The organism is Mesorhizobium sp. B4-1-1 (genome assembly GCF_006439375.1).
Taxonomy (GTDB): domain Bacteria; phylum Pseudomonadota; class Alphaproteobacteria; order Rhizobiales; family Rhizobiaceae; genus Mesorhizobium.
Genome location: NZ_VFTH01000001.1, coordinates 335,852 through 390,980, shown reverse-complemented (window position 1 = coordinate 390,980; position 55,129 = coordinate 335,852). Strand labels below are relative to the sequence as shown.

Sequence of the window (55,129 nt, the reverse complement as noted above, 5' to 3'; positions counted from 1 at the left end):
GCTTCAGCACCACGGTGCGCCCGGCAATGCCTGATTTCTTCAACCGCGCCGAGACCTTTTCCGACAGGCCGCGAAGCACCGGCACCAGTTCCGCCAAGGCGGCGATGTCGGTGTCGAAGGTGGTTTCGGCCGAGACGCTCTTGGCATCGCCGCCGGGGTCGACCGTGCGATCGTCCTCGCCACGCGACAGGCGATAGAGCCGGTCGCCCATCACGCCGTAGCGGCGCATCAGGTCGCCGCGCTCCATGCGCTGCAATTGCGCTATCATGCGGATACCGTCGCGCTCCAGCGTCGCGGCAAGCGCCTTGCCGACGCCCCAGATCATCGTCACCGGGTGCGCGGCGAGGAAGCTTGGCGCCTCGGCTTCGCCGATCACCGAAAAACCGCGCGGCTTGCGGAAATCCGAGGCGATCTTGGCCAGGAATTTGCAGTAGGAGAGGCCGGCCGAAACGGTGATGCCGAGCTCCTTTTCCACCGTCTGCGCGAAGCGCGCCAGCACCAGCGCCGGCGGCATGCCGTGCAGCCGCTCGGTGCCACCTAGGTCGAGAAAGGCCTCGTCGATCGACAGCGGCTCGACCTGCGGCGTCAGCGCCAGCATCAACGCGCGGACCTCGCGCCCAACGCCGACATATTTTTCCATGTCGGGCGGGATCACCACCGCTTCGGGGCACAGTTCGAGCGCCTTGAACATCGGCATGGCCGAGCGCACGCCCTGGATGCGAGCGATATAGCAGGCGGTGGAGACGACGCCACGCCGGCCGCCGCCGACGATCACTGGCCTGTCTTTCAGTGTCGGATTGTCGCGCTTTTCGATCGCCGCGTAGAAAGCGTCGCAGTCGATATGGGCGATCTTGAGCCGGTAGAGCTCGGCGTGGCGGACAAGGCGCGGACTGCCGCAACGATCGCAGCGACGCGTCTCCGAGCGCTGGAAAGCAAGGCAGTCACGGCAAAAACCGTGTTCGGGATTGTTGACAGGAGCCGCCATCGCTGCGAACATAAAGAGAACAGATGCAATGGTACGACAGCGCAAGGCTGGCAACAAGCTTGGCCTGGGGAGAACGCATGAGCACGACCATAGCACCGCTGACTCCTGAACGCTGGGCCGATTTCGAGGACCTGTTCGGCAAGCAGGGCGCCTGTTACGGCTGCTGGTGCACGCATTTCCGGCTGGCGCCGGCGCAACGGCGCGCCAGCGACAAGGAGCGCAACAAGGATCTCATCAAGGCGCGAATCGAAACGGGCCCACCGCCGGGGCTTCTGGCGCTCGAGGACGGCAAGGCCGTCGGCTGGATGCAGATCGGGCCGCGCGCCGACATACCCGAATGGAACAACCAGGGCAGGGGCTCGGCGCCTGTCGATCCGGCCGATGCCGGCGATCCGGACGTGTGGGCGATCTCGTGCTTCTTCATCCGCGTCAAGGCGAGGGGCCGAGGCACCACGCATCGCCTTGTCGAGGGCGGCATCGCCTTCGCGCGCGAGAACGGCGCGAGGCTGCTGGAAGCCTGCCCGATCGACCTGTCGCGCGATTCGCGCTCGATCGGGCTTTTCGTCGGCTCGTCGCGGGTGTTCGAGAAGGCCGGCTTCCAGAGGCTTGTCGAACGCAAGCCCGGCCGGCCGCTGATGCGGCTGGTGCTTTAGCCGGATGCGCTTTTGGCCTACAGTCGGCGTCTTGCGGCTGTAACGCTTCTTGCCTACCAGCAGCACAATCCTTCCGAGATCACGGAGAACCGACGTGAAGCGTATTTTGCCACTTGCCTTTGCCCTTGCGCTCAGCGCGCCGGCTTTTGCCCAGACTGTCGACAATCAAGGCGCCAAGGAGCTGTCCGACAATCTGGCGCGTTATTTCGGCAAGCAGGCGTTCGACAAGGGCGTGCTCAAGGTTTCGGTCGAGGGCGACGCCTACAAGATCGCGTTTGACGTCAAGTCGCTCGTCAATGCGCTGCCGGAGCAGAAGCTCCTCAAATTCGACATGGCGCCATATGCCTTGATGGTGAAGCCGCGCAGCGACGGGTCCTGGGACGTCTCGTCGAATTTCTCGCAGGGTGCGTCCTTCGAGTTCGATGGGCCGGAAGGCCGTCAGAGCATGGAGTTCACGATCAAGGACGGTAAGCTGACCAGCGTCTACGATCCGGCGCTTGCCGCCTTCACCAACGCCACCAGCTCGTTGGCCGGGATGACCATGACGTCCCGGGAAGCCAAGCAGCAAGCCGATGTCTCGACCGGCGCCGGCACCGCCACCGTTACGGCGACCAAATCCGCCGATGGCGGCGTCGACTTCACGGCCACCCAGAAAGTTTCGGACTTCGTCGAGAAGATCAAGATCGACGATCCCAACAGCGGAATGAATTTCCCGCTCACCTTGAAAACGCCGGAACTTTCGGTGGATGCAAACGGCAAAGGCGTGCGGACGAAGCCACTGCTCGACCTGCTTGCCTTTGCCGTGGCCAACGAGGACGAAGCCAAACTCAAGGCGAGCCAGGCTGAGCTCAAATCGCTCATGCTGGCCGCGCTGCCCATCTGGGAAAGGGTCGACGGCAACTACGGCTTCAAGGATTTCGAGGTGGAGAGCCCTGTCGGCAAGTTCGGGGCCGCCCAATTCAGCACCGCATTCGGCATGGACGGCATCTCCCAGAACGGCAAGGTCGACTACAAGATCAAGGCTGCCGGCCTGGCAATTCCTCGGCAAAGCCTGCCGGAATGGACCGTCCCATTGCTGCCAACCGACATCGATCTGAACTTCGGCGGCGCCAATATCGATCTCGATACGATGGCGAAAAAGGCGATCGAAGCCTTTGATCTCAATAAGAATCCGCCGCTGTCGGATGAATTCGGCAAGGCTCTGGTCGCCGATTTCAAGGCCAAGAATCCGAAGGTCGTGATCGGGCACAGCACGGTGAAGAACGGCGATATCGAGGTCGCGCTGGAGGGTGAGATGATTTTTCCCGGCGAAAAGCCCGACGCGACCGTGACCATTGACGTCGCCGGCTACGACAAGATCGTCGATGCCCTGAAGGAAGCGGCCAAGAGCGATGAGCAGATGGCGCAAGCCTTCCCATTTGCGCTGGCCGTCAAGGGATTTGGCAAGACACTGCCGGATGGCCGCCTGGAGTGGGTGATCGACACGAAAGCCGACGGCTCGGTCAAGGTCAACGGCGCCATGCTGAAGGGGCCGGATGCCGCCCGGGACGACAGCGCGGGTCAGGACGACTCGGGTGGTGGCTCGAACGGAACCGACAATTCGAGTGGGGGCGACGATACGGATGGCGGCGACAATGGCGGGGCCGGAGCGAAGCTCCAGCCCTGATCGCTTGGGTTAAAGCCCGAGAGCGCTGGCGATTTTTGGCGTCGCATCCCGCCAGTCCTCGACCGAGATGATGTCTTCCGGCGTTGGCGGCAAGAAGGCGCGCAGGGCGTTGTCGGCCATCAAATGGAAGAGGTGGGCATCCGCCACGGAATTGCGCGCCGAGACCAGGTTGGAAGGCTGGTCGTCGACGAAGGCGACGGGCCGGCCCCTGACGCCGCGCAGTTTCGCGATTGCCGGTCCCTTGGCCATTTCCGTCGTCAGCAGCGGATAATTGAGCCCCAGCGCATCGAGATGCGCGCGGCGCACAGCGCGGTGCTTGTGCGGCATGGCGGTCAGCATGACGATCTCGGCGCCTCGACCGAGCATCGCCAGCGCATCCGCGGCGCCGTCGGCGATGCTTTGCCAATCCGCCTGGGCGTCGAAGAAATCGCCGAGGAGCGCCGTCACTTCCGGCTGCTCGATCAGCCGCCCGCTCGCCGTCTCGGCGATGTTGCCGGTCAATCGGAAGGATGCGAGCGTCAGGCCAAAACCGCGCGACTTCAGATAGTGCGGAAATGGCCGGATGAATTCCAGCACGACATCGTCGACGTCGAGCACCAGCAGCGGCCGGTCATCGGCGGCAAGCTCTTCGATCTGCCGCGCCGTCTCGGGATCGTCGCTCATGTCGAACGCTCGTGATCGTCGTTGCCGAGCGGGAGCGCGCGCAGCGCCTTGCCGACGGCGGCTGGCGGCGTGCCGGTCTCCTCGGCGAAGCGCAGCAGCGTCGGCTCGTGGGCGAGGATGAATTGCAGGACGCCGGCAAGGAAGCCGGGCTCCGCGGCGGCCCTCCGGATCGAGTTCGCCTCGATGCCGGTGATCGCCAGGAAGCGGGGCAGAAGTTCGGGATCGGCGGCGACGAAGCCCAGAGCCCTGACGGCAATGGTTTCCGCTTCCTCGCGCATTGACGCTGCGTTCGCCATCATTACCTTTGGAATGGTGGATTTTTTCGAGTCTCCTTCCGCAGTAGCGGCAAGCGTCGCTAGCGGCAAGCCTACGCTCTTTCCCGTATAACGTCCGAAGGTGGAATCCGTGCAGCTTTCCAACCTCCGGTTTCCGTTTCGTCAATCATATTGGGCTAGAGTGGAAAAGGGTTGGGTGCGGTCCGAAGGGGACGCATTGCGACGGCCTTCGGTTTCGAGGGCGGTCGGGACGGGAAACTGATGGCTAAGAAGGTCATGATCGTCGAGGACAATGAGCTTAACATGAAGCTCTTTCGGGACCTCATCGAAGCCAGCGGTTACGAGACGGTTCGCACGCGTAATGGGCTGGAGGCGCTGGATCTCGCGCGCCAGCACCGGCCGGACCTGATCCTGATGGATATCCAGTTGCCCGAAGTCTCCGGCCTGGAAGTGACGAAGTGGCTGAAGGAAGACGACGAGTTGCATTCGATCCCGGTCATCGCCGTCACCGCCTTCGCCATGAAAGGCGATGAGGAGCGCATCCGCCAGGGCGGCTGCGAGGCCTATATCTCGAAGCCGATCTCGGTGCCGCGCTTCATCGAGACGATCAAATCCTATCTGGGCGACGCCTGATGCCCGATACCAGCAGAGCCGGAGTTTGTTGAGATGACCGCGCGGATCCTCGTCGTCGACGATATCCCCGCCAATGTGCGGCTGCTGGAGGTTCGGCTGCTTGCCGAGTATTTCGAGGTGCTGACGGCCAGCAACGGCCTGGATGCGATCGAGACCTGCGAGAACGGCAAGGTCGATGTGGTGCTGCTCGATGTCATGATGCCCGACATGGACGGGTTCGAGGTCTGCAAGCGCCTGAAGAGCGACCCGGCGACCTCGCATATCCCCGTCGTCATGATCACCGCACTCGACCAGGTGTCGGACCGGGTGCGCGGCCTCGAGGCGGGCGCGGACGATTTCCTGACCAAGCCGGTCAACGACCTGCAACTGATGACGCGCGTGAAGAGCCTGGTCAGGCTGAAGTCGCTGACCGACGAATTGCGGCTGCGCGCCTCGACGACGCGCAATATCGGCATCGAAGAGCTTCTGAGCCGCGATTTCGCGACCGAGGACGCCAAGCCGAGGGTGCTGCTTGTCGACGAGCGCAAATCTTCCGTCGAACGCATCCAGAAGATGCTGCGCAACAGCGCCGAGCTGGATGTCGCGACCGATCCGAATGCCGGGTTCTTCCAGGCGGCCGAAACGGCGTATGAATGTGTGCTGGTGTCGACCGCCTTCTCGAATTTCGACGCGCTGAGGCTCTGCTCGCAGCTGCGTTCGCTCGACCGCACCCGCTTCCTGCCGATCATGCTGCTCGCCGACGAGGGCGAGGAGGGCCGCATCCTGCGCGGGCTGGAACTCGGCATCAACGACTACCTGATCCGGCCGATCGACCAGCACGAACTGACGGCGAGGCTGCGCACGCAGGTGCGGCGCAAGCGCTACAACGACCAATTGCGGGCCAGCGTCGCCCAGACGATCGAGATGGCGGTGATCGACGGGCTGACCGGGCTGCACAACCGGCGCTACCTCGACAGCCATCTGCAGACGCTGTTCGACCGCGCCGTGGCTCGGCGGCGGCCACTGTCGGTGATGATCACCGATCTCGATCGCTTCAAGTCGATCAACGACACTCATGGCCATGACGGCGGTGACGACGTGCTGCGCGAGTTCGCCCGGCGGCTGCGCAAGAATGTGCGCGGCATCGATCTCGCCTGCCGCTTCGGCGGCGAGGAATTCGTCGTGGTGATGCCGGACACCGACGGCGCGGTCGCCGAGAAGGTCGCCGAGCGCATCCGCGCCGAGATCGCGCAGGCGGCTTTCGCGATCGGCAACGACGGCAAGATGATCGAGGTCACGGTCAGCGTCGGGGTGTCGTCGGTCCTGAAAGGGACGGACAGCGTCGCCGCGCTGATGAAGCGCGCCGACCTGGCGCTCTACGAGGCCAAAAGCGGCGGCCGCAACCGGGTGGTCGCCAAGGCCGCCTAGGCTGTGTTGATATTCAGGTGATGCCGGCCTGCGAACGATGGTTTCCTGCGCTTCCGGTGCTCACGTACTTTAAGTACGCTCCGCTCCGGTTCTCGGAAACCAACGTTCTCGGCGCGGCCTGACCTGAATCTCAACACATCCCAAAAACGCGTCGCGGATCTTTCACACCCAGCACCCGCCTGTCTTTGTCCCGAAACCGGTTTCCACTCTCGGGAGACATGCTCGGCAAAAAGGCGACGATTCTCGGCCGTCCCGACAGGGTTACGAATTTACCTTAACCCAAGCGATTCGCGAGCGGTGGTTAAGAAATGGTTGATTTTTATAAGGTCTTGCGCAAATCTGCGACGCATAGACAGAAGACGAGGCCGGCACGAGGGTAGACTAGCCGGCTCGATCCAAAAAATACCCCATGATGCTCAGGTCCGCCGCATCTCCTGGGTCCGTGGGGTCGGCCGGCCGGCGCTGGCGCATAGTGGCCTCCTCGTACCGCTGCCAAACGCCGACCGGCCCCCTTTTTCTCAAAGACCTACATCGGAAGCTTGCGCAGACAGTCGCGCAGGCTCCTCAGCCGTTCGGTCTTCCCTCTGCCGGGAAACCTTGTCGGACTTTTCCTGGAATTGCTCCAAAACAAAAACGCCGCCCGAAGGGCGGCGTTTTGATTTCTCGGGATAACCAAATTACTTGATCTTGGTTTCCTTGAACTCGACGTGCTTCTTGGCGACCGGGTCGTACTTGCGGAACGAGAGCTTGTCCGTCTTGGTACGGCTGTTCTTGCTGGTGACGTAGAAGAACCCGGTGTCGGCGGTCGACAGAAGCTTGATCTTGATGTTTGCGGCTTTGGCCATGATTTTCGTCCGTTAATGTTCGTGGAGTTTTGGCCGCTGGAGCACGGGGAAAACACCCGGACGCGGGAAACTTGGCGCGACACATAAAGAACGCGCCCGGAAAGTCAAGCCCGGGCGCCTTCCTTGCCCCATTTGGTCATGGCCGATCTCGCCGCTTCAGGCGTTCTCGCCGATCCGCTGAGCCGTTTTTTTCCAGTCGCCCGTGGTGTTCCACCAGCGGTTGGGATTGGCATGGTCGTCAAGACCCTTGGAACGGCTGGCGAGCAGCGGTTGGATGCGGATGACGGGCTCCTGATAGGAGTGAGCCTGGAATATCGCCTCGACGACATGAGCGGCGAGCGCCTGGTCGTCGGCGATCTCGAACGACACTTCAACGGTGCCGGGCCGCCGGCGCAATTCCGTCTCGGCGCCCGCGGCGGCGCCCTCGAGCGGCCGATAGCGCTCGACGCCTTGCGCCGACTGATAGGCGTTGCTGTCATATTTGCCCATGCGCAGCGGCGTGATCGCCACCACCGCCTCCATGATGCGCTCGACATCGGCGGCCGGCGCCTGGAATGTGACGAGCAGAAGCAATTCCATCCTGAGGGACTTGGTTTCAAAGCCGCTGTCGATCATCGCAATTCTCCTACTTCGCGCTGGAGACAGGGTATATAGCAGGGGTGCTACTGACACGGTGATGTCAGGATGCCCGACGCTTCAGCGGCATTTGCCTACAGAATCTTGCGCACCAGCCTGACCAGGATCAGAGCCATGTAGGCAGCGAAGAAAAAGGCCAGCGACCAGCCGAAACCGGATGGGCCGAAGGCATCCATGCCGATGCCGATCGCCTGCGGACCCAGCACCATGCCGACGCCATAGCAAAGCACGAAGGCAGCATTGGCGGATGCCAGTTCATGGCCGGACAGCTGCGAGCCGAGATGGGCAAGGCCGATCGTATACATGGCGGCGACGACGCCGCCCCAGACGAACAGCAGGGCTGCCATCAGATGCCAGTTCTGTGCGAAGAACGGCATGAAGACCGTGCCGATGAGGCCGACCGTGGCGCAGGCCAGCAGCAGGTAGCGTCGGTCGGAAACGCGGTCGCTGATCATGCCGATCGGGATCTGCAGAAGCACATTGCCGAGCCCGATCATTGTCAGGAGCAGCGCGGCGTCGGCTTCCGAATAGCCGATACGGCTGCCATAGACGGGGAAGAGCGAGAAACCGCCGGTCTCGACGGCGCCGAAAACAAGCACGGCGAAGGTCGCGGTCGGCACCAGCCAGATGTAGCGCAGGAAGTGGCTGGTCTCGCTGTCGGCGACGATGGTCGGACTCTCGTTGCGGGCCGCCAGCACCGGAATGGCGGCAAGCGTCACCAGCGCTATGGTGACGCCGAACGGCAGGAAGCCCGTGCTGCCGAGATGGGCGAACAGCCATGGTCCGGCGGCGAAGCCGAGCGACAGCACGGTGGCGTAGATGCCAAGCACAAGGCCGCGCCGGTTCTGCGGGGCGGAGATGCTGATCCAGAATTCCGACAGGATGAACAGCACCGTCAGCGAGATATGCAGGGCGACGCGGAGCGGAAACCACATCCAGAAATCCGGCGCGAAATGGAAGCCGACAAAGGCGAGCGCGCCGATGGCAATCATCAACAGCATGGTCCAGGCAACGCCGAGCCGCATGGCAAGCGGGGTGGCGAGCGGCGCGCCGGCAATCGAGGCGAGACCGGCGACGGCCGTGTTGAGGCCGATCATCGAAGCGGAATGGCCGCGACTTTCCAGAATGACGCTGAGCAGCGGCATGCCGAGACCGATGGCGATGCCGACAACGCTGATCGAGGAGATCGCCGCGATCATCGGCAGCCAGTGTACGCGCTCGTCGCCCTGTTCTTGGGTATCGACCGTCATGGGATCAAAATGCTCTGCTTCTAAAGGACTTCGCGGACAAAGCGGTTGCGGACGAGCCGGAAGAACGGCACGGCGCCCCCCGGCCGCAGCAAGGGATCGTCGGCAAGCCGACCTTCCAGTTCTTTCAGGATCATGCCGGTAATGTCGGGGATGTCGGCCTTGCGGGCATCGGCGAGCGGCAGCCAGACGAGTTCTTCGAGCTCGTTGGTCGGGCCGCCGCCGGGCAACTCCACGGCAACGTCGTGGCGCCAGGCGCTGAAGAAACGCGTATCGAAACGGCGCACGCGATTGGGCGGGGTGATGGCGCGGGCGATGAAGCGGAGCACGTCCAGCGAGGGGACCACGCCATGTTCGGCGAAACCCTGCCAGTCGCGCTTCGCGGTCGAGAAGGCGCCCTTGCGGCCGATCAGCAGGCCGGCTTCCTCATAGGTCTCGCGAATCGCCGACAGGGCGATTGCCCGCGCCCGCGCAGCGCTGGCGCGGCCAGGGCCTGAGACCAACCTACTCTCTTCTTCATCGGGCAGAGGGGCGGCGACGGGAATACGGCTGTCGGCGGGATCGGTGCGGCCGCCGGGGAAGACGAATTTCCCGGGCATGAAGGCGTGCCCGGCATGGCGCCGGCCCATCAGCACCAGAACGTCCTTGCCCCGGCGATCTAGCAGAATGAGAGTTGCGGCATCACGTGGACGCAACGCCCGGCCGTTGCGCACGGCCAGGCCCTTATCGAGCTTGTCGACATCCGCCTTGGTCATTCCTTCCATGCGCTCGACCTAGCGGAAAGTTCTCGAATGCGAAAGTGGCCTTAGCAATTGGCGTGTTGCACCAGCCGGATGACGGGGCCATTGCCGAGAACAGGCAATTCCACCGGCGGCGGCAGCGATCAAGCTCCGATGCCGCACCGATGGAACGTTACTCGGCGACAAGAGCCGCCCAAAAACCGGTGAAATCGAGTCCAAGCGGAAGAAGGCCTTGATCGAAGCGACTGTCGCTTCGGTAAAAGTAGACCGCACCGTCTCGCGTCTGGGTGTCCACAAAGAAATAATCGCCGCCGCCATCGATGGCGAAAGGAAAGAATCGGGCGGCGACCACCGCCTTTTCCGTAACCAAGCGTCGGTAACTTTGAACCGCGGTCCCGCGCGATTCGGCCGCAAGGGGCAAGAATTCGGACACCACGGTATCGAGTTCATCGTTTTGAAAGACGTAAGGGTCCGGCTCGCCACCGTTGGACCTGGCATAAAGTTCGCGAGCCGGGGCGGGGAGCACGAGCCCGCAAGCTTTCTCGCATTGGGCGATCATGTCGCCAGTCAACGGATGCTCGGAATTCAGAAATCTCATACGTCAGACCAGGTTGCGGCCTAAGCCTTGGGACGCGGCTCGAATTCGTCTTTCTCGTCGCCGAAGCCGTGCATATAAAGCGCCCATTGCAGGCCGATGACGGCGCCCTTGACCGGTTGCAGCAGCACGAGCGCCAAAATGATGGTCAACGGCACCCAAATCAGCGCGTGCTGCCAAGTCGAGAGCGTGGTGGCGGCCTCCACCGCCATGAACGAGCCAAGCACGATATGGCCAACGATGACGATGACCAGATAGGCAGGCAGGTCGTCGGCGCGATGATGGTGCAGCTCTTCGCCGCAGACCTCGCACGTGTCCACGGGCTTCACGAAAGCGCGGAACAGCTTTCCCTTGCCGCAATGCGGGCAACGGCCGAGCATGCCGCGCTTGATCGCCGTCCACAGCGGACGCGCGACGCGGCCGGAATGATGCTCGCCGCCGAAAACCTGTTCTTCCACCTGGAAATTGCCTGGCATCATCGTCTCCTGCCGCGCGGTCCGACGCGCGATTGCGATGCGCGGGCGCGGCCTTTGGCCCTGTGGAACGACCGCTTGGAGCCTGGCAGCGGCTTCGGGTCGGTCAGCATCTCGAAACGCATCGCGCCGGCCATCGGCGCGACCTCGACCAGCCGGACTTCGACGCGGTCGGCGAGCTGATAGCCCTTGCCGGTGCGTTCCCCGAACAGCGATCGGGCGGTTTCGTCGTAGATATAGTAGTCGCCGCCCAGAGTTGACACCGGAATAAAGCCGTCGGCGCCATACTGCGGCAATTGGACAAAGAGCCCCGCCTTGGTGACGCCGGAGATGCGCGCATCGAACGTGTCGTTGACGCGCTCGGCGAGATAGGCGGCGATCAGCCGGTCGACCGTGTCGCGCTCGGCGGCCATGGCGCGGCGTTCCGTGGCCGAGATCAGCGCGGCGACCTCTTCCAGCCTGTCCGCCTCCTGCTGCGTCAGGCCGCCGGGACCCAGACCAAGCGCCGCGATCAATCCGCGGTGCACGATCAGATCGGCATAGCGGCGGATCGGCGAGGTGAAATGCGCGTAGCGCCTGAGGTTGAGGCCGAAATGGCCGATATTCTTCGGCGAATACTCGGCCTGGCTCTGCGAGCGCAGCACCACTTCGTTGACCAGCGCCTCGTTGTCGGCGCCGCGCACCCGCTCCAGGATGCCGTTGAATTGGCTAGGCCGCATCTGCGCGCCGCGCGCCAGGGACAGGCTGAGCGTCTGCAGGAACTCGCGCAGCGCTTCCTGCTTGGCGAGCGACGGCGCGTCATGGATGCGATAGACGAGCGGCTCTTTCCTGCCCTCCAATGTCTCCGCGGCGGCAACATTGGCCTGGATCATGAACTCTTCGATCAGCTTATGCGCATCGAGTCGCTCCGGCACGACGACGCGGTCGACCGTGCCGTCGGGCTTCAGCAGGATCTTGCGCTCCGGCAGGTCGAGTTCCAACGGCTGGCGGGCGTCGCGGCCGTGCTTCAGCACCGCATAGGCATCCCAGAGCGGCTTCAAGACACCATCGAGGATCGGCCGCGTCTTGTCGTCGGGCACCCCGTCGATCGCGGCCTGCGCCTGCGGGTAGGAGAGCTTGGCGGCCGACTTCATCATGACGCGGTGGAAGGAGTGCCTGAGCTTGCGGCCTTCCGAGGAGAAGGTCATGCGCACGGCGATGGCCGGCCTGTCCTCGCCTTCGCGCAGTGAGCAGAGATCGTTGGAGATGCGTTCGGGCAGCATCGGCACGACGCGGTCCGAAAAATAGACCGAATTGCCGCGCTTCAAGGCTTCGCGGTCGAGCGGCGTGCCATAGCGCACATAGGTGGCGACATCGGCGATCGCCACGGTGACGACGACGCCTCCGGGATTCTTCTCGTCCGCATCGGGCGTGGCGAAGACGGCGTCGTCATGGTCCTTTGCGTCGGCCGGGTCGATGGTGACCAGCGGCAGGTCGCGCCAATCCTCGCGGTGATCGAGCGTCGCCGGCTCCACTGCTTCGGCCTCGGCAATCACGTCCGCCGCAAAGACATGGGGAATGTCGTGAGCGTGGATGGCGATCATCGAAACAGCCTTCTCGCTGCTCAGCGATCCCAGCACCGCCAGCACTTTCGCCCTGGGCAGTCCGTAACGGGATGCCCGCGCCGGCTCGACCTCGACCAGGTCGCCGTTTTTGGCGCCGTTCTGGAATTCCTTGTCGACGATCAGTTCCGGCTGACGCCGTTCGACGGGCTCGATGCGCAACGTGCCATCCTTCAGGACGCGGAAGACGCCGAGCACCGCATCGCTGCGCTTCTCGAAGACCTTCATCACCCGCCCGGTATAGGCGGGACCTGACGGATCGTCGGTCGGGAAGGTCTTGGCAAGCACGCGGTCGCCGATACCGGGTACCGGGCCGGCGGCGCCGCGCGAAATGCGAATGGCGATGACAGGCGGCGAGCCGTTGCCGGTGTATTCGTTCGGATGCGCCAGAAGCACGCCGTCGTCGTCGCGGCCGAAAATGTCGAGCACGGCGACGTGCGGCACGGCGCCCGCGCGGGTGAGGCGCTTGCGCTCTTTGTTAAGGAGGCCCTCGTCCTGCAGGTCGCGCAACAGGTCTTTCAGCCAGATGCGGTCTTCGCCACGCAGCGCGAAGGCCTTGGCGATCTCGCGCTTGCCGGAGCGGTCGGGATTTTCGGCGATGTAGCGCAGGATTTCGTCGCGAGAAGGTCGATAATCGTCTTTGACCTTGGCCCTCGTGTCGGCGTGGCGCGGATCGCCGTGGCTTCTTCCGGAGATCCTGCGCGCCACGTCCCGCTATCCCTTCTTCGCCGCCCTGCGGAAGGGCTTTTTACCGCCTCCGCCCTTGGCCTCTCTTTCGGCAATCAGGGCGAGCGCTTCTTCCATCGTCACCGATTGCGGATCCTTGCCCTTGGGCAGCGTCGCATTGACCTTGCCGTAGTTGACATAGGGCCCGTATTTGCCGTCGCGCACGACGATCTTGCCGCCGCCGTCGGGATGGTCGCCAAGCTCCTTGAGCGCCGCGGCGGTGCCGCCATTGCGGCCGCCCTTGCCCTTCTGCTGCTTCTCGGCAATCACCGAGACGGCGCGGTTGAGGCCGATCGAGAACACGTCCTCGATGCTTTCCAGATTGGCATAGGTGCCGTCATGCAGCACGAACGGGCCGTAGCGTCCGAGACCGGCCGAGATCATCTTGCCGGATTCGGGATGTTTTCCGACGTCACGCGGCAGGGCCAGCAGCGCCAGCGCCTTTTCGTGGTCGATCGACTCGGGCGTCCAGCCCTTGGGCAGGCTCGAGCGCTTGGCCTCCTTGCCTTCGCCACGCTGGATATAGGGGCCGAAACGGCCGCTCCTCAGCGTGATTTCCTCGGCGGTGTAAGGATCCTTGCCGAGCAGCTTGATGCCGTCGTCGCCATTGCCGTTCTCGCCATTGGGGTTGGCGGCGTCGCCGAGCTGGCGGGTGTAGGAACATTCCGGATAGTTCGAGCAGCCGACGAAGGCGCCGAACTTGCCGAGCTTCAGCGAGAGATTGCCGGAGCCGCATTTCGGGCAAATGCGTGGGTTGGAGCCGTCCTCGCGTTCCGGGAAGACAAGCGGCGCCAGTTCTTCGTTGAGCGCATCGAGCACGTCCGTGACGCGCAGTTCCTTGATGTCGTCGACGGCGCCGGAGAAATCCTTCCAGAAATCGCGCAGCACATCCTTCCAGGCGAGCTTGCCGTCGGAAATCTCATCGAGCTTTTCCTCGAGCGAAGCGGTGAAATCATACTCGACATAACGCTCGAAGAAGCTTTCGAGGAAGGCCGAGAGCAGTCGGCCCTTGGCCTGCGGCACCAGCCTGCGCCGGTCGATGGTGACGTAATCGCGATCCTCGAGCGTCTTCAGGATCGCCGTGTAGGTCGACGGCCGGCCAATGCCCAGCTCTTCCAGCTTCTTGATCAGCGACGCCTCGGAATAGCGCGGCGGCGGCTCGGTGGTGTGCTGGGTGGCGTTGATCGCCTGGCGGGAGAGCTGCTCGCCGGAGCGGATCTCGGGCAGGCGGCGGCTCTCCTCGTCCTCCGCGTCCTCGTCCTTCTGGTCGGTATAGGCGGCGATGAATCCGTCGAAGCGGATAACCGAGCCGACGGCGCGAAGCTCGGCAGTGCGAGCGCCGTTGACCGCCTCGATCTCGACCGTGGTGCGTTCGATCTCGGCCGGCTGCATCTGGCTGGCGATGGCGCGCTTCCAGATCAGCTCATAGAGGCGCGCCTGGTCGGCGTCGAGATACTGCCTGACCGATTGAGGCGTGCGGTTGAAATCGGTCGGGCGGATCGCCTCGTGCGCTTCCTGGGCGTTCTTGGCCTTGGTGGTGTAGTAACGCGGCTTTTCCGGCAGGTATTTTGCGCCGAACTCGCTGACGATCGCGCTGCGGGCAGCCTCGATCGCCTCGGGCGCCATCTGCACGCCGTCGGTTCGCATATAGGTGATGAGGCCGGCGGTCTCGCCGCCGACATCCATGCCTTCGTAGAGCTTTTGCGCCACCTGCATGGTGCGCGTGGCCGAGAAGCCGAGCCCGGAGGAGGCGGCCTGCTGCAGCGTCGAGGTGGTGAAGGGCGGGCCGGGATTGCGCTTGGTGGGCTTGGCCTCGACCGACAATGCCTTGAAGGTCGCGCCTTCCAGCATCGCCTTGATGTCGTCGGCCTGAGCCTTGTTGGCGATGTCGAGCTTCTGCAGCTTCTTGCCGGCAAAGGCGGTCAGCCGCGCTTCGAAACTGTCGTTGCGCGGGGTGCCTAGGATCGCGGCGATCTGCCAGTATTCCTCGCGGATGAAGCGCTCGATCTCGGATTCACGGTCGCAGACCAGGCGCAACGCCACCGACTGGACGCGGCCGGCCGAGCGGGCGCCCGGCAGCTTGCGCCACAGCACCGGCGAGAGCGTGAAGCCGACGAGATAATCGAGCGCACGGCGGGCGAGATAGGCGTCGACCAGCGGCGCATCGATCTGACGCGGATTGGCCATGGCATCCAGCACCGAGGCCTTTGTGATGGCGTTGAAGACGACGCGGCTGACCGGCTTGTCCTTCAGCGCGCGCTTCTGCTTCAGGACTTCCAGCACATGCCAGGAAATCGCCTCGCCCTCGCGATCCGGGTCGGTGGCGAGGATCAGCCCGTCGGCATCCTTGACCGCCTTGGCGATCTCGGCGAGGCGCTTGCCCGACGCGGTGTCGACCGACCAGGACATGGCGAAGTCCTCGTCAGGGCGGACCGAGCCGTCCTTGGCCGGCAGATCGCGGACATGGCCGAAGGAGGCCAGGACCTTATAGTTCTTGCCGAGATATTTGTTGATTGTCTTCGCCTTGGCCGGCGATTCGACGACGACGACGTCCATGAGGTCTCTTAATCAGCTGTGAGGTGGCGGAAGAACTCCGCGATGCACGACGAAATCCCACTCTTTCGTCGCTCACATGGCCGCGCTTTTGCAATCGGTCAAGGGGAGGCGGGCAATTTGGGAAGCGGCCGCCGGCAATACACTCTTAGAGTGTATGGCAAAGATCACATTTTTGGGGATGGGGCATGCGCGCCTCATATCACGCCGGGACGGCCTGCCGGCCAGTCGAGTCGAGAGGCAGTGGCGAGGCGCTGCCCCGCCCGGAAAGATCGCTGGCCGCCAAATCAAACCAATTCGGCGGCCAGGCAGTCTTCCGCATGCCAGCGGTGGGAGAAACTCAATCTGCCTTGACGACGTGCCAGGCGCCGGCAACGCCTTCGCCGGTCATGTCGCCGGTCTTCTTGTCCTTGACGAAGGTATAGACCGGCTTGCCGTCGTAGGCCCACATCTTGCTGCCGTCGGTGCGGTCGACGATCGTCCATTCATCGTCGGCCTTGGCGCCGGCCTCGGCCTTCAGCGGCGGCCAGTTGGCGGCGCATTTGTCGTAGCAGCTGGATTTGCCCTTCTTGTCCTTGTCGAACGTATAAAGTGTCATGCCTTTGGCGTCGGTATAGATCTTCTTGCCGCCGACTTCAGCTTCCTTCCATGCTTCGGCGGCATGGGACGCTGCGGTGCCGAGCAGAAGGAGGGCGGCAAACCCGAGTGCGATCGATTTCATGACAATCTCCCTGAGAACGAGCGCGCGGCAATCGCGCGCTCGTTCCGACAACGCATTGGCGCGGCGGTTTCTTCCTTGGCGAAACGGCGGCGAGCCACACAATGGTGATTGGCGAAGAGCCTTCCGCATCGCTATATCGGCGCCAAGCACAATCGGGGCGGACGAAATGGCATTGGATATCGGCTATGTCAGCGCGGTCGGAGCAGGGGCGATCTCGTTCCTGTCGCCTTGCGTGCTGCCGCTGGTGCCGCCCTATCTCTGCTACATGGCCGGGGTTTCGGTCGACGATTTCCGCGGCAACCAAAGCGTAACGGCAAAGGAAGGCGCCCGTGGCGCGCTGCTCTACGCTTCGCTCGCCTTCGTGCTCGGCTTTTCCACCGTCTTCGTCGCGCTTGGGGCCGGCGCCTCGACCATCGGCCGCCTGCTGCGCGTGTGGCAGGAGCCGCTGGCGATGGCTGCGGGCGTGCTGATCATCATCATGGGCCTCAACTTCCTCGGCATCCTGCGCATTCCGCTCCTGTCGCGCGAGGCGCGCTTCCAGTCGCAGGGAAAGCCGGCCAGCATGATCGCGGCCTATGTCATGGGGCTCGCCTTCGCCTTCGGCTGGACGCCTTGCATCGGCCCGGTGCTGGGGCCGATCCTGACTTTAGCCGGCGGGCGCGAGACCGTGGGCGAGGGCGCGCTGCTGCTTGCCGCCTATTCGCTCGGCCTCGGCATCCCGTTCCTGATCGCGGCGCTGTTTTCCGGTGCCTTCATGCGTTTCCTCGGCACATTCCGCGTCCATCTCGGCCGTGTGGAAAAGGCGATCGGCGCGCTGCTGGTGGTCGCGGGCGTGTTCTTCCTGACCGGCGGCGTGCAGAGCGCGTCGTATTGGCTGCTGGAGAATTTTCCGGTGCTGGGACGGCTGGGGTAGCGGTTCGGCGCCCGTTTTGTGAGTCGTCAGAAATGAGGCTCGACACGCTGGAACACGCAAATGGCCTTGAACCCGTCAGCAAGCGGCCGGACGAGGACAGCGGTGGGGCGCTGGTCCCTGTTGGAAGGTTGGGCCAGCAAGTAAAGCCGTCCATCGATCCGCTGCGTATCGAAGTGCACGTAGCGCCGGCTTACATTTGGGTAGAGGCGGGGGAGTTGGCCTGATATAACGCTCCATCCCGAGGGCAATTCGTCCGAAAACGTGTCGCCGTCGTCGAGCATACTCTCTTTCAGGACCGTCGACGGATCAGCTGCGAGCGGCGCCAACAGCATGACATCGCCGTCGAAATAATGATTGGTTCCGCTCCAGCGCACAAGCTTGCGACGCACGCCGGGTGAGACCTCGATCGTCGCCACCTTGATGTTGAGATTTTGCTGCGCGGTGTCCATGGGAAAGACGTTGGCGTTGTCGTTAGTGGAGGTGCTGACGTTCTCAAACCCTTCCTGTCGAAGACGCAGGAATTTTCGACAAAGACGCGGCTCAGTCGTTCCATGCGCCAGCAATATGGTGCCAACTGGTGGCCGGCGACCCGGCGGCGCATATTCGACGCGATCGATCTTGTAGCGGTTCAGTTGGAAAGACTCGTCCAGGCAGACAATGGGTCCCTTGTCCGGCGCCTCGTCTCCGACGACATGGCAATAGCTAAGCCGATCCGGCCTGATCACCATCCCGATCAGCCAGCGCTTTTGGTCCGTCGCGTAGCCAGGCTTCCACTCTTTGCGCGAAAAAATCTTTCGCTTCGCAATCCAAAGGCTGAAGAAGGCTGGCGGATCGGCGCCGCCCTGACCATACCCAAAAGCCTGGTCTTGCCCATCACGGAGGCGGATCGTCCAGCCATTGATCATGGTGCAATTCGATCGACCCGTGGCAGGCGTCGCCGATAATCCCTGATCGACGCTGGTGGGCAGTCGGCGATACCCGACCGGATCTTCGTCCATCGTCAGCGTAAAGCGGATCAGCGCGACGTTACGGCCCGGTTGGCAAACAACCTCGGCATGCGGAGTGGTGTAGTCGGCCCGAGCCGGGCCCGGACAGATCGATATGAAAATGAAAAATATAAACACGGCGAAAGCTTCGAAGCTGTGGCTCGACATTTGAAGCCTTTCTTTCAGTGCACGCCGGCGCCATGATACCCCAGATCGGAACGATGCCGAAAAACTGACGTTACCGAATCGCAAGCACAACATCGATAGCGAGGCTATAATGGTAGCCAAGGCGGACGTGCAAAAGTTCTTCAAGACCTACGAGAAGGTCTACAACGACGCGATCGCCGGCAATGTCGACATGGACGATTTTGGAGCGATGTATTCGACCGGATTTGTCTCGGTCACCCCGGCCGGCGTCATGGTCGGCGAGAACGGCAAGAAATTTCAAGATACGATGAGGAAGGGTTTTGAAGCCTATCGGGCGATGGGCAGCAAGACGATGACCTGCAAGGATGTCTCGGTGACAGCCATCGATCAGGGCCGTTGCGTGGCCAAGGTAGAATGGTCGGGCGAATACGAACGCAAGGACAAAAGGCTCGTGACCATCGATTTCGAAGTCGATTATCTCGTCGAAAGGCGCGAAGGCAGCCTGAAGGTGTTTGGCTGGATCGCCGGCGACGAGCAGGCGGAATTCAAGAAGCACGGGCTGTTGTAGGCCCTGTCCGTCGGATTTGGTCGTGGACCCGCTGATTAAGAGTCACCTGCTCTGCCGTCTCACCGGAATTTAACCGCATTGGTGCAGCATCGCCCGGCTGCTAGCATGCGTTGATCCAAGTCCTTCAAAATGGTTACCCCTACATGAGCCAGAGATCCTGCCTGTCCGTCATCCTCGCCGCCGGCGAGGGCACGCGCATGAAAAGCGCCACGCCCAAGGTGCTACACGCCATTGCCGGCCTGCCGATGGTGGCGCACGTCGTGAAGGCCGCCGAGGCTGCCGGTGCAACCGGCCTGGCGCTGGTGATCGGCCACGGCGCCGACGAGATGCGCAAGGCGGCACAGAAATTCGCGCCGAAGGCTGACACTTTCGTGCAAGAGAAGCGGCTCGGCACCGCGCATGCCGTTCTTGCCGCTCGCGAAGCGATATCAAAGGGTTATGACGATATTCTGGTGATGTTCGGCGACACGCCGCTGATCGATGCGAGGGCGCTGGCAGCTGCGCGGCAGAAGCTGGCGGAGGGTGCCGCCGTCGCCGTCATCGGCTTTCGTCCGCCAAGCCCGACCGGCTACGGCCGTTTGATTGAAAAGGGCGGCAAGCTCGTCGCCATCCGCGAGGAGAAGGACTGTTCCGAGGCGGAAAAGAAGATCGGCTTCTGCAATGCCGGGATGATGGCGGTGGCGGGCAAGCATACGCTGCGGCTGCTCGACAAGGTCGGCAACAAGAACGCCAAGGGCGAGTTCTACCTCACCGACATCGTCGAGATCGCCGGCGCGGAAGGCCTCGATGTGGTGGCGACGGAAGCGGGGTTCGAAAGCGCGCTGGGTATCAACAACAGGGCAGAGCTTGCCGAGGCGGAAGCGATCTGGCAGGCGCGCCGGCGGCGCGAGGCTATGCTTTCCGGCGTTACGCTGATCGCGCCCGAAACTGTCTATTTCTCGCACGATACCGAAATCGGCGCCGACACGATCGTCGAGCCGAATGTCTGGTTCGGCCCGGGCGTCAGGATCGCGTCGGGCGCCATGATCCATGCCTTCAGCCATATCGAGGGCGCGACGATCGCCTCGAACTGCGATGTCGGGCCGTTTGCGCGGCTCAGGCCCGGCGCCGATCTTCGAAACAAGGCAAAGGTCGGCAATTTCTGCGAGGTCAAGCAGGCGACGATCGAGGAAGGCGCCAAGGTCAACCACCTGACCTATATCGGCGACGCGCGCGTGGGTGCCGCGGCCAATATCGGCGCGGGCACCATCACCTGCAATTATGACGGCTACTCGAAATTCTTCACCGACATCGGCGAGGGGGCCTTTGTCGGCTCGAATTCCTCGCTGGTGGCGCCTGTCACGATCGGCAAGGGCGGCTATATCGCCTCCGGCAGCGTGATCACCGAGAGTGTGCCGGACGATGCGCTGGCCTTCGGCCGCGCCCGCCAGAAGACGATCCCCGGCAAGGGCAAGGAGCTGCGCGAGCGCTTCGCCTCGGCCGCCGCGGCGAGGAAGAAGGCGGCGGAATGATTTTCAGCGCTTCCTTGCGGAGGCGTTGCAACTCGGTCAGATATGAACGAGTGGAAACCAGGGCCCTGAAAACCCGAGCGGTTCAGGCAACCGGATTGCAAGCGCAGTCTGGCATTGTGCACTGGCAAAAAACCGTTCCGCTGACACGGAACGAAACGCAAAGTGACTTTCGCGGCAAACCGGCAATCCCTAGATAACGCCGGGTTTTCCGCTCGGAATCGGGGGCAATCGCCATGTGCGGTATCGTTGGAATCGTCGGCCGAAGCCAAGTCGCGCCGCTCATCGTCGATGCGCTGAAGCGGCTTGAATATCGCGGCTACGACTCGGCCGGTGTCGCCACCATCGAGAAGGGCGAGCTCGGCCGCCGCCGCGCCGAAGGTAAACTCATCAACCTCGAACGCCGATTGAAGGACGAACCGCTCGACGGCACGATCGGCATCGGCCACACACGCTGGGCAACGCATGGCGTGCCCAACGAGACCAACGCGCATCCGCATTTTTCCAACGGCGTCGCCATCGTGCACAACGGCATCATCGAGAATTTCGCCGAGCTGCGCGACGAACTCACTCGCGACGGCTACAGCTTCGCCTCGCAGACCGACACCGAGGTCGTCGCGCATCTGGTGGCGCGCGAGCTCGCCAAGGGGCTGAAGCCGGTGGAAGCCGCGTATGCGGCGCTGAAGCGGCTCTCCGGCGCTTTCGCGCTGGCGATCATGTTCAAGGGCGACGAGGACCTGATCGTCGGCGCCCGCAATGGTCCGCCTCTGGCCGTCGGCCATGGCGATGGCGAGATGTTTTTGGGCTCGGACGCGATCGCGCTGGCGCCCTTCACCAACTCGATCACCTATCTCGAAGACGGCGACTGGGCGGTGGTGCGCCGCGAAAGCGTGACCATCTACGACATCGACGGCAACAAGGTCGACCGCAAGCGCCAGCAATCGCTGTCGACCAGCTTCATGGTCGACAAGGGCAACCGCCGCCATTTCATGGAAAAGGAAATCCATGAGCAGCCGGAGGTGATCTCGCACACGCTGGCGCATTACGTGGATTTCGTCTCCGGCGTCTCCAAGCCGCTCGACCTGCCCTTCGATTTCGCCAGGATCGGCCGGCTGGCGATCTCGGCCTGCGGCACCGCCTATCTCGCCGGGCTGATCAGCAAATACTGGTTCGAGCGTTATGCGCGGCTGCCGGTCGACATCGACGTCGCCTCGGAGTTCCGCTACCGCGAGATGCCGCTTTCGGCCAACGACGCGGCCTTCTTCATCTCGCAGTCTGGTGAGACGGCCGACACGCTGGCCTCGCTGCGGTATTGCCGTCGGGCCGGCATGAAGATCGGCGCCGTGGTCAATGTGCGCGAATCGACCATGGCGCGTGAATCCGACGTCGTGCTGCCGACGCTTGCCGGGCCGGAAATCGGCGTCGCCTCGACCAAGGCTTTCACCTGTCAGTTATCCGTGTTGGCTGCGCTGGCGGTCCGCGCGGGCGTGGCGCGCGGCACGATCTCGCGCGACGAAGAGAAGCGCCTAGTGCGCGAGCTTTCCGAGGCACCGCGCTTCGCCACCCAGGTGCTGAAGCTCGACGAGCAGATCGAACGCATCTCGCGTGAGTTGTCGCGCTACAAGGACGTGCTCTATCTTGGCCGCGACACCAATTTCCCGCTGGCGATGGAAGGAGCGCTGAAGCTCAAGGAGATTTCCTACATCCACGCCGAAGGCTATGCCGGCGGCGAGCTGAAGCACGGGCCGATCGCGCTGATCGACGAGAACATGCCGGTAATCGTCATCGCCCCGCATGACCGCATCTTCGAAAAGACGGTCTCGAACATGCAGGAAGTGGCGGCGCGGGGCGGCAAGATCATCCTGATCACCGACAAAAAGGGCGCGGCGCAGGCGGGCATCAAGACGATGGAGACGATCATCCTGCCCGATGTGCCGGAGATCATCTCGCCGATCATCTATGCGCTGCCGATCCAGATGCTGGCCTATTTCACCGCGGTCTTCATGGGCACCGACGTCGACCAGCCGCGCAATCTGGCGAAGTCGGTGACGGTAGAGTAGGTTTCGCGACCGTTGCAAGTTGCGGATGACGCCAACGGCCCTGAAGGAAAGGATGTTTCGGCTAATCGCGAACGGAAGCAGCTTCCGTTTGGAACATAAAGAGCTGTGATCTTGGCTCTGTATCATAGCATGGTACATGTCGCGAGGAGGGCCGCCCGTTAACCTTTGAGGATACTGGGTTATGCTCAAGTTTGCTCGTCCCATCCACCCCGGAGAATTCCTGCGCGAGGAGTATATGGTGCCGCTCGGGATGAGTGCCGGCGTGCTTGCGAAGAAGCTTAATCTTCCGCGCACCCGGATCGAGAGCGTCGTCAAGGAGGAGGTCGGTCTTACTCCGGATACGGCGCTTTCGCCTCGCCAGGTCCTTCAACACCACGCCCGAGTTCTGGATGAACTTCCAGAAGGCCTACGAGTTGGAGATCGAAGCGAGCAAAATAGCATCGGAACTCGAGAAGATCGTGCCGCTGGATGCAGCGGCATGACCAGAGCTCTTTAAAAACTTCGCAGTTCCAAAGCGGCTCGCGGTTCACTAATCTCAGCGTTGCAACCTGCGCCGCGGTGAACCCATGTCCGACGCCCTGAAGACCTCTGGCATGACCCGGCTGAGGAACTATTTCCTGACCGGCTTCGTGGTCTGCGCGCCGCTGGCGATCACGGCCTACATCGCCTGGTCGCTGATCGGCTGGGTCGATTCCTGGGTGAAGCCCTACATTCCGGTCCGCTACAATCCCGACACCTATCTGCCGTTCCCGGTTCCGGGCTTCGGGTTGATCGTGGCGCTTGTGCTGATCACGCTGATTGGTTTCCTGACGGCGAATATCGTCGGCCGCGCTATCGTCAATTTCGGCGAAAGGCTGCTTGGCCGCATGCCGCTGGTGCGCGGCATCTATGGCTCGCTGAAGCAGATATTCGAGACGGTGCTGTCGAACAAGGGCGACATGTTCCGTCAGGTCGGGCTGGTCGAATATCCGCGCAAGGGCGTGTGGTCGCTGGTCTTCGTCGCCAGCGAGAAGGAAACCGAGATCAACCAGAAGCTCGACCAGGAAGGCGATCCGCTGATCGCGGTGTTCATGCCTTGCACGCCCAATCCGACCACCGGCTTCCTGATGTATGTGCACAAATCGGAGATCGTGCCGCTCGACATGTCGATCGAGGACGGCGCCAAGCTGATCGTCTCGGCCGGCATGGTGGCGCCGGAGGTCAAGGCCAAGCTGGTGACGCTGAACGGCGAACCGGTCGAAGGACCGCTCGCCAATCCGCCGCTCGGCGCTCAGCCGGCGCGCAGCAGCCGCACCGCCTCGTCGCGGCCGAACAGGTAAAGCAGCAAGCGCAGCGCCTCGCCGCGTTCGGATTGCAGTTCCGGGTCGCGCGACAGGATCAGCCGCGCGTCGTCTCGGGCCGCTTCCAGCAGGTCGGCATGGAATTCGATCCGCGCCACCTGGAAGCCGGGCGTACCGGACTGCCTCGTGCCCAGCAATTCGCCTTCGCCGCGCAGTTTCAGGTCTTCCTCGGCGATCTTGAAGCCGTCCTCGGTCTCGCGCATCACCGAAAGCCGGCGTCTGGCCGTCTCGCCGAGCGGCTCCTTGTAGAGCAGCACGCAGGAGGACGGCTTGTCGCCGCGCCCGACGCGGCCGCGCAACTGGTGCAACTGGGCAAGGCCGAAGCGTTCGGCATGCTCGATGACAATGATGGTCGCGTCAGGCACGTCGACGCCGACCTCGATGACGGTGGTGGCGATCAGGATGCGCGTTTCGCCCTGCTTGAAGGCGCGCATCGCCTCGTCTTTCTCCGCACCCTTCATGCGGCCGTGCACCAGTCCGATCCGGTCGCCGAACAACGGTTTCAGCGAAGCGAAACGGTCCTCCGCCGACATCAGCTTGATCTCTTCCGATTCCTCGACCAGCGGACAAATCCAATAGATCTTCTGGCCTTCGGCGACCGCATCGCGCATGCGTCCGACCAGTTCGTCCAGCCGCTCCATCGGCAAGGTCACGGTGCGGATCGGCTGCCGGCCGGCCGGCTTCTCGGTCAGCTTCGAGACGTCCATGTCGCCGAAGGCGGTCAACACGAGCGTGCGCGGGATGGGTGTGGCCGTCATCACCAGCATGTCGGGCGCGTCGCCCTTGGCGGTGATGGCCAGGCGCTGGTGGACGCCGAAGCGGTGCTGCTCGTCGACGACGGCCAGCACGAGATCATGGAACGTCACGCTTTCCTGGAACAGCGCATGCGTGCCGACGACGATGTCGATCGCGCCACTGGCAAGACCGGCAAGAGTCTCCGTGCGTTCGCGGCCCTTTTCGCGCCCGGTCAGGATGGCAAGGCGCAGGCCGACTTTCTCCGCCAGCGGCGCGATGGTCGCCAGATGCTGGCGCGCCAGGATTTCGGTCGGCGCCATCAGCGCCGCTTGGCCGCCGGCCTCGACCGCGCGCGCCATGGCAAGCAGCGCCACCACCGTCTTGCCCGAGCCGACATCGCCCTGCAGCAGGCGCAGCATGCGTTCGGGATCGGCAAGATCTGCGTTGATTTCGCCAAGCGCGAATTCCTGGCTGGGTGTGAGCTTGTAGGGCAGGGCCGCGCGCAGTTTCTCGACGATGCTGCCGTCGCCGACCAGCGGCCGTCCTGACAGGCGTCGCACCTTTGCCCGCACCAGCGCGAGCGACACCTGACCGGCCAGCAATTCGTCATAGGCAAGGCGCCGCCAGGCCGAGCCTTCGACGGCGACGTCGATCGGATCCGCCGGATGGTGGACACGGGCGAGCGAATCGCCAAAGGCGGGGAAGGTCTGGCGCCGCATGAAGGCGTCGTCCTGCCATTCCGGCAATTCCGGCAGGCGGCCGAGCGCCTGGCCGATCGCCCGGCGAAGCACCTTGGCCGACAGCCCGGCGGTCAGCGGATAGACAGGCTCGACCAAGGGCAGGCCGTCGGCCTCGCTGGCCAAAGCGATATGATCTGGATGGACCATGGTCGGGCGGCCGTTGAACCACTCCATGCGGCCGGACACGACGACATGCTCACCGACCGGCACTGCCTTTTCGAGATAGGCGGCATGGGCATGGAAGAAGGTCAACGCGACCTCGCCGGTGTCGTCATGGGCGTAGACGCGGTAGGGCACCGACCTATTGCCGCGCGGCGGCGGCTGGTGGCGGTCGACGCGCACTTCGAGCGTGACGATCTGGCCCTCGGCCGAAAGCGCGATGCCGGGCCGGTTGCGGCGGTCGATCACCGTGTTGGGCAGAACGAACAGAAGGTCGGCCGCGCGTGCGGCGCGGTCGCCGAGATCGGCTGGCACCACACGCTCGATCAGCAAGCCGACTTTCGGGCCGACGCCGGCAAGCGAGGTGATCGGAACGAACAGGGGATCGAGGATGGTGGGACGCATCCTGTCAGCTTATGTCGCGACGGCGGCAGCGCAAAGGCTGACACCGCCCTCTATCCACGCTATATGCGCCGCTTCGAACAGGGATGCGGCGACATGACCGGAATACAGCGATCAAGCGAGGGGCTGGACGCCCGCCGCCGCAAGCTTCTGTTCCGCTCCTGGCATCGCGGCATGCGCGAGATGGACCTCATCCTCGGCTCCTTCGCCGATGCCGAGATCGGCGCCTTGACCGGCGATGAAATCGACCAATATGAGAGGCTTCTCGAAATCCCCGACACTGAGTTCCTGCCGATGGTCACTGGCGAACGCCCGGTTCCGCCGGATATCGACTGCGCGGTTCTGCAAAAGATACTGGCATCGCGCCGGACCATGACATTTTGAAAAACGCATATCCATGAGCCTCATTCCCTCCATTGGCCTGCCCAAGGGCCGCGCCGGCCAGTTCATCGTCGACGGCGTCGCCGACGGCTACGAAGCTTTCGCCCTGGTGCAGACGGCGCAGGAGATCGCGCCCGACAAGCCGGTGCTGTTCGTCGCGCGCGACGGCCAGCGGCTGCCGGCGATCATCGAGGCGCTCGCCTTTGCCGCACCCGGCCTGCCGGTGCTGGAACTGCCGGCCTGGGACTGCCTGCCTTACGATCGCGTCTCGCCCGGCGCCGATGCCGCGGCGCGACGGCTCGACGCGCTTTCGGCCATGATCGCGCTGGCCAGGAAACCGCATCGCGCGGTGATCCTCACCACCGCCAATGCGCTGTTGCAGCGCATCCCGCCGGCCGAGCTGATCCAAGCGCAGACTTTCCATGCCAAGCCGGGCAACCAGATCGATATGAACGCGCTGATCGCGCGGCTCGAGATCTCCGGTTTCGAGCGCGTGCCGACGGTGCGCGGCCTTGGCGAATTCGCGGTGCGCGGCGGCATTCTCGACCTTTTCGCGCCGGGCTGGAGCGAGGCGCTGCGCCTCGATTTCTTCGGTGACACGCTGGAATCGATCCGCGTCTTCGACGTGGCGACGCAGCGCACCACCGGCCAGCGCAAGTCGATGTCGCTGCAGGCGATGAGCGAGGTGGCGCTGACGCCCGAAACGATCAGCCGCTTCCGCCGCTCCTATATCGAGGCTTTCGGCGCGCCGTCGCGCGACGACGCGCTCTATGCGGCGGTCAGCGAAGGCCGGCGCTTCGCCGGCATGGAGCACTGGCTGCCCTTCTTCTACGAGCGGCTGGAGACGGTGTTCGACTATCTGCCGGATGCGCCTGTCGTCTTCGATCATCTGGCGCATGAGGCGCTGGCCGAGCGCCACACGCTGATCCTCGACCACTACGAGGCGCGCCGGAAACAAGCCGACAGCGCGCTGAAGGACGCCGTGCCCTACAAGCCGGTGGCGCCGGACCTGCTTTATCTCTCGCCGGAGAATCTCAAGGCTTCGCTCGGTCCGCGCGAAGACATCGACTTCACGGTCTTCGACGCGCCCGATGTCGGGAGCAAAAAAGTGTTCCATGCCGGCTCGCGGCAAGGCCGCAGCTTTGCCGAGGAGCGCGCCGACCCGAACATCAATGTCTTCGACGTGGTGGTGAAGCATATTGCCGACGAGCGCGCCGCGCGTCGCCGCGTCATCGTCGCCGGCTGGACGGAAGGTTCGCTCGACCGTCTTGGCCAGATCCTCGCCGAACATCACCTCGGCAACCTGAAGCCGGTCGCTACGCTTGCCGAGGTTGAGAAGCTCGAGCCGGGGCAGGCTGGTCTTGCCGTGCTGCCGCTCGAATCCGGCTTCGAGACCGATGATATGGTCGTCGTCGCCGAGCAGGATATCCTTGGCGACAGGCTGATCCGGCGTTCGAAGCGCAAGAAGAAGGCTTCCGACTTCATCGCCGAGGCCTCGTCGCTGTCGGCGGGCGACATCGTCGTCCATGCCGATCACGGCATCGGCCGCTTCATCGGCTTGCGCACCATCGAAGCGGTCGGTGCGCCGCATGACTGCCTCGAAATCCATTATGCCGGCGACGACCGGTTGTTCTTGCCGGTCGAGAATATCGAGCTTCTGTCGCGCTATGGCTCCGATTCGGCCGAAGCGACGCTCGACAAGCTGGGTGGCGGCGCCTGGCAGGCGCGCAAGGCGCGGCTGAAGCGGCGCCTGCTCGATATGGCCGGGCAATTGATCCGCATCGCCGCCGAGCGGCAGATGCGTGCAGCGCCCGCTATGATCCCGGCCGAAGGGCTTTATGGCGAGTTCGCGGCGCGCTTTCCTTATGAGGAAACCGACGACCAGCAGACGGCGATCGATTCCGTCATGGATGATCTCGGCGCTGGCAAGCCGATGGATCGGCTGGTCTGCGGCGACGTCGGCTTCGGCAAGACGGAAGTGGCGCTGCGCGCCGCCTTCATCGCGGCCATGGAAGGGTTCCAGGTCGCGGTCGTGGTGCCGACGACGCTGTTGTCGCGGCAGCACTTCAAGACCTTCTCGCAGCGCTTTTCGGGCCTGCCGATCCGCATCGCGCAGGCGTCGCGCCTGGTGGGCTCGAAAGAATTGGCGGAAACCAAGAAGGGCATTGCCGAGGGCACGGTCGACATCGTCGTCGGCACGCATGCGCTGCTTGGGTCTTCGATCTCGTTCAAGCGTCTCGGACTGCTGATCATCGACGAGGAGCAGCACTTTGGCGTCAAGCACAAGGAGCGGCTGAAGGACCTCAAGTCCGACGTGCATGTGCTGACGCTGTCGGCGACGCCGATCCCGCGCACGCTGCAACTGGCGCTGACCGGCGTGCGCGAACTGTCGCTGATCGCCACGCCGCCGGTCGACCGCATGGCGGTGCGCACGTTCATCTCACCCTTCGATCCGCTGGTCATCCGCGAGACGCTGTTGCGCGAGCGCTATCGCGGCGGCCATTCCTTCTATGTCGTGCCTCGGATCAGCGACCTTTCGGAAATCCATGATTTCCTGAAGGAATCCGTGCCGGAGCTGAAGGTGGCGGTGGCGCATGGCCAGATGCCGCCGGGCGAGCTCGACGACATCATGAACGCCTTTTACGACGGCCAGTACGACGTGCTTCTGTCGACCACCATCGTCGAATCCGGGCTCGATATCCCGACCGCCAACACGCTGATCGTCCATCGCGCCGACATGTTCGGCCTGGCGCAGCTCTACCAGCTGCGCGGCCGCGTCGGTCGTTCCAAGGTACGCGCCTACGCGCTGTTCACGCTGCCGGCCAACCGCAAGCTCACCGATACGGCCGAGCGCCGGCTGAAGGTGCTGCAGTCGCTCGACACGCTGGGCGCCGGTTTCCAGCTCGCCAGCCACGACCTCGACATCCGCGGCGCCGGCAATCTTCTGGGCGAAGAGCAGTCGGGGCACATCAAGGAAGTCGGTTTCGAGCTCTACCAGCAGATGCTGGAAGAGGCGGTGGCCGAGGTGAAGGATACCGGCGAGGCGCAGGACGGCGGCTGGTCGCCGCAGATCGCGGTCGGCACCGCGGTGATGATCCCGGAAAGCTACGTGCCGGACCTGCAGCTCCGCATGGCGCTCTACCGGCGCCTCGGCGATCTCGAAACCACGGAGGAGATCGACGGCTTCGGCGCTGAGCTGATCGACCGGTTCGGGCCACTGCCGGAAGAGGTGACGCATCTGTTGAAGATCGTGTTCATCAAGGCGCTCTGCCGCAAGGCCAATGTCGAGAAGCTCGATGCCGGCCCCAAGGGCGTCGTCATCCATTTCCGCAAGCGCGAGTTCCCCAATCCGGTCGGGCTGGTCAAGTTCATCGGCGAGCAGGGCTCGCTGGCCAAGATCCGCGCCGACCATAGCGTCGTCTTCATGCGCGACTGGCCGAATGCCGAAAAACGCCTGGCGGGATCGGCGGTGGTGATGACGCAACTGGCCCGGCTCGTCGACAAGGCCGCATAGGCACGCGAGCGAGGCCTGCGGGCCTGTTGCAGGGGCAGGCGCACCCTCGCAAGGAAATAGTAACCCACCCGAAAGATCGCGCGCACTTGCAGGGCATGCGACGATTATGACCATTGCGGTATTTGTACTTGAGAGGTTCAATAGCCCAATCTAATCATTGCTGCAGGGGCTGCTTGTGAACCCGCAAACTTTCGATGAATACTGGCTCGGTTACCTTGCCGGCCATTCAAAACCTTCAACCCGCTTTATCCATTACCTCGGCCTCTTCTTTGCGCCGATCGCCGGCGTCGCGGCATCCTTCCTCGTGACGTGGTGGGCCTTTCTGGTCATCATTCCCGTCTTCTACCTTGCGGCGTTGTTCACCCATCCCCTGCTTGAGCACAACAGCAACAAACCTTTCGCGGAACGGCCCTTGTGGAGCGCCATTGCGCTGCTTCGCATGCTCGCGCTCGATTTGACGGGCGGTCTTGGCCGCCAGCTCAGCCGTCTGAAGGACGCCGGCAGATAGGCATGGAAATGGCGGTTGTCGCTGCCTGTTCGGCCGTGCTGATGCTTGGCGCCGGATTTCATGTCTACTGGGCCTTCGGCGGCCGCATCGGCGCCGGCGTTTCGCTGCCTCAACGCGAGGACGGCAGCCCGGCGGTGAAGGAGACGGCCGTCGGCGCCCTGGCGGTCGGTCTGGTCCTGGCGCTGGCCCTGCTCCTCCTTCTTGGTTTCGCCGGCCTGATCCGCCTGCCGCTGCCGCACTGGCTGCTGAAGACGGCCGTTATGCTGTGGGCGGCCATATTCACCCTGCGGGCGTTGAGTTGGTCGCGATATTTCGGGTTGTTCAAGCGGGTCAGGAACACGCGTTTCGCCAGATATGACAGCCTGCTTTACAGCCCATCTTGCCTGTTGTTGGGGCTGGGCTTGTTCCTGCTCGCACTGGCGGACACCGCATAGCGAGGCGGCCGAAGCATTCGCCACCACTGAAAAACCCGGCTAGAATAGCCAGTCGGCTTCGTGTAAGGAGCCGCGACCTCGTATCGAGGCTGGAATGGCGGGCACGCGTGTTCGCCGGTTTGTTTTGACGCAATTCCGACGGAAATTTCACACTTTTCCCGGGTTGCTCCGAAAGGGCGTTTGGGGTGCAGCGATGACGAAATGGTCGCCGAATTCGTGGAGAGCAAAGCCGATCAAGCAGGTCCCGGCCTATCCGGACCTTGCCGCTTTGAAGGCCACGGAAGCGCAGCTTGCCACCTTCCCGCCGCTGGTTTTTGCCGGTGAGGCGCGCAAGCTGAAGAAGCAGCTGGCGGCGGTGGCCGCCGGCGAAGCCTTCCTGCTCCAGGGCGGGGACTGCGCCGAGAGTTTCGCCGAGCATGGCGCCGACAATATCCGCGACTTCTTCCGCGTCTTCCTGCAGATGTCGGTGGTGCTCACCTTCGCCGGCGCGCAGCCGGTGGTGAAGGTCGGCCGCGTCGCCGGCCAGTTCGCCAAGCCGCGCTCGTCCGACAACGAGACCAAGGCCGGCGTGACGCTGCCGAGCTATCGCGGCGACATCATCAACGGCATCGAGTTCGACGCCAAGTCGCGCATCCCGGATCCTGCTCGGCAGGAGATGGCCTACCGACAGTCGGCCGCGACGCTCAACCTTCTGCGCGCCTTCGCGCAGGGCGGCTATGCCAGCCTGGAGAACGTGCATCGCTGGATGCTGGGCTTCGTCGCCGACAGCCCGCAAGGCGAGAAATACGGTGCGCTCGCCAACCGCATCACCGAGACGATGGAGTTCATGCGCGCGGTCGGCATCACGTCGGAAACCAATTTCGCGCTGCGCGAGACGGATTTCTACACCAGCCACGAGGCGCTGCTGCTTGGCTATGAGGAGGCGCTGACGCGCGTCGATTCGACCTCCGGCGACTGGTACGCGACCTCGGGCCATATGATCTGGATCGGCGACCGTACCCGCCAGCCGGATCACGCACATATCGAATATTGCCGCGGCATCAAGAATCCGCTCGGTCTGAAATGCGGGCCGTCGCTGACGCCGGACGGTCTCATGGAACTCATCGACCTGCTCAATCCCGAGAACGAGCCGGGCCGCCTGACGCTGATCGCGCGCTTCGGCTCGGACAAGGTCGCCGAGCACCTGCCGAAGCTGGTTCGGGCGGTCAAGAAGGAAGGCCGCAACGTCGTGTGGTCGTCCGATCCGATGCACGGCAACACGATCGAGGCGGCGGGCTACAAGACGCGGCCGTTCGACCGCATCCTCAAGGAAGTGCAGACCTTTTTCGAGGTGCACCGCGCCGAAGGCACGCATCCGGGCGGCATCCATGTGGAGATGACCGGCAAGAACGTCACCGAATGCACCGGCGGCGCCCGCGCCATCACGGCGGAAGACCTGCAGGACCGCTATCACACCCATTGCGATCCGCGCCTCAACGCCGACCAGGCGATCGAGCTCGCCTTCCTCGTCTCGGACCTCCTCAAGAAGAGCCACCCGGTGCAGCACAAGCAGGCCGCCATCGCCTGAACAGGGCCTGATGCCGGATCATCATCGGAGGCGCTGGCGCGAAGCCGGCGCCTTTTCAATTTGGGCAGATAGGTTTCAGGCGCCGGCTATTCGGGGTCGGCTCATTCCGGATCGGGCGGTCCGGGAGGATTGCCCGGGAAGCCGGTTCTACCGGGCGGAATGACGGCAAAGTTGATCTCCAGGGGCGGTCCCTTGAGCGACCAGTTGAATGCCACCGTCTTGACCGGCAGGCCGGCGGTCCAGGCCTCCTGTTGCGGAGAAAGTTTCCAGCCGCGCGGCCATACAAGCAGCATGCCCTGGTCCCGCAGCCGCTGGTCCGTAATCCAGGGGGCGAGGCGCCTGTCGAGGGTCGTGAAGATCGAAGGCTGATCCGGGGCTTCCAGTCCGGCAAGCCTGGCCGTGCCGTCGTCGCCGCCGACGATGCCCAGCGGCGCGGATACCGCCTCGTGCCAGATTGCATCGGCCGTCAGCGAAATCGACCGCGCCGGCCAGCACATTGGCTGCAGGCGGCCGAGTATGTTGCAACTGGTCCAGCGGGTCGCCGCATAGGCGCTCGACACGCCGACCACGCATAGCAGCGCCAGCACCGCCAGCCGGCGCAATTCCGTTGGTCCCAGCCGCCGGCCCAGAAGCGCGATCGCCAAGACGCCGACGAGATTATACATCGTCGCGCCCCAGGCTTCGCCGGTGCCGGTAAACAGCGATGCGGCCATGATCAGGAGCGCCGGCCCCAGACCCATCCATGCCAGGTAGACAACCGCGCGCCGCTCGGGAGCAGGGTAGGCCGGCAAGGGGTCTTGCACGGGCCTGGGCTGTCGCCGCAACAGGCCGGAAATAGCCAGAACGACCGGAACAGCGGCAAGCCCGGCAAGCTGAACGCCGATATAGTAGAGCCGGGCGCGGTTGGCGATCACCCAGGCGTTACGATGCTCGGCATAGGTCAGCGGCAGGAAATCGAGGCGGACGAGTTCCACCGCCAGCGGCGCCACGATGCCAAGAAAAACCGCGAGGCCGAGCCACGGCCATGGCGTGGCGAGCCGGCTTCGGGCACGGGTGTCGCACAAAATCCAGATGCCGCCGAAGGCCAGCAGCAGAGCCGTCGAGAACTTGGCATAGAGCCCAACGCCGGCAATGAGGCCGAGGGCGAGCCACCAGCCCGGCCGCCCATCGCGCGCAGCGCGCCATAGCAGCCAAGAGGTCGCAGCCCAGAAAGGCATCTGCGCGTAGTCATGGTTGAATTGCGGGGTGGGCCAGCCGAAGAAATAGATCGCGGGCATCAACAGCACGGCGGCGAGCGCGCGGGTCGGGCCCATCATGTCGCGCGCGAGCAGATAGACCAGGACGAAAGTCGTCGAGACCATCAGCTGCGACAGCATGTATTGCGGCCAGCGGAACGAGCCGGTCAGGAGATGGCTGATCTCGAGCAGCCAGCACGGGAGCTGCGGGTGCTTGTAGGTCAACAGCACCCATTCGCGACCCCACAGGAAACCTTCGACGACGTCGCGCGGCGGTCCAACATTGACGATCGCCGGCATCACGGTCCAGCTGGCGATCTGGATCAGGCACAAAAGCGCCAGCAAACGCCATGGATGCCGGACCAGGCTGTTCCACATCGAAGACAGATTGCCTTCAGCCGCGGCCGCGGCAGGCCAGACATGCACGGATTCGCTGGTTCTCGACATGCGGGCCTAAAATCACACCGGTGGATTGCTGAACAGTCCGATAGCAAAAGCTTACGAAAATGTATGCTGCCGCAACATTGTAAAGCCAAGATTGCTGTGGAACCCGTCGCCGGCGCTTCGAGCAGGAACCGCCGGCCGATCGTTGCCGGAGCCGGCGCAGGGGGCGCCGCCGTTCCAGCAATACAGGTGCCTCCATGCGCCACCAGCATGCCGTCATTCATCACCGCGGGCTCGATTTCTGGTCGGCGCGCGCCGCGGTTCTCGTCGTCATCTGCCTGCAGCTTCTGGTCATCAACAACCTGTCCTTCGGTCCGCGCTGGCTGGCCCCGACGGTGGAAGCGGCGCTGCTGGTGCCCCTGTCGATCGCAACGGCCTGGACGCAAATGGCGACGCGCAAGGCGGTCGATCACGAGCACTGGTACGCGATCGGCCAATTGCGCCTCTATATCCGCCGCACGGCATTGGTGATGACCGGCGTCATCAGCATCATGAATTGCGGGTCGCTGGTTTACCTGGTGCGGGCGCTGCTGGAGGGGCATGCCGGCGCCGGCACGACGCTGCTCGTCGATGCGCTCAACATCTGGGTCACCAATGTGATTGTGTTCGCGCTCTGGTTCTGGAGCACCGATCGCGGCGGTCCGCCGACCTGCGGCCTGGTCAAGCGCGCGCAGGCGGATTTCCTGTTCCCGCAAATGACGCTGCCCGATCGCGAGATCCAGGGCTGGCTGCCGGGCTTCGTCGACTATGTCTTCCTGGCCTTCACCAATGCCACGGCGTTCTCGCCGACCGACACCTTGCCGCTCACGCAGCGCGCGAAGCTGCTGATGATGGCCGAAGCGATGATCTCGCTCTTGACGATCGCGCTTGTGGCGGCGCGGGCGGTCAACATCCTGGCCTAGCAGGAACTTCAGTGGCGCTCCCAGCGCATGACGGCCAGTCGCGGATCGGCAAAGGCGGTGCGCGAGAATTCGAGCCGCTTGTCCGGAAATTCACAGATCGCCTGGATGCCGAACGAGCCAATACGGATGCGCCAGGTCTGCGGCTCCAGCGGCTTCGGCCTGGCAAACCCCTTGCATGTCAACAGCGCGATGTTGGCGCCCTTGGGATCGCGCACCGAGCGATAGCGGATCGCCTGCAGTTCGGCCTCGCGGGCGACATCGGCGATCGCCTGACAGGCGGTGTAGTCGGTGGCGTGCGTCCAGGCCTTCTCGTCGCGATCGAGCGGCGGCCGTGCCAGGTCGATCGCGCGATCGCATTTTATCGCGGCGGCGAAGGCGGTGTATTCCGCAGCGTCGTTCGGCCATGGCGTCGCCGGCGATTCCGCGAAGAACAGCAAGCGGTAGAAGGCCATTTCCGCCACCGCCGTCAGCACCGTCTCGGCGGCATAATAGACGCCTTTGGTCTTGCCGGCGCGGCGGAAGCGCGAGCCGTAAGGATAGACGGAGCCATAGCGAAAAGGCGTCGCCAGCAGGTAATGGAGATGGCGGCATTCCATCGGAATCTGCGGCTTGGTGTCCTCGATGAGGTCCTCCAGCAGCGCCTGCTCGTCGAGTGTGTCAACGAGCTTGAGGGTCGAGACACGGTGCTGCGCCTCGACCATCCGCCAGTACTTGCCTTCGAGCTTGACGGCCTCAGACGAGAGCGCGCCGGGAGTCCAGGTAGGCAATGACATCGACAAGTCCGGCAATCGTCAGGATTTTCTCGAGCGGCGTGCCGTCGAGCGTGGTGTTGGGGCTCTTCAGCCACGCCCGGGCAACGGTCTCGTCGCCGCCGACGATGGCGTCAAGCGAGCGAAACAGGCGAATGAACAGCACCGCCAGCTCGAACGGCTTGGTACCGCGTTCAAGCAGGAATTCCTGCCGGCGCATGCGCGAGACCGTCGCTTCCGACACGCCGATGACCAAAGCGAGCGTCCTGGCGGTGATGTCGAGCAGGTCGGCCGCGCGCAGCGTGGCCTTGGTGATGACGGCATTTTCGGCCGCCGTCGCGGCCGCGACTGGACGTTGCATGAGCGCACCCTTTCATTTCTGTGGAAAATATAGTCCACAAAAATTCGTCTGGAAAGAGGCGTGTCAGTCTTTCTTGTAAAGCAGCCAGCCCTTGGCGGGCCGGCCCGCCGTCGTCGAATGCCTGGTGACCCGGTTGCGGCCGCCGACCTTGGAGCGGTAAAGTGCCCGGTCCGCCTTGGTGTAGAGGTCTTCGGGGTTTTCCGCCTCCGAAGCCATGCAGATACCCAGCGATACGGTAACGGTGCCGTAGTTGATGCCGCTCTGGCTGCTGGCGAACAGGGTCTGCTCGATCAGCGCGCGGATGCGCTCGGCGATCTCGTAAGTGGCTTCCTCGCTGGCGCCCTCGACGATAAGCGCGAATTCCTCGCCGCCGGTGCGCGCGACAAATATGTCGGAACGCACGCTGGACTGGAAGATCTCGGCGATGATCTGCAGGATCCTGTCGCCGACCGGGTGGCCATAGCGATCATTTATGTCCTTGAAATGGTCTATATCGGCAAGGATCAAGGCGTTGAACAGGATGCCGCGATTGCTGTTGTAGATCCGGGTGATCTCCTTGTCGAAGGCGCGGCGGTTCCACAGCTGCGTGAGCGGGTCGGTGTCGGCGAGCCGCTTGTATTCCTCGAGCTTCGACTTGACGCTTTCAAGCTCGGCCGTCTTTTCGCTGAGCGTGCTGGCGATCTGGCGGCCGTGGTCGATCGTCGAGCTGGTGGCGGCCGACATCGCGCCAGCGATCTTTTGCAGGAACTCTTGCGAGAGCAAGCTGCGATTGCTTAGGCCGCTCGAGGTCTCGTCGAGGATGCGGCCGTACTTCTCGATATGCGAGTGCTCGCTGCGCAACAGCGTGGCAATATCCTCAAGCTCCTTGGCCACCATCTCGCGGGCGTGCTCGACGATGGCGGGGCCGTGATGCTGCGGGAAGAAGGTCCGCCCGATGCGATCGAGATCCTCCTGCGTCGGGCGGTTGCTCAACGAGACGACGGCAAGGCTGAGTTCATGATTGCTGCCGCTCAGCGCCTCGTAGAAGATTTCATAGTTGCGCGGCAGGCCGAGCACGCCGAGCTGTCGCATCGTCCCCACGACGGTGCTGGCGATGTCGGTATTCCTGTCGGTCGGAACGGCTGCCGGCTGCATGTTGTGTTCACTTCCCCTTCAGTGCGACCGGAGACCTGCCACCGCCGGGAGTCGCTTACGCGGGGATTTGAATCAGAATTGCAGTTGCGATGGCGCGTCCCCAACACGACCATTGCTTGTGGGAAGCATAAATGCGGTCCCGCTAAAGTTTCCTTAATAGCCGGCATTTCCTCATTGTCTTTGCTACCACAGGGTGCAAAGCGGGTGCAGGCGCGGCTTCTGAAACGCGTCGCTCCGGTGTCGCATTTGCCGGTGCCCAGCCATTTCAAAACTGAAATTCTATCCCGCAAGAACGGGACAGATGATGTCGACGGAGACCGGAATGGAAGACAACCATAGCGGATCGTGCCTGTGCGGGGCGGTGCGTTTCAGGACGAGCGGGCCGTTGCGCGGCGTCGTCTATTGCCACTGCTCGCAGTGCCGCAAGCAGAGCGGGCATTTCTACGCGGCGACCAATGTTCCAGATGCCAATATCGCGATTACCGGCGCGGAAAACCTCACCTGGTACGAAGCCTCCGATTTTGCCAAGCGCGGCTTTTGCAAGACATGTGGATCGGCGCTGTTCTGGAAGCCAAGGGACAACGCGTATGTGTCGGTTCTGGCCGGGTCTTTCGACGAACCGACGAGCCTACAGGGCGACTGCCACATCTTCGTCAGCGACAAGGGGGACTATTATTCGATCGAGGATGGGTTGCCGCAGTTCGAGAAATCGACGCCGTCGATAAAGATCGCGGACGGATGAATTTTGCGGCGGCTGCCTTATTCCCTTGATCCCGCCATTGCGATATCCCCCTGCCGGTGACTCGAAACGGGGCTGGGCATGCAGCGGCTGATCGACGCTTTCATCAATTCGGTGCGGGCTTTCCGCAAGCTTGCTGCACATGAGAAGGCATTCCAGCAGGAGCTGTTGCTGCTTGCGCTCGCCTTGCCGGCAGGCTGGTTCATCTCGGTCTCCTGGCGCGGCTATGCCCTGCTCATCGGCGCCGTGCTGCTCCTGATCATGATCGAAGTGCTCAACACCGGCATCGAGGCGGCCTGCGACGCGATCTCGCGCGAGTTCCACATCGACATCCAGCTTGCCAAGGATTGCGGCTCGCTGGCGGTGCTGATTTCGATCGTGATCGCCGGCGGCGTCTGGGGCATCGCCCTCATCGAACGCCTTGTCGGCGCGCCGATCTGATCCTCGCGGATTGATCACGATCCCGCCCGGTCTTCCCTGGCGCGTTCGCGCTTCGCGAAGTGATGGCCTACCAACCAGGCGACCACGGCGATAACGATGCCGACGCCCAGGGCGATGACCAGGCGCTCATGGCGAGCAAACGCCTGGCCCACGATTTCCTCCGCGCCGAGGCCGAAGACATAGCCTATGCCGCTGAACAGCGCCGCCCAGGCCGCGGACGAGATGGCATTCAGGATGACGAAACGCGGCATCGACACGGTCGACAGGCCGGCGGCGATGCCGCCGACCAGGCGCATGCCGTAGATATAGCGGTTGGTCAGCACGAAAATGTTGGGATGGGTGTTGAGCAGGCGGTAGGCGCGGCTGAAGCCCGGACGCCTGCGCAACAGTCTCACATAGCGATGTTCGGCGAAGCTGCGCCCCATGATGAAGAAGAAGGTGTCGCCGGCGAAGGCGCCGACAAAGGCGGCGAGGAAAGTCTGCCACAACACGAAAACATGCTGATGAGCGAAGAAACCGCCGAGGATGGCGGCGCTTTCGCCTTCGGCCAGGCAACCCAGGAAGACCGCGATCAGCCCGTATTGCTCGATGAGGTGGTGGATGGTCTCGCTCATTCTGTTGCGGGCCGCGGGGACAGTTTTTCGTCGATGCGCCTGATCTGCTCGGCCATGCGCAGGATTTCGTCACGCATGCCGACGATCTCGCTATGGCGCAGTTCGTCGAGTTTTTCATGCAGGGCCATGATCTCGATCTCGGCCTTCAGATTGACCTCGTAGTCATGGGCCGCGTCGATGCGGTCGCGCTCGGTCTGGCGGTTCTGCGACATCATGATCACCGGCGCCTGGATCGCCGCCAGCATCGACAGAACAAGGTTGAGGAAGATGAAAGGGTAGGGGTCGAAGGCGTCGCGCGTGAGCAGCCAGGCATTGCCGGCAGTCCAGACAACAAGAAAGGCCAGGAAGCTCAGGATGAAGGACCAGGAGCCGCCGATCCTGGCAATGGTGTCGGCAATATGGTCGCCATAGGTCTCGTGGAAGGCCACGGCCTTGTTGGTATCGCGCGTGATGGTGGTGCGCTCGAGGGTCGACTGGAGCACGCGGCTCTCGAGCGGACCGAAACCGTCCGGCTTTCGCTTGAGCAGACGGTTCGCCATATCTTCGACGATCTTGTTCATTTGTCCTCTCCTTCGCAGGGCGTCGATAGAGGTAGAGGCTGCCGGGCCGGACGTGAAGTGATAGATTGCGGCGAACAGGCGAGGAAAACGATGCTCGAATTCCAGAAAATCCATGCGCGTGCGGCAAAGCGCAAGGGCGGGGAGGCCGTGTTGGCGCCGTTGCTCGGCCCGGCGCCCGACAACACCGCAGTGGCGAAAATCCCTGACGACCGCATTCTCTCCACCATGGCCGAGCGCATTTTCGCCGCCGGTTTCGTGTGGCGGGTCATCGAACAGAAATGGCCGGGGTTCGAGGAAGCGTTCCTCGGCTTCGAGCCGAAGCGGCTGTTGTTCCAGCCGGACGACTTCTGGCACGAACTGGCGTCCGACAGCCGCATCGTGCGCAATCCGCAGAAGATCAAATCGGTGCGCGACAATGCTGCTTTCGTCGATCGCGTCTCGAAGGAGAATGGCAGCTTCGGCAAATTCATCGCCTCCTGGCCGGCGGACGATCAGGTCGGCCTGACCGCTTATCTGGCCAAGCATGGCAGCCGGCTCGGCGGCAACACCGGACAGTATTTTCTGCGCTGGATGGAATGGGACACGTTTGTCGTCTCCACCGACATGGCGGCGGCCTTGCGCGATGCCGGCCTCGATATCGCCGAAAACCCGACCTCGAAGCGGGATCTCGACAAGATCCAGGCACAGATCAACCGATGGTCGGCCGAGACCGGCCTGCCGCGCCGCCACATCTCGCGCATCCTGGCGATGTCGATCGGTGAGAACCGGTCGGCAGAGGCGTTGCGCGAGTACATGGGCGATTAGGCGATCGGAATACGATCTGCGATCGATCAGGACATAACGGCGTTGCCGATTAGTCAGGATACGATCTGCGATCGATCCCAAGTGGCACAAGCAATCGCCATTGCGGGGCGATTTCAGCCACGCTAAATCCGTTCCATGACCAAGACCGTTCCCGATATCCTGCGCATCGCCGTCGCCCAGCTCAACCCGACCGTCGGCGACGTCGCCGGCAACCTCGCCAAAGCGCGCGAGGCGAGGGCGGACGCGGCGCGCCAGGGCGCCGATCTGGTGCTCTACACCGAGCTCTTCCTCGCCGGTTATCCGCCGGAAGACTTGGTGCTGAAGCCTTCCTTCCTGAAGGCTTGCGAGAAGGCGGCCGAGGATTTCGCCAAGGACACGGCCGACGGCGGCCCCGGTGTCATCATAGGCACGCCGCTGAAGCGCAAGACCGGCACGCATAATTCCATCGTCTTCGCCGACGGTGGCAAGATCATCGCCGAGCGCTACAAGCTCGATCTGCCGAATTATGGCGAGTTCGACGAGAAGCGCGTGTTCCAGGCCGGACCGGAGCTGCAGGGGCCGGTCAATTTCCGCGGCGTGCGCATCGGCGTTCCGATCTGCGAGGACATCTGGGGCGACGTCGCCGTCTGCGAGACGCTGGCCGAGAGCGGCGCCGAGATCCTGCTGGTGCCGAACGGCTCGCCCTATTACCGCGCCAAGATCGACGTCCGCCATCAGGTCGTGATCCGCCAAGTCATCGAAACCGGCTTGCCGATGATCTACGCCAACCAACTCGGCGGGCAGGACGAGCTGATCTTCGACGGCGCGTCGTTTGCTATAGGTTCCGACAAGACGCTCGCCTTCCAGATGAGCCAGTTCGAGGACGCGGTCGACGTCACCACCTGGAAGAGAAAGGGAGACACCTGGGTCTGCTCGGAAGGCCCTATGTCGAAGATCCCCGAGCGCGAAGAGGCTGATTATCGCGCCTGCATGCTCGGCCTGCGCGACTACGTCAACAAGAACGGCTTCAAGAACGTCGTGCTCGGCCTTTCCGGCGGCATCGACTCCGCGATCTGTGCGGCTTTGGCCGTCGATGCGCTGGGCGAAGAGCGGTTGCGCACCGTCATGATGCCCTATCGCTACACGTCGAAGGATTCGCTGAAGGACGCGGAAGACTGCGCCAGGGCGCTGGGCTGCCGCTATGACATCGTGCCGATCTCCGAGCCGGTCGAAGGCTTCAAGCACGCGCTGACCCAGCTCTTTGAGGGCACCCAGGAAGGCATCACCGAGGAGAACCTGCAGAGCCGCGCGCGCGGCACGATCCTGATGGCGATCTCCAACAAGTTCGGCTCGATGGTGGTCACCACCGGCAACAAGAGCGAGATGTCGGTCGGCTACGCCACGCTTTACGGCGACATGAATGGCGGCTTCAACCCGATCAAGGATCTCTACAAGATGCAGGTCTATGCGCTGTCGCGCTGGCGCAATTCGCATGTGCCGCCGGGCGCGCTCGGACCCTCCGGCGAGGTGATCCCGAACAACATCATCGACAAGGCGCCGTCGGCGGAGCTGCGCGAAAACCAGACCGACCAGGATTCGCTGCCGCCCTATCCGGTGCTGGACGACATTCTCGAATGCCTGGTGGAGAACGAGATGAGCGTCGACGACATCGTCGCGCGCGGCCACGACCGGGCCACGGTGGCACGCGTCGAGCACCTGCTCTATATCGCCGAATACAAGCGCCGCCAGGCGGCGCCCGGCGTCAAGATCACACGGAAGAATTTCGGCCGCGACCGCCGTTATCCGATCACCAACCGGTTCCGGGACCGCGGCTAGTCCGCGAGATTGCGCCGCGCATGCAGGATATTGAAATCAGTTTCGACCTATCGCGGATCGATTTCCGGGCAACCTCCGACCAGCTCATGCAAAGCTATTGGGGAGCGTCGCGAACCGACGAGGCGAACCGTCGTGCCTTCGACAACTCGCTTTGCGTCGGCGCCTATCTCGACGGCAGGCAGGTCGGCTTCGCCCGCGCGATCACCGACTATACGGTCTTTGCCTATGTCGCCGACGTCATCATCTGGCCGGAGCATCGCGGGCGGGGGATCGGCAAGCGGCTCGTCCAGGCGTTGATCGATCACCCTGAGGTCGCGTCGGTGGCGCATTGGAGCCTGTCGACCAACGATGCCCACAGCCTCTACGAGAAGTTCGGCTTCAAGGCGTCGACCGATGGACGCTACATGCGCTTCGACCGCAAGCCGACAGCCTGACAAGAGACGCCGTAGCAACGCCGTTGTTGCAAATTCGCCTCAGTGCTTGGACCAGATGCAATTTCCGTGACGGGCCGACTTGGCGATCGGCTGATGCCTTCCTATAAGGGCGTCTCCGCGATTCCCTTCCGGGAGGACCGTATGGCAGGATTTTACATCGTTACGCGAGGCCGCGAAGCCTAGGTCTGCTCAGGCTTTCCGAAGATTGATCGGAAAGCTGGATGCAGGAGAGGTGTTTGCCGCTGCCGGTCGCCGCCTTCGGGCGGGCGGTCTACCATACCGAACCTCCCGCTTTTCCGAGACGCCGCAACGCGCGGACGCGGGTTTTCCAATTTGATTTTACCGGGACCGGGCTCGTTTGCGCCTGGATGACATCATGGCTCGTTTCAAGATCGATCTGCGCGCGAGCGCCTTTCGCAGTGTGCTTGGTTTTACATTCAGTCACTGGCGTCACCAGCCGTGGCGGCTTTCGCTCATCATGGGCGCCTTCCTGCTCTCGACGCTCGCCGACGTACTGACACCCTTTTACTCAGGCCGCCTGGTCGATGCGGTGGCCAGCGGCGCCGGAACCGACGCAGTCGCCTGGAATGCGGCGATGACGGCGTTCTCGACCCTGATGGCGCTGGCGCTGGCCGGCGTCGTGCTGCGCAATGTCGCCTTCCTGTGGATCGTCGAGCTGACGCTAAAGATGATGTCGGACATCGCCGCCGATGCCTTCCATCGGGTGCAGCGCTTCTCGACGGACTGGCACGCCAACAGCTTTGCCGGATCGACGGTGCGCAAGATAACGCGCGGCATGTGGGCGCTGGACCTGCTCAACGACACGATCCTGATCGCGCTTCTGCCGTCGGTCGTCATGCTCGTCGGTTCGACGCTGCTGCTCGGCTGGTTCTGGCCGCTGATGGGGGCAGTGGTGGCGGCCGGCTCGGTGCTGTTCATCGCGGTCACGGCGATGCTGTCGCTCGGCTATGTCGCGCCCGCCGCGCGGCTCGCCAACAGCTGGGACACGCGGCTGGGCGGCTCGCTGGCCGACGCGGTGAGCTGCAATGCCGTCGTCAAGGGCTTCGGCGCGGAGGCGCGCGAGGAGGCGCGGCTGGCGCGCGTCGTCGCCAAATGGCGCCTGCGCACCGGCCGCACCTGGATGCGCGGTACCGCCAACGGAACCACGCAAGGGGCGCTGCTGCTCCTGATGCGTGCGGCGGTGATCGGTCTTGCTCTCATGCTGTGGGCCTGGGGCCAGGCAAGCGCCGGCGACGTCGCCTTCGTGCTGACCTCGTTCTTCGTGCTGCAGGGCTATCTGCGCGACATCGGCACGCATATCCGCAACCTGCAGCGCTCGATCAACGACATGGAGGAACTGGTCGACTTCCAGTCCGAGCCGCTCGGCATCGAGGACCGGCCCGGTTCCCAGCCGATCCGGATCACCGATGGGCACATCGCCTTCGACAAGGTGACGTTCCACTACGGCAGTCACCTTCTGCCGCTCTACCGCGATTTCTCGGTCGATATCGCGGCCGGCGAGCGTGTTGGACTGGTCGGGCATTCGGGCTCGGGCAAGACGACCTTCGTCAAGCTGATCCAGCGGCTTTACGATGTGAACGCTGGGCGGATTCTGATCGACGGCCAGGATATCTCGCAAGTCGAGCAGGCGTCGCTGCGCGGCCAGATCGCCATCGTCCAGCAGGAGCCGATCCTGTTCCACCGCTCGCTTGCCGAGAACATCGCCTACGCCAGGCCCGGCGCCAGCCAGATCGAGATCGAGCATGCGGCCAAACTCGCCAGCGCGCATGATTTCATCACCAACCTGCCCAAGGGATATGGAACCCTGGTCGGCGAGCGTGGCGTGAAGTTGTCGGGCGGCGAGCGTCAGCGCGTGGCGATCGCCCGCGCCTTTCTGGCCGACGCGCGCATCCTGATCCTGGACGAGGCGACGTCGAGCCTGGATTCGGAATCGGAAGTGCTGATCCAGAGGGCGATGGAGCGGTTGATGATCGGGCGCACGACCCTGGTGATCGCGCACCGGCTCTCGACGGTGCGGGCGCTCGACCGGCTGCTGGTCTTCGATCGCGGGCGTATCGCCGAGGAAGGTTCGCATGACGACCTGATCAGGCTGAACGGCGGCATCTACCGGCGGCTGTTCGAGCGTCAGGCGCTCGAATTGACCAAAGGCCTCGTCGCCTGAGGGAAGGGACTGCGCCCGGCTCCGGCCGGGCGCAGCCGGAGCGTGGTCTTCGGAGCGATCCGCCTGCCAACTCGACAGTTACAACCGCCTTCACGTTATGCGGATATGGCTGCATAATGTGCTATTAAAGTTTCTTTCTATACATTGAATATTTTAGTAATTGCTTTCTTGAAGTTGATCGTCTCCCGCTTTTTGAAGCAACATTCGTCGTATATTTACAGAAAAGCAAATCGGATATGATAGGCGCTGGCCTCCAGGATTTTTTGTTTCTGTAGGAATACCGGTTGAACGGAGATTTTCTTTGGGAAGCATGACCGGCCCGCGAAAGGTGGCCGCGCCGTCGACGCTGGAATCCCAGCATGGCTCGGTTCGGCCTTTGGCCGCCAGGGATCTCGAGCACGTCGCCGCGCTGTTTCTGATGAAGTTCCGCCATCGTCGCCTCCAGCGCGATCGCGCGATCGCGCAGACGGCCGACTACATGAGGGAGCTTTACCTTGATGGGGATGAGAGCAAGGCTCTTGTCCAGATCGATCCGCAGGGCCGCCTAGGTGGCTTCATGGGCGTTCTGAAAGCCCGCTACGAGCTCAACGGAAGCGCATTGAACGCGGCCATCATCGGTCCCTTCATGACCGACTCAAATACCGACCACGGTTGGGCCGGGCCGCAATTGCTGCGTACCCTGCATCAAGGCGAATTCGATCTCTACCTGACCGACTCCGCCAATCGCACATCCTTGGCCTTCGCGCGTCCGATGAAGTATCAGCTCCTGCCGGTGCACTGCCTGGAATGGACCTGTGTTTTCCGGCCGGGCGCCATGGCCGCCGCCGCGCTGCGCCGTAAATGGCCCGGGCTGCCCCGCCTTGCGCTCGACCCCTGCGTGAGAGCATTCGACGCTCTTGCAAGAAGAAGGTTCGAGCCATCGGCCCAGCATTCGTCTTCCCAACGGATCCACCGGGAGCCGATCGATGCGGTCCGATTTGCGGAGCGACTGCCAATCCTCATGACCGATTACTCCCTGCGACCGAGTTGGAAGGACGGCGAGTTGCCGCGACTGCTTGCGCTGGCGGCCGAGAAACGAGCCGACGGGCCACTTCATTTCGGCGGGACCTACGACGAAACGGGCAAGATGCTGGGCTGTTACGCTTTTTATGGCCAGGCCGGCGGCGTCGCGAACCTGCTGCAAATCCAGGCGTCCGGATCCCACTGGGGCGCGACGCTGGATGCTCTCATCGCGGCGGCGCGGGATATGGGTTGCGTGGGCATTGCCGGGCAGTCCCAGAGCCGTTTCATGCCGCAGCTCTTCGGCCACCAGCATGTGTTCTTCCGCTATGCCGGGGGAACGATGGTCCGCTCGCGCATTGCCGAGGTCGCGGAAGCGGTCCGCTCCGGCGACATCTTCATCGGCGGATTGATGGGCGATCGTTGGACCCGGCTCAGTTCCGATGATTTCGGCCGCGTCTGACGGATTTTTCCGATCCGACGCAACCCGGGCGGAGCGCTACGGCGACGTCGCCGAGCCTGCTACGGCGAAGTCGCCGAGCCCGCTACGGCGAAGTCGCCGAGCTTTAACGCTCCGCGCTTTCCTGAAATTGCTTTGAATCAGGCGAATTTGCGCGGCGTGGCGCAGAAGCTGGCGATGATCTGGCAAAGGTCGGGTTCGTTGACCATCCGTACGGCTTCGTTCGGGCCAACCCATTTGCGTGTTCGTGCGCGCTTTTCTTTCCAGCGATCCGCGACACGGTCGACATGCAGCGGAAAGACCAGGACCTCGCAAGGCACTTCCTCGCCGGAGGCGAGGACCTTGGCATAGAAATAGCGACCGGCTTCAAGATGCGATACCTTGCCGCGCAACCCGGCTTCCTCGCCTGCTTCACGGGCAGCCGCCTCGCAAAGCGGCTCCCTGGCCTCCGGCCAGCCCTTGGGCAGCACCCAGCGCCCGGTGTCGCGGCTGGTGATCAGCATGATCTCGACGCCGCTCTCGCCTTCGCGCCACGGCAAGGCGGCAACCTGCAGGCGACAAGGCGCGACGCCGAAGAGCCGCCGGACTCTTTCGGCCATCTGGTTGTGGGTCGTTGGCCTCGTCAACATGGTAAGAAGCTGCCCCAAGCCTCCAGAATCGTTTTGCCACCTTACGAATCTTAGGGCGAATTGTGGGCTTTAAAAGTAAAAAACTTCACTCAGCCGGAAAAACCCACCAGAAAAAGTCAGTCTCGCAAAGTAGTCGTGCCCGCCAACCCGACTACGCGACGCCGTTTGAGGCAGATTCTGTGGAAAATACGATGGCCGTTCAACCGGCGTGATCGTCAGCGATCGGCTTCTGATAAGTGAAGCCCATGTCCCAGGGAAAGTAGATCCAGGTGTCCTGGCTGACCTCGGTGACGAACGTGTCGACCAGCGGCCGGCCCTTCGGCTTGGCATAGACGGTGGCGAAATGCGCCTTGGGCATCATGGCGCGCACGATACCGGCCGTCTTGCCGGTATCGGTCAGGTCGTCGATGATGAGCACGCCGGCCCCGTCATCGGCGAGCAACGGCGGCGAAATCTCCTTGAGAACCTGCAGCTGACCCTGGCTGGTATAGTCATGGTAGGAGGCGACGCACACCGTCTCGATGACGCGGATGCCGAGCTCGCGCGCGATGATGGCGGCGGGCACCAAGCCGCCGCGGGTGATGCATACGATCGCCTTCCATTGCCCCTTGTTGGCGCCGGACAGCCGCCAGGAAAGCGCGCGGGCGTCGCGGTGGAACTGGTCCCAGGAGACGGGAAAGGCTTTTTCGGGAAGGGACATGGTTCGCGCACTCCGCAAAGCGCGCCGTCGGCGCGCAGAAACACTGGAATGCACGCGGAATTAGCCGGAAAGCGCCAGGCTTGGCAAGGGCAGGGCCGGCGATGGCTGTGGACTCAGGAAATACACCCTAACGCGACAGGAAAGCCGCCACGTTCGTGGTACGCAACACCGTGCGGGTGACCCCGCCGAACAGAAGCTGGCGCAGCCAGGAATGGCTGTATGCGCCTAGCACCAGAAGATCGGCGCCCGATTCCGCGATCCTGGCCTGAATCATGTCGTCGACCGAGGTGCCGCCGGATTTCTGCACGCAGACGCTGACATTGGCGCCGTGGCGAGACAGCGCCGCGGCGATCTCGGCGCCGGCGGCTTCCGGAGATTCATCCAGCGTCTCCGGCGGATCGATGACGAGAATGTCGGTCTTGTCGGCCTCGGCGATGAAGGGCAGGGCATCGAACGCCGCGCGGGCCGCTTCCTTGCTGCCGTTCCAGGCAAGCAGCACACGTCTGAAGGTGGTGACCAGCGGTCCGCCATGGGGCACGACCAGCACCGGCCGGCCGGCGTCGTAGACCAGCGTGTCGACGTCGGCGCTCGGGTCGCCGCCGGCATCGCGCTGCGCGGCGATGATCAGATCGGCGGCGCGCACGCTCGATATGCCGGTCAGCGCGCTGTCGCCGGAGAAGCTCTCCAGGCTTCGCCATTCGAAGGACAGGCCGGATTCCTCCATCCGCTGCAGGAAATAGGCCTGCAATTTGTCGGCGCGTTCCTTGTTCATCTCGGCCGAGACCTGCAGGAATTCGGTATCCGGGAAGCCGGTGGCCGACGTGTAGGGCACGGGAAGCGCCTCGGCATGGATGCCGACGAGGTGGCTCTCGAACCTGTCGGCAAGCGGAAGAGCGCAATCGAGCACGCGCTCGGCGTCCTGTTCGTTCTGCAAAATGGCGACGATCGTCTTGAAGCGCATGACCGGTCCCTCGACGTCTTGACTGCGCATCCGCGCGGCAAAGGGAACGCCTCAGCGCGTTGACTGGTTCCAGCCGAACCGGCCGGTCAGTCCGCCTCGGCGAGCCCCGCCACCATCGCCTCGACGTCCTTGCGGGCAGCCTCGAGGGCTTCCCCGCTGCGGGCCCGGACGACGAGTTCGGTCCAGAACTTGCCGTCGCCATATTTGGGGTACGAGCCGATGATGGTGTCGGGATGCGCTTTTTGGATATCGGCCAGCGGGCCGCCGATCAGGCCTTCGCCGAACGGGCAATGCACGGTGGCCGACAGCATTTTTGTGCCGGCCTTGAGCGTCGGCACCACATTGTCGAGCATGGCCTGGAAGATCGACGGCACGCCGGCCATGACATGGACGTTGCCGATGCGGAAACCCGGCGCGACGGAGACGGGATTGTCGATGTGGTCGGCGCCGCGCGGCATGCGCGCCATGCGCTTGCGCGCTTCGGTGAATTCGATGCCGCGCCCGGCATAACTTGCCTCGAGCAGCGCGTAGGCCTTGGCGTCGTATTCGCAGGGCACGCCGAAGGCCTTGGCGATGGAGTCGGCGGTGATATCGTCATGCGTCGGGCCGATGCCGCCGGTCGTAAAGACATAGGTATAGCGGGCGCGCACGGCATTCACCGCGGCAACGATTTCGTCCTCCTCGTCGGGGACGATGCGCACTTCCTTCAGGTCGATGCCGATCGCGGTCATGATGTCGGCGAGGTGGCCGATGTTCTTGTCCTTGGTGCGGCCGGAGAGGATTTCGTCGCCGATGACGAGCATGGCGGCGGTGACGATTTCAGGCATGGAAGGGCTCCGGCGCAAAAGGTCGCCTGAGATAACGCGGCCGGCGGCCGGCCGCAATGCGAAAGCCGGATATCCGCTTGTGGCGGCGGCCGTTGCGGATATGGTGCGGTCGGTCGGCCTGGGGTGAATGCATGCTGATAACGATTGTCTCGTGGCTGGTTGCCGGCTTGCTCGTTGCGGTGGCCATCGTCGTGCTTGCCCTGATGGTTGCAACCTGGCGGATCGCGGCAAACGCCGAGAGACTGGTGCCGGCTTGCGGGAAATTCGTCGAGATCGACGGCAACCGCATCCATTATGTGGAAGAGGGCGACGGCAGGCCAATCGTCTTTGTGCATGGGCTCGGCGCCCAACTCCACCATTTCCGCCACACGCTGTTCGGGCGCTTCGGCGCCGGCTACCGGCTGATCGCGCTCGACCGGCCGGGCTCCGGCTATTCGGTTCGGGCAAGCGGCGCCACCGGCCGGCTGCCCGAACAGGCGGACATCGTGCGGCGCTTCATCGAGGAATTGCGCCTGGAGCGGCCTTTGGTCGTCGGCCATTCGCTCGGCGGGGCCATCGCGCTTGCGCTTGCGGCCGGGCATCCGACAGCGATTTCCGGCATTGCGCTGCTCTCGCCGCTGACGCATCTGGAAGCGACAGGTCGTGAGGGATTTGACCTGCTCTATGTTCCGTCCCGGCCGCTGCGCCGCGTCCTGGCCCATACGGTGGCGATACCGCTCGGCCTTCGCTACGCGCAGCCGACGCTGCGGTTCATTTTCGCGCCGCAAGCGGTTCCCGCGGATTACATGATCGGCGGCGGCGGATGGCTCGGCTTGCGTCCGTCCCACTATTTCGCCACGTCCACCGATGTCGTAGCCGTGGAACGGGACCTTGGCCAAATTGAAAAGCGCTACCGCGAAATAGCGGTACCGGCAGGCATTCTGTTCGGCACCGGCGACCAGGTGATCGGCGAGGCCGTGCATGGCCAACCGATGCTGGACAAGATCGAAGGCCTCGACTTTGAACGGGTCGAAGGTCTCGGCCACATGCTTCAATTTGCAGACCCGGAACGGGTCATCGGCTTTATCCAGCGTATCGCCGAGCGCGCCTTCGCCAAGGTGAATTGATTTCGGCCGGCGGCTACGGCAATGCCTCGCGGCTCTTCACGCGGCGTCACGCAAAAGTGTCGGACATTCTGTCCCACCCGGAATTTCCAGGGGAACCTTCCCACCCGGCCCAGGGTTTCGTTTTTGTCGCTGTGGGCAGCGGTCCCACGAATTTTGCGATCAAGAGAATGGAGAAATCCGATGCTTACAAGACTTATTGCAGCTTCGGCGCTGGTGCTGGCCATGGGTGGCGCGGCCATGGCGCAGTCATCCGACGACTGGTGGTGGTGGCACCGCGACCACCGTCCCGAGGCGAGCACGCAGGTGGATCCCTATACCACAGGCAGCATCAACGGAGGCTCTGGGCTGACCACCTACGGCAGCACCGGCGCCATCGGGCCGTGCGCCGACACCACACCCGGTCCGGATGCCAACTCGCAACAGAACGTCAACGACCATTATTGCGGAAAGTAACGCCGCATAGCCACCGGCGGCCGGCACGAGGCCCGTAGGGCTTTGCCGGTCGCGGGGCGGTTCCAATTCTTAATCGGAGACTTCGGTCTGCGGCCGGTCGCGGCCATCGGCAAGCTCGTCATGCCACTTGCCTTCGGCGTCCTCATATTGGATGCCGTCGGTGGTGCCGGCAACCTGCTGCTCGGACGAGGCGATCTCGGCGGCGCGCAGCGCCTCTTGGTGCGTGCGGAAAGTCTCGGAAAACGTCGAGCCGACCTTATAGGCCCAGCCGCCATCATGCTCGACGATCTTGTAAGTCAGCTTCGCCATGGAATCCTCCGGTTAAGAAGCCCGCTCAATGCAGCTTTCCGTCGGGCAGCCTGTCGTCGGGAACCAGAACTTCCGATTCCCTGGCCGCCTCGACAAGGGCGCGACGTGCGTCCGCTGTCGAACGATAACCTTCTAGCGCTTTGAGGCAAGTGTCGAGAGCATCACGATGGCGATCGCCGCGATTGAGCGGCCAAACGGTCATCAGGCACTCGGCGGCCTCTCGGGTGCTGCTTATCTGGCGGTATTTGCCGACATGGCCGAGCTCGACCACCACCGGCTTTTCAAAGGGTTTGTTGTCCATCATGGCCGCCAACGTAAAGCGGCCAAATTGGTTGCAGTTGTGGCGAGGATCCTGCGCCCAAACGTCTCAGGACCTGCCGATTTCCGGCATTGTTTTGACGCAATTCCGGATGGAAGGCTACGGCGAAGTCGCCGAGCCTAACCGTCACACTTTTCCTGGAATTGCTTTAGCCGGCGGCCTTCATCCAATGCCGCATCGTCGTCACCGAGCGCGCCAGCTGCGGCGCCGGATGGATTTCCTCGCCGAAGGCCGCCGCCGCGCGCCAGCCCCAACGCGGGTCGGCGAGGAATGCACGCGCCAGCGCTACCATGTCGGCATGACCGTCGGCAACGATCGCCTCGGCCTGGCTCGGGTCGTCGATCAGTCCCACGGCGCGCGTCGGGATGCCGGCGCCCTTGCGCACGGCTTCCGCCAGATGCACCTGGTAGCCGGGGCCGGGCGGCACCTGCTGCAGGGGCGAATTGCCGCCGCTGGAGCAGCACAAATAGGCGATGCCCTCGGCCTTCAGCGCTTTGGCCACCTCGATCGCGTCCTCGACGTCGAAACCGCCGTCGACCCATTCCTTCACCGAAAGGCGCGCCCCCAGCATCATGGACGGGGCAGCCTTCCTCACCGCCCTTGCGATTTCGACCGCGAAGCGCATGCGGTTTTCCAGCGACCCGCCCCAGCGGTCCGTCCGCTGGTTGGAGAGCGGCGAAAGGAACTGGAAGATCAGATAGCCATGCGCGGCGTGCAGTTCGGCAAAGTCGAAGCCGGCGCGTTCGGCGCGCACGGCCGACTGCGCAAAACGCGCAATGAGTTCCAGGATCTCGTCATCCTCCAGCGCATGCGGCACATTCCAGCCCGTGTCATAGGGGATGGCGGAGGCCGAAACCGTCTGCCAGGGGTCTTCGCCAGGCTGCAGCGGACCGCCGCCTTCCCAAGGTTTGCGGTTGGAGGCCTTGCGGCCGGCATGGGCGAGCTGGACGCCGAATTTCGTGCCGGGCGCGGCGACGCGCCTGGCGGCGTCGAGCGTGCGCTTGGCGGCCGACTCGTTGTCGTCGGAATAGAGGCCGAGGCAGCCATGCGTGATGCGCCCGCGCCGCTCGACATCGGTCATCTCGACGGTAACCATGCCCGCGCCCGACATTGCCAGGTTCATCCAATGATAGAGATGCCAGTCGCTGGCCGAGCCGTCCTCGGCCGAATACTGGCACATGGGGGCGACCGCGATGCGGTTGGAGAAGGTGAGGCCGCCGAGGGTGATCGGCTGGAAAAGCGATGACGTCATGAAACGGGCTCCTGGGAAGATACCGCTATCTAGGGAGTCGCGGCGCGTCGCGCCAGACACGAGCCGGTGAAACGCCCGCTGGACCAGTCGGTTTCCTGGATTGCGTGCGTCACCTTTCATCGTTACCCCTTTGCCGCGAATACGGAGATCGTCATGGAAGATCGCGTTCGCATCCGTTCCGAGGAGGTCCTTTCGGACGACTGGGCGGTGCTGAAGAAGACAGTGCTCGATTATCGCCGCCGCGACGGGCGATGGGAGACACAGACCCGCCAGACCTACGATCGCGGCGACGGCGCGGTGATCCTGCCCTTCGATCCGCAGCGCTCGACCGTGCTCCTGGTGCGGCAGTTCCGGTTCCCGGCTTACGCCGTGGGCCATCGCGAGCCGCTGATCGAGGCCTGCGCCGGGCTGCTCGACGAAAACGATCCCGAAACCGCCATCCTCAAGGAAGCGGAAGAGGAATTGGGCTACCGCCTCAAGGACGTCGAGCGGCTGTTCGCGCCGTTCATGAGTCCCGGCAGCGTGACGGAGCGGCTCTGGTTCTTCGTCGCGCGCTACTCGCCGGCCGACCGCATCTCGGACGGCGGCGGCGCGCCGGAGGAAGGTGAGGACATCGAGGTTCTCGAAATGCCATTGGACGAGGCGCTGGCTGGCATCGCCGACGGCCGCATCGTCGATGCCAAGACGATCATCCTGATCCAGCACCTGAAGCTCAATCCGATCAAGGTTTGACTCTGTCTCGGCTGCGATGCTTCGGCGTTCGGTGGCCTGCTACCCGAAGCTCGAAGAGCGAGGGGTGGTGCGGACGACGGGAATCGAACCCGTACGATCAGAGATCGAGGGATTTTAAGTCCCTTGCGTCTACCAATTCCGCCACGTCCGCAGGCGTGCCCTTTTCAGATGCCTGACATGAGCCGTCAAGCCATGTTTCGGATCGGTTGCGCTTGTGCGGCCGCCGTCCTGCTCCCTTCGCGGCGCAGATTTAATATTAGTGATGTTTAAAATACCAGTTTCTCCAAACCGATCTCATTAGCATTTGGCTGCGAGCATGTGGCCGGCTTTGATGGTGGAACCATGCGTGGGGCAGGCTGGATCAGAGGGCTACGGGAGGCGGAGGCGCGGCAGCTGCGCTCCGAGATCGATCGGCTCGAGCGGGGACTGATCGAGGCCGCCAATTCGAAGGCCAAATGGAACCTGCACGAGGTCGCGCACACGCTGCGCTGGCAAAAAGCGCGGCTGCGGCGGCTGGAGGAATGCCTCGAGGCGATGCCGGAGGGAAAGACCGTCTCGCGCCGATCCTGACCGGTCGCCCGCAGTCTTCCGCGAAGCATATCAGCCATGTTCGTCCGCAAGGTGGCAAGGTGGCGCGATCGCGGAATTACGGTCTGCTGAGGGTACGTTAGTGTTTGCCACGCAGCGGATCGATCCGCCGAGGCCGGCGTCTATCAGGCCCCTACCCATTCCCCCGCCTCCTGCGGGCGCCGGCCACCTGAATTTTCAAGAGATGCGGGAGGGGGGTCCGCATCGTCGCGGCGCCGCAAGCCCTAGAATTTATAGCTGAAATTCACGCCAAGCGTCTGCAGCTTCACGTCCTGATCGCGGTCGGCGAAGGTGTCCGGCGCATCGAAATGCTCCTTGCCGAAATCGTAGTAGCGGTATTGCGCGCCGACGACGACATTGTTGGTCAAGGCATAGTCGACGCCGGCGCCGAGCGTCCAGCCGGTGCTGGTGCGGGTTCGGGCAAAAGCCGAGCCTGCCGCCGCCTGCGAGGTTTCGATGCCGGCGAAAGCGACGCCGCCGATGCCATAGATCAGCACGCGATCCATGGCGTAGCCGGCCTTGGCATTGATCGATCCGAACCACTTGACGTCGGTGCCGAATGTGTTTCCCGGCCCGGCGTCGGCGGTGCCGTCGATCGAGGCGTAGTTGAGATCGGCCTCGGCGCCGATCACGGCCTGATCGAACTGCCAGAGCCCCGCGACATGGCCGCCGACGAAACCGCCGTCGATGTCGGGCTTCACCGAAAATGGGCCGCCATCGTCGCCGGTGATTTCGGACCGGCCCCAGCCATAGCCGGCCTGCATGCCGGCATAATAGCCGGTCCAGTCGAAGCCGGCCGCGGTCATCGGCAGATCGCTACCCAGATCCGCCGCCCGGGCAGATCCGGACAGCAGGGCAAGAAAGCCGGCACCGGCGAACGTCAGTCGACGCATCGAGCGCTCCGAAATGGCGGTTTCGAACAACTCCTCGCAACAGACTAGCTCCATTCGCCACGAAACGGAATTGCATCTCTGCAACAGTGGTTTACGACCCGACGCT

At 63.5% G+C, this 55,129-nt stretch carries 54 protein-coding genes, 1 tRNA gene and 1 pseudogene (1 of these 56 only partly in view); 27 read left to right on the top strand and 29 right to left on the bottom strand.

The features are described 5' to 3' along the window. On the bottom strand, positions 1-997 hold the 5' portion of the coding sequence (locus FJW10_RS01975; protein WP_140897964.1) for a DNA polymerase IV. The gene continues 332 nt to the left of window position 1, outside the view; 997 of the gene's 1,329 nt are visible here — the first part of the coding sequence; its start codon is at positions 995-997; its stop codon lies beyond the left edge, outside the window. Between the two features lie 65 nt (positions 998-1,062). Here FJW10_RS01975 and FJW10_RS01970 point away from each other — a divergent pair, with 65 nt between their 5' ends. Both FJW10_RS01970 and FJW10_RS01965 read left to right on the top strand, forming a co-directional pair. Beyond that, complete coding sequence (locus FJW10_RS01970) at positions 1,063-1,638, top strand: GNAT family N-acetyltransferase (RefSeq protein WP_140830567.1); 576 nt, start codon at positions 1,063-1,065, stop codon at positions 1,636-1,638. Between the two features lie 94 nt (positions 1,639-1,732). Then, positions 1,733-3,304, top strand: a complete 1,572-nt coding sequence (locus tag FJW10_RS01965) for a hypothetical protein (RefSeq protein WP_140897962.1) — start codon at positions 1,733-1,735, stop codon at positions 3,302-3,304. 9 nt (positions 3,305-3,313) lie between these two features. On the opposite strand, the gene FJW10_RS01960 is transcribed toward FJW10_RS01965, so the two are convergent. Together FJW10_RS01960 and FJW10_RS01955 are read right to left on the bottom strand one after the other, a co-directional pair. Continuing rightward, the gene (locus tag FJW10_RS01960) at positions 3,314-3,967 is read right to left on the bottom strand and encodes a hypothetical protein (RefSeq protein WP_140830563.1); all 654 of its coding nucleotides are present in this window, start codon (positions 3,965-3,967) and stop codon (positions 3,314-3,316) included. Beyond that, on the bottom strand, positions 3,964-4,263 hold the full coding sequence (locus FJW10_RS01955; protein ID WP_140830562.1) for a DUF3572 domain-containing protein: 300 nt from the start codon (positions 4,261-4,263) through the stop codon (positions 3,964-3,966). Before FJW10_RS01955 ends, FJW10_RS01960 begins: the two co-directional genes overlap by 4 nt. A gap of 240 nt (positions 4,264-4,503) precedes the next feature. Between FJW10_RS01955 and FJW10_RS01950 the strand changes: the two genes are divergently transcribed. After that, positions 4,504-4,875: a response regulator gene (locus FJW10_RS01950; protein ID WP_027166515.1), complete on the top strand. Its 372-nt coding sequence runs from the start codon at positions 4,504-4,506 to the stop codon at positions 4,873-4,875. Positions 4,876-4,908: 33 nt separating this feature from the next. After that, on the top strand, positions 4,909-6,282 hold the full coding sequence (locus tag FJW10_RS01945) for a PleD family two-component system response regulator (RefSeq protein ID WP_140897960.1): 1,374 nt from the start codon (positions 4,909-4,911) through the stop codon (positions 6,280-6,282). Positions 6,283-6,959: 677 nt separating this feature from the next. Here the strand turns inward: FJW10_RS01945 and rpmG are convergent. From rpmG to FJW10_RS01895, 9 genes are all read right to left on the bottom strand, one after another. After that, positions 6,960-7,127, bottom strand: coding sequence for a 50S ribosomal protein L33 (gene rpmG, locus FJW10_RS01935; RefSeq protein ID WP_006201775.1), 168 nt, complete (start codon positions 7,125-7,127; stop codon positions 6,960-6,962). 156 nt (positions 7,128-7,283) lie between these two features. Then, positions 7,284-7,742: a hypothetical protein gene (locus FJW10_RS01930; RefSeq protein WP_140897958.1), complete on the bottom strand. Its 459-nt coding sequence runs from the start codon at positions 7,740-7,742 to the stop codon at positions 7,284-7,286. Positions 7,743-7,837: 95 nt separating this feature from the next. After that, positions 7,838-9,013: an MFS transporter gene (locus tag FJW10_RS01925; protein WP_140830557.1), complete on the bottom strand. Its 1,176-nt coding sequence runs from the start codon at positions 9,011-9,013 to the stop codon at positions 7,838-7,840. Between the two features lie 20 nt (positions 9,014-9,033). Further along, positions 9,034-9,774, bottom strand: a complete 741-nt coding sequence (locus FJW10_RS01920; RefSeq protein ID WP_140897956.1) for an NUDIX hydrolase — start codon at positions 9,772-9,774, stop codon at positions 9,034-9,036. Between the two features lie 148 nt (positions 9,775-9,922). Next, positions 9,923-10,321 carry an SMI1/KNR4 family protein gene (locus FJW10_RS01915; protein ID WP_181177373.1) on the bottom strand — a complete coding sequence of 133 codons (399 nt, stop codon included), beginning with the start codon at positions 10,319-10,321 and terminating at the stop codon, positions 9,923-9,925. A gap of 47 nt (positions 10,322-10,368) precedes the next feature. Beyond that, on the bottom strand, positions 10,369-10,821 hold the full coding sequence (locus FJW10_RS01910) for a DUF983 domain-containing protein (RefSeq protein WP_140897952.1): 453 nt from the start codon (positions 10,819-10,821) through the stop codon (positions 10,369-10,371). Next, a complete protein-coding gene (gene rnr, locus FJW10_RS01905) occupies positions 10,821-13,127 on the bottom strand; it encodes a ribonuclease R (RefSeq protein WP_140897950.1) in 2,307 nt (768 codons plus the stop codon). Before rnr ends, FJW10_RS01910 begins: the two co-directional genes overlap by 1 nt. Positions 13,128-13,133: 6 nt before the next feature. Continuing rightward, complete coding sequence (gene topA / locus FJW10_RS01900) at positions 13,134-15,701, bottom strand: type I DNA topoisomerase (protein WP_140897948.1); 2,568 nt, start codon at positions 15,699-15,701, stop codon at positions 13,134-13,136. A gap of 337 nt (positions 15,702-16,038) precedes the next feature. Next, entirely contained in the window at positions 16,039-16,419 is a 381-nt protein-coding gene (locus FJW10_RS01895) for a hypothetical protein (protein WP_140830547.1), read from the bottom strand. 166 nt (positions 16,420-16,585) lie between these two features. Here FJW10_RS01895 and FJW10_RS01890 point away from each other — a divergent pair, with 166 nt between their 5' ends. Continuing rightward, complete coding sequence (locus FJW10_RS01890) at positions 16,586-17,332, top strand: cytochrome c biogenesis CcdA family protein (protein ID WP_140830546.1); 747 nt, start codon at positions 16,586-16,588, stop codon at positions 17,330-17,332. A gap of 26 nt (positions 17,333-17,358) precedes the next feature. Here the strand turns inward: FJW10_RS01890 and FJW10_RS01885 are convergent, their stop codons facing one another. Then, on the bottom strand, positions 17,359-18,486 hold the full coding sequence (locus FJW10_RS01885) for a hypothetical protein (protein ID WP_140897946.1): 1,128 nt from the start codon (positions 18,484-18,486) through the stop codon (positions 17,359-17,361). Between the two features lie 109 nt (positions 18,487-18,595). Between FJW10_RS01885 and FJW10_RS01880 the strand changes: the two genes are divergently transcribed. The 5 genes and pseudogenes from FJW10_RS01880 (at position 18,596) to FJW10_RS01860 (ending at position 23,920) form a co-directional block, all read left to right on the top strand. Further along, positions 18,596-19,033 carry a nuclear transport factor 2 family protein gene (locus FJW10_RS01880; RefSeq protein ID WP_140830542.1) on the top strand — a complete coding sequence of 146 codons (438 nt, stop codon included), beginning with the start codon at positions 18,596-18,598 and terminating at the stop codon, positions 19,031-19,033. A 143-nt stretch (positions 19,034-19,176) separates the two neighbouring features. Beyond that, the gene (gene glmU / locus FJW10_RS01875) at positions 19,177-20,544 is read left to right on the top strand and encodes a bifunctional UDP-N-acetylglucosamine diphosphorylase/glucosamine-1-phosphate N-acetyltransferase GlmU (RefSeq protein ID WP_140897944.1); all 1,368 of its coding nucleotides are present in this window, start codon (positions 19,177-19,179) and stop codon (positions 20,542-20,544) included. Positions 20,545-20,777: 233 nt separating this feature from the next. Continuing rightward, positions 20,778-22,601: a glutamine--fructose-6-phosphate transaminase (isomerizing) gene (gene glmS / locus FJW10_RS01870; RefSeq protein WP_140897942.1), complete on the top strand. Its 1,824-nt coding sequence runs from the start codon at positions 20,778-20,780 to the stop codon at positions 22,599-22,601. 181 nt (positions 22,602-22,782) lie between these two features. After that, positions 22,783-22,923: pseudogene (locus FJW10_RS31025) on the top strand (addiction module antidote protein, HigA family); the annotation flags it as partial. A 244-nt stretch (positions 22,924-23,167) separates the two neighbouring features. After that, positions 23,168-23,920: a DUF502 domain-containing protein gene (locus FJW10_RS01860; protein WP_140651161.1), complete on the top strand. Its 753-nt coding sequence runs from the start codon at positions 23,168-23,170 to the stop codon at positions 23,918-23,920. Here the strand turns inward: FJW10_RS01860 and recG are convergent. After that, positions 23,872-25,980: an ATP-dependent DNA helicase RecG gene (recG, locus tag FJW10_RS01855; protein WP_140897940.1), complete on the bottom strand. Its 2,109-nt coding sequence runs from the start codon at positions 25,978-25,980 to the stop codon at positions 23,872-23,874. The two genes, FJW10_RS01860 and recG, sit on opposite strands and share 49 nt — an antisense overlap. A 93-nt stretch (positions 25,981-26,073) precedes the next feature. Between recG and FJW10_RS01850 the strand changes: the two genes are divergently transcribed. The 5 genes from FJW10_RS01850 to FJW10_RS01830 all read left to right on the top strand — a co-directional run bounded on the left by FJW10_RS01850 (position 26,074) and on the right by FJW10_RS01830 (position 32,381). Continuing rightward, complete coding sequence (locus tag FJW10_RS01850; RefSeq protein WP_140897938.1) at positions 26,074-26,361, top strand: succinate dehydrogenase assembly factor 2; 288 nt, start codon at positions 26,074-26,076, stop codon at positions 26,359-26,361. A 13-nt stretch (positions 26,362-26,374) separates the two neighbouring features. Further along, complete coding sequence (gene mfd / locus FJW10_RS01845) at positions 26,375-29,872, top strand: transcription-repair coupling factor (RefSeq protein WP_140897936.1); 3,498 nt, start codon at positions 26,375-26,377, stop codon at positions 29,870-29,872. A gap of 157 nt (positions 29,873-30,029) precedes the next feature. Then, entirely contained in the window at positions 30,030-30,380 is a 351-nt protein-coding gene (locus FJW10_RS01840; RefSeq protein ID WP_140830528.1) for an Mpo1-like protein, read from the top strand. Positions 30,381-30,421: 41 nt separating this feature from the next. Next, entirely contained in the window at positions 30,422-30,814 is a 393-nt protein-coding gene (locus FJW10_RS01835; RefSeq protein WP_181177372.1) for a DUF3995 domain-containing protein, read from the top strand. A gap of 193 nt (positions 30,815-31,007) precedes the next feature. Next, positions 31,008-32,381 (top strand): 3-deoxy-7-phosphoheptulonate synthase class II, encoded by a 1,374-nt coding sequence (locus FJW10_RS01830; protein WP_140651152.1) that lies wholly within the window; start codon positions 31,008-31,010, stop codon positions 32,379-32,381. 101 nt (positions 32,382-32,482) lie between these two features. Here the strand turns inward: FJW10_RS01830 and FJW10_RS01825 are convergent, their stop codons facing one another. Then, on the bottom strand, positions 32,483-34,063 hold the full coding sequence (locus FJW10_RS01825; RefSeq protein ID WP_140897932.1) for a glycosyltransferase family 39 protein: 1,581 nt from the start codon (positions 34,061-34,063) through the stop codon (positions 32,483-32,485). 194 nt (positions 34,064-34,257) lie between these two features. Here FJW10_RS01825 and FJW10_RS01820 point away from each other — a divergent pair, with 194 nt between their 5' ends. Next, complete coding sequence (locus FJW10_RS01820; protein ID WP_140897930.1) at positions 34,258-34,962, top strand: hypothetical protein; 705 nt, start codon at positions 34,258-34,260, stop codon at positions 34,960-34,962. Positions 34,963-34,970: 8 nt separating this feature from the next. Here FJW10_RS01820 and FJW10_RS01815 read toward each other — a convergent pair whose 3' ends face one another. From FJW10_RS01815 to FJW10_RS01805, 3 genes are all read right to left on the bottom strand, one after another. Next, positions 34,971-35,735, bottom strand: a complete 765-nt coding sequence (locus tag FJW10_RS01815; RefSeq protein ID WP_140897928.1) for an RES family NAD+ phosphorylase — start codon at positions 35,733-35,735, stop codon at positions 34,971-34,973. Next, positions 35,695-36,072, bottom strand: a complete 378-nt coding sequence (locus FJW10_RS01810; protein ID WP_140897926.1) for an MbcA/ParS/Xre antitoxin family protein — start codon at positions 36,070-36,072, stop codon at positions 35,695-35,697. Before FJW10_RS01810 ends, FJW10_RS01815 begins: the two co-directional genes overlap by 41 nt. 63 nt (positions 36,073-36,135) lie before the next feature. Further along, positions 36,136-37,206, bottom strand: a complete 1,071-nt coding sequence (locus tag FJW10_RS01805; RefSeq protein ID WP_140897924.1) for a diguanylate cyclase — start codon at positions 37,204-37,206, stop codon at positions 36,136-36,138. Positions 37,207-37,528: 322 nt separating this feature from the next. On the opposite strand from FJW10_RS01805, the gene FJW10_RS01800 reads away from it, so the two are divergent. Together FJW10_RS01800 and FJW10_RS01795 are read left to right on the top strand one after the other, a co-directional pair. After that, complete coding sequence (locus FJW10_RS01800) at positions 37,529-37,948, top strand: GFA family protein (protein ID WP_140830518.1); 420 nt, start codon at positions 37,529-37,531, stop codon at positions 37,946-37,948. A gap of 78 nt (positions 37,949-38,026) precedes the next feature. Beyond that, positions 38,027-38,386: a diacylglycerol kinase gene (locus tag FJW10_RS01795; protein ID WP_140897922.1), complete on the top strand. Its 360-nt coding sequence runs from the start codon at positions 38,027-38,029 to the stop codon at positions 38,384-38,386. Between the two features lie 14 nt (positions 38,387-38,400). Here the strand turns inward: FJW10_RS01795 and FJW10_RS01790 are convergent, their stop codons facing one another. Next, entirely contained in the window at positions 38,401-39,000 is a 600-nt protein-coding gene (locus FJW10_RS01790) for a DedA family protein (RefSeq protein ID WP_140897920.1), read from the bottom strand. Beyond that, positions 38,997-39,560: a DUF1003 domain-containing protein gene (locus FJW10_RS01785; protein ID WP_140897918.1), complete on the bottom strand. Its 564-nt coding sequence runs from the start codon at positions 39,558-39,560 to the stop codon at positions 38,997-38,999. Before FJW10_RS01785 ends, FJW10_RS01790 begins: the two co-directional genes overlap by 4 nt. Positions 39,561-39,650: 90 nt before the next feature. On the opposite strand from FJW10_RS01785, the gene FJW10_RS01780 reads away from it, so the two are divergent. From FJW10_RS01780 to FJW10_RS01760, 5 genes are all read left to right on the top strand, one after another. Further along, positions 39,651-40,364 (top strand): DNA-3-methyladenine glycosylase I, encoded by a 714-nt coding sequence (locus tag FJW10_RS01780; protein WP_140646150.1) that lies wholly within the window; start codon positions 39,651-39,653, stop codon positions 40,362-40,364. A 135-nt stretch (positions 40,365-40,499) separates the two neighbouring features. Then, complete coding sequence (locus FJW10_RS01775) at positions 40,500-42,179, top strand: NAD+ synthase (protein ID WP_140897916.1); 1,680 nt, start codon at positions 40,500-40,502, stop codon at positions 42,177-42,179. A gap of 20 nt (positions 42,180-42,199) precedes the next feature. Further along, a complete protein-coding gene (locus tag FJW10_RS01770; RefSeq protein WP_140830507.1) occupies positions 42,200-42,613 on the top strand; it encodes a GNAT family N-acetyltransferase in 414 nt (137 codons plus the stop codon). A 376-nt stretch (positions 42,614-42,989) separates the two neighbouring features. Beyond that, positions 42,990-44,795, top strand: coding sequence for an ABC transporter ATP-binding protein (locus FJW10_RS01765; protein WP_140830505.1), 1,806 nt, complete (start codon positions 42,990-42,992; stop codon positions 44,793-44,795). A 310-nt stretch (positions 44,796-45,105) separates the two neighbouring features. Further along, positions 45,106-46,257 (top strand): hypothetical protein, encoded by a 1,152-nt coding sequence (locus FJW10_RS01760; RefSeq protein WP_140898236.1) that lies wholly within the window; start codon positions 45,106-45,108, stop codon positions 46,255-46,257. 137 nt (positions 46,258-46,394) lie between these two features. On the opposite strand, the gene FJW10_RS01755 is transcribed toward FJW10_RS01760, so the two are convergent. From FJW10_RS01755 to FJW10_RS01740, 4 genes are all read right to left on the bottom strand, one after another. Then, positions 46,395-46,883 (bottom strand): NUDIX hydrolase, encoded by a 489-nt coding sequence (locus tag FJW10_RS01755; protein ID WP_140897914.1) that lies wholly within the window; start codon positions 46,881-46,883, stop codon positions 46,395-46,397. Between the two features lie 199 nt (positions 46,884-47,082). After that, positions 47,083-47,583 (bottom strand): xanthine phosphoribosyltransferase, encoded by a 501-nt coding sequence (gene gpt / locus FJW10_RS01750; protein ID WP_095765134.1) that lies wholly within the window; start codon positions 47,581-47,583, stop codon positions 47,083-47,085. Positions 47,584-47,710: 127 nt separating this feature from the next. Next, positions 47,711-48,544: a universal stress protein gene (locus tag FJW10_RS01745; RefSeq protein WP_140897913.1), complete on the bottom strand. Its 834-nt coding sequence runs from the start codon at positions 48,542-48,544 to the stop codon at positions 47,711-47,713. Positions 48,545-48,630: 86 nt separating this feature from the next. Continuing rightward, complete coding sequence (locus FJW10_RS01740) at positions 48,631-49,371, bottom strand: competence/damage-inducible protein A (protein ID WP_140830500.1); 741 nt, start codon at positions 49,369-49,371, stop codon at positions 48,631-48,633. 131 nt (positions 49,372-49,502) lie between these two features. Here FJW10_RS01740 and FJW10_RS01735 point away from each other — a divergent pair, with 131 nt between their 5' ends. Then, positions 49,503-50,477, top strand: coding sequence for an alpha/beta hydrolase (locus FJW10_RS01735; RefSeq protein ID WP_140897911.1), 975 nt, complete (start codon positions 49,503-49,505; stop codon positions 50,475-50,477). A 180-nt stretch (positions 50,478-50,657) separates the two neighbouring features. Beyond that, complete coding sequence (locus FJW10_RS01730) at positions 50,658-50,930, top strand: hypothetical protein (protein WP_140897909.1); 273 nt, start codon at positions 50,658-50,660, stop codon at positions 50,928-50,930. A 69-nt stretch (positions 50,931-50,999) separates the two neighbouring features. Here FJW10_RS01730 and FJW10_RS01725 read toward each other — a convergent pair whose 3' ends face one another. The 3 genes from FJW10_RS01725 to FJW10_RS01715 all read right to left on the bottom strand — a co-directional run bounded on the left by FJW10_RS01725 (position 51,000) and on the right by FJW10_RS01715 (position 52,810). Next, positions 51,000-51,239, bottom strand: coding sequence for a DUF2188 domain-containing protein (locus FJW10_RS01725; RefSeq protein WP_042644408.1), 240 nt, complete (start codon positions 51,237-51,239; stop codon positions 51,000-51,002). A gap of 25 nt (positions 51,240-51,264) precedes the next feature. Further along, the gene (locus FJW10_RS01720; RefSeq protein WP_140830883.1) at positions 51,265-51,543 is read right to left on the bottom strand and encodes a DUF982 domain-containing protein; all 279 of its coding nucleotides are present in this window, start codon (positions 51,541-51,543) and stop codon (positions 51,265-51,267) included. 163 nt (positions 51,544-51,706) lie between these two features. Further along, positions 51,707-52,810, bottom strand: coding sequence for an NADH:flavin oxidoreductase/NADH oxidase (locus tag FJW10_RS01715; protein ID WP_140897907.1), 1,104 nt, complete (start codon positions 52,808-52,810; stop codon positions 51,707-51,709). Positions 52,811-52,963: 153 nt separating this feature from the next. Here FJW10_RS01715 and FJW10_RS01710 point away from each other — a divergent pair, with 153 nt between their 5' ends. Then, positions 52,964-53,542: an NUDIX domain-containing protein gene (locus tag FJW10_RS01710; protein ID WP_140897905.1), complete on the top strand. Its 579-nt coding sequence runs from the start codon at positions 52,964-52,966 to the stop codon at positions 53,540-53,542. Positions 53,543-53,607: 65 nt separating this feature from the next. On the opposite strand, the gene FJW10_RS01705 is transcribed toward FJW10_RS01710, so the two are convergent. Beyond that, positions 53,608-53,693: transfer RNA gene (locus FJW10_RS01705), tRNA-Leu, on the bottom strand. A 191-nt stretch (positions 53,694-53,884) separates the two neighbouring features. Between FJW10_RS01705 and FJW10_RS01700 the strand changes: the two genes are divergently transcribed. Then, positions 53,885-54,112: a hypothetical protein gene (locus FJW10_RS01700; RefSeq protein ID WP_140709685.1), complete on the top strand. Its 228-nt coding sequence runs from the start codon at positions 53,885-53,887 to the stop codon at positions 54,110-54,112. Positions 54,113-54,354: 242 nt separating this feature from the next. Here the strand turns inward: FJW10_RS01700 and FJW10_RS01695 are convergent, their stop codons facing one another. Continuing rightward, entirely contained in the window at positions 54,355-55,023 is a 669-nt protein-coding gene (locus tag FJW10_RS01695) for an outer membrane protein (protein ID WP_140897903.1), read from the bottom strand. Positions 55,024-55,129 lie beyond the last annotated feature (106 nt).

What these genes read in the sequence shown, in the direction of transcription:
- FJW10_RS01795 (WP_140897922.1), top strand. Translation starts at nt 38,027, where the DNA reads ATGCAGCGGCTGATCGACGCTTTCATCAATTCGGTGCGGGCTTTCCGC.
- topA (WP_140897948.1), bottom strand. Translation starts at nt 15,701, where the DNA reads ATGGACGTCGTCGTCGTCGAATCGCCGGCCAAGGCGAAGACAATCAAC.
- FJW10_RS01850 (WP_140897938.1), top strand. Translation starts at nt 26,074, where the DNA reads ATGACCGGAATACAGCGATCAAGCGAGGGGCTGGACGCCCGCCGCCGC.
- FJW10_RS01880 (WP_140830542.1), top strand. Translation starts at nt 18,596, where the DNA reads ATGGTAGCCAAGGCGGACGTGCAAAAGTTCTTCAAGACCTACGAGAAG.
- FJW10_RS01920 (WP_140897956.1), bottom strand. Translation starts at nt 9,774, where the DNA reads ATGGAAGGAATGACCAAGGCGGATGTCGACAAGCTCGATAAGGGCCTG.
- FJW10_RS01730 (WP_140897909.1), top strand. Translation starts at nt 50,658, where the DNA reads ATGCTTACAAGACTTATTGCAGCTTCGGCGCTGGTGCTGGCCATGGGT.
- FJW10_RS01815 (WP_140897928.1), bottom strand. Translation starts at nt 35,735, where the DNA reads ATGTCATTGCCTACCTGGACTCCCGGCGCGCTCTCGTCTGAGGCCGTC.
- FJW10_RS01710 (WP_140897905.1), top strand. Translation starts at nt 52,964, where the DNA reads ATGGAAGATCGCGTTCGCATCCGTTCCGAGGAGGTCCTTTCGGACGAC.
- FJW10_RS01770 (WP_140830507.1), top strand. Translation starts at nt 42,200, where the DNA reads ATGCAGGATATTGAAATCAGTTTCGACCTATCGCGGATCGATTTCCGG.
- glmU (WP_140897944.1), top strand. Translation starts at nt 19,177, where the DNA reads ATGAGCCAGAGATCCTGCCTGTCCGTCATCCTCGCCGCCGGCGAGGGC.
- FJW10_RS01765 (WP_140830505.1), top strand. Translation starts at nt 42,990, where the DNA reads ATGGCTCGTTTCAAGATCGATCTGCGCGCGAGCGCCTTTCGCAGTGTG.
- rpmG (WP_006201775.1), bottom strand. Translation starts at nt 7,127, where the DNA reads ATGGCCAAAGCCGCAAACATCAAGATCAAGCTTCTGTCGACCGCCGAC.
- FJW10_RS01970 (WP_140830567.1), top strand. Translation starts at nt 1,063, where the DNA reads ATGAGCACGACCATAGCACCGCTGACTCCTGAACGCTGGGCCGATTTC.
- FJW10_RS01775 (WP_140897916.1), top strand. Translation starts at nt 40,500, where the DNA reads ATGACCAAGACCGTTCCCGATATCCTGCGCATCGCCGTCGCCCAGCTC.
- FJW10_RS01960 (WP_140830563.1), bottom strand. Translation starts at nt 3,967, where the DNA reads ATGAGCGACGATCCCGAGACGGCGCGGCAGATCGAAGAGCTTGCCGCC.
- glmS (WP_140897942.1), top strand. Translation starts at nt 20,778, where the DNA reads ATGTGCGGTATCGTTGGAATCGTCGGCCGAAGCCAAGTCGCGCCGCTC.
- FJW10_RS01885 (WP_140897946.1), bottom strand. Translation starts at nt 18,486, where the DNA reads ATGTCGAGCCACAGCTTCGAAGCTTTCGCCGTGTTTATATTTTTCATT.
- FJW10_RS01930 (WP_140897958.1), bottom strand. Translation starts at nt 7,742, where the DNA reads ATGATCGACAGCGGCTTTGAAACCAAGTCCCTCAGGATGGAATTGCTT.
- recG (WP_140897940.1), bottom strand. Translation starts at nt 25,980, where the DNA reads ATGCGTCCCACCATCCTCGATCCCCTGTTCGTTCCGATCACCTCGCTT.
- FJW10_RS01695 (WP_140897903.1), bottom strand. Translation starts at nt 55,023, where the DNA reads ATGCGTCGACTGACGTTCGCCGGTGCCGGCTTTCTTGCCCTGCTGTCC.
- FJW10_RS01825 (WP_140897932.1), bottom strand. Translation starts at nt 34,063, where the DNA reads ATGTCGAGAACCAGCGAATCCGTGCATGTCTGGCCTGCCGCGGCCGCG.
- FJW10_RS01780 (WP_140646150.1), top strand. Translation starts at nt 39,651, where the DNA reads ATGCTCGAATTCCAGAAAATCCATGCGCGTGCGGCAAAGCGCAAGGGC.
- FJW10_RS01950 (WP_027166515.1), top strand. Translation starts at nt 4,504, where the DNA reads ATGGCTAAGAAGGTCATGATCGTCGAGGACAATGAGCTTAACATGAAG.
- FJW10_RS01700 (WP_140709685.1), top strand. Translation starts at nt 53,885, where the DNA reads ATGCGTGGGGCAGGCTGGATCAGAGGGCTACGGGAGGCGGAGGCGCGG.
- FJW10_RS01835 (WP_181177372.1), top strand. Translation starts at nt 30,422, where the DNA reads ATGCTTGGCGCCGGATTTCATGTCTACTGGGCCTTCGGCGGCCGCATC.
- FJW10_RS01800 (WP_140830518.1), top strand. Translation starts at nt 37,529, where the DNA reads ATGGAAGACAACCATAGCGGATCGTGCCTGTGCGGGGCGGTGCGTTTC.
- FJW10_RS01805 (WP_140897924.1), bottom strand. Translation starts at nt 37,206, where the DNA reads ATGCAGCCGGCAGCCGTTCCGACCGACAGGAATACCGACATCGCCAGC.
- FJW10_RS01735 (WP_140897911.1), top strand. Translation starts at nt 49,503, where the DNA reads ATGCTGATAACGATTGTCTCGTGGCTGGTTGCCGGCTTGCTCGTTGCG.
- FJW10_RS01955 (WP_140830562.1), bottom strand. Translation starts at nt 4,263, where the DNA reads ATGGCGAACGCAGCGTCAATGCGCGAGGAAGCGGAAACCATTGCCGTC.
- FJW10_RS01745 (WP_140897913.1), bottom strand. Translation starts at nt 48,544, where the DNA reads ATGCGCTTCAAGACGATCGTCGCCATTTTGCAGAACGAACAGGACGCC.
- FJW10_RS01720 (WP_140830883.1), bottom strand. Translation starts at nt 51,543, where the DNA reads ATGATGGACAACAAACCCTTTGAAAAGCCGGTGGTGGTCGAGCTCGGC.
- mfd (WP_140897936.1), top strand. Translation starts at nt 26,375, where the DNA reads ATGAGCCTCATTCCCTCCATTGGCCTGCCCAAGGGCCGCGCCGGCCAG.
- FJW10_RS01785 (WP_140897918.1), bottom strand. Translation starts at nt 39,560, where the DNA reads ATGAACAAGATCGTCGAAGATATGGCGAACCGTCTGCTCAAGCGAAAG.
- FJW10_RS01820 (WP_140897930.1), top strand. Translation starts at nt 34,258, where the DNA reads ATGCGCCACCAGCATGCCGTCATTCATCACCGCGGGCTCGATTTCTGG.
- FJW10_RS01810 (WP_140897926.1), bottom strand. Translation starts at nt 36,072, where the DNA reads ATGCAACGTCCAGTCGCGGCCGCGACGGCGGCCGAAAATGCCGTCATC.
- FJW10_RS01925 (WP_140830557.1), bottom strand. Translation starts at nt 9,013, where the DNA reads ATGACGGTCGATACCCAAGAACAGGGCGACGAGCGCGTACACTGGCTG.
- FJW10_RS01890 (WP_140830546.1), top strand. Translation starts at nt 16,586, where the DNA reads ATGGCATTGGATATCGGCTATGTCAGCGCGGTCGGAGCAGGGGCGATC.
- FJW10_RS01895 (WP_140830547.1), bottom strand. Translation starts at nt 16,419, where the DNA reads ATGAAATCGATCGCACTCGGGTTTGCCGCCCTCCTTCTGCTCGGCACC.
- FJW10_RS01910 (WP_140897952.1), bottom strand. Translation starts at nt 10,821, where the DNA reads ATGCCAGGCAATTTCCAGGTGGAAGAACAGGTTTTCGGCGGCGAGCAT.
- FJW10_RS01715 (WP_140897907.1), bottom strand. Translation starts at nt 52,810, where the DNA reads ATGACGTCATCGCTTTTCCAGCCGATCACCCTCGGCGGCCTCACCTTC.
- gpt (WP_095765134.1), bottom strand. Translation starts at nt 47,583, where the DNA reads ATGTCCCTTCCCGAAAAAGCCTTTCCCGTCTCCTGGGACCAGTTCCAC.
- FJW10_RS01760 (WP_140898236.1), top strand. Translation starts at nt 45,106, where the DNA reads ATGACCGGCCCGCGAAAGGTGGCCGCGCCGTCGACGCTGGAATCCCAG.
- FJW10_RS01725 (WP_042644408.1), bottom strand. Translation starts at nt 51,239, where the DNA reads ATGGCGAAGCTGACTTACAAGATCGTCGAGCATGATGGCGGCTGGGCC.
- FJW10_RS01945 (WP_140897960.1), top strand. Translation starts at nt 4,909, where the DNA reads ATGACCGCGCGGATCCTCGTCGTCGACGATATCCCCGCCAATGTGCGG.
- FJW10_RS01830 (WP_140651152.1), top strand. Translation starts at nt 31,008, where the DNA reads ATGACGAAATGGTCGCCGAATTCGTGGAGAGCAAAGCCGATCAAGCAG.
- FJW10_RS01740 (WP_140830500.1), bottom strand. Translation starts at nt 49,371, where the DNA reads ATGCCTGAAATCGTCACCGCCGCCATGCTCGTCATCGGCGACGAAATC.
- FJW10_RS01755 (WP_140897914.1), bottom strand. Translation starts at nt 46,883, where the DNA reads ATGTTGACGAGGCCAACGACCCACAACCAGATGGCCGAAAGAGTCCGG.
- FJW10_RS01860 (WP_140651161.1), top strand. Translation starts at nt 23,168, where the DNA reads ATGTCCGACGCCCTGAAGACCTCTGGCATGACCCGGCTGAGGAACTAT.
- FJW10_RS01790 (WP_140897920.1), bottom strand. Translation starts at nt 39,000, where the DNA reads ATGAGCGAGACCATCCACCACCTCATCGAGCAATACGGGCTGATCGCG.